A 57,671-nucleotide genomic window follows, 5' to 3' on the forward strand; every position below is an offset into this window, starting at 1 on the left:
CACATTCACCTAGATTTACCCATTGTCCAGGTTGTAATTCAAATAGGAAGTTTTGATAAACAACCTGATCGCCTACTGAGTAGGAATTATTACTGTTGTAAGCAGGAACTCCATCACATTTGTCTGTTGACGCTGTGGCAGTTGTTATTCTTAAGTCATCAACAGCAATGTCACCTTGCCAAGATGAAGTTGTATTAACCACAAGTCGCAATTGTACATCCTGTCCTGCATAACTAGCTAGATCAATATTTGCTTGTCTCCATGCTGCTCCTTGATCTCCTTGAACGCTGAATATAGTGGAGTAAGCACCACCATTACTAGCATCCACTCTTAATGAACCTACAGCATTACCAGTCATTTGATATTGGAAAGAAAGTGTGGCATTTGATGTTGAAGTAAGATCAAAACATGGAGAGTCTAAAGCTGCTACTTTATTAAAATTAGGATTAGATGCTTCTACATAAATATAGAAAGATCCTTGAGCAGCACCGCTAGGTCCTGTACTACTTGAAGGAGTTCCACCAGATCGTAAAGTCCAATCTAAAGAATCTGTATTATTTTGAGACCATTGTCCTAGAGTATTTTCAAACCCTTCTGAATATGGGAAATTTGAAACACCATTTGCACATCCAGAACCACCACCAGATGAACCACCTTCAGAAATAGATATAGCATCGACAGCAATGTCTCCTTGCCATGAATTTGTTGTATTAACTACAAGCCTTAACTGTTCTACATTAGAACTTAGTGTTACATTAGCCGTTTTCCATGAAGCTCCTTGATCTCCAGATTGTGTAAAAAGAGTAGACCAGGATGAACTACTTGTATTCCTAGATTGTAATTCAAGAGTACCTACTGCATTACCAGTCATTTGATATCTAAAGCTAACATCTGGTGAAGAACCAGCAGCAAAATCTAAACAAGGTGAATTTAAAATTGCAGTTTTATTAAAATTAGGGTCTGATGCCTCTACGTATACGTAGAAAGATCCTTCATCAGCACCGTTAGGTCCTGTGCTACTTGATGGAGTTGTGCCAGATCTACGAGTCCAATCAAGAGAATCACCAGTATCTTGAGTCCATCCACCAAGTGAATTCTCAAATCCATTTGAATAAGGGAAACTATCAATTGTACTGCTACATCCTGTATCACCACCACCAGATGGCGGCGTACATTTTGTAGACTGCGCTAGCGCAGCATGAAAACCTCCATTTAATAAATTGGCTCTCATACGTGCTTTTTGTCCAGCGGTAAACAAGTTCATACAAGCATCATCAGAATAATCCATGTAATTTTGGACCATATCTACAGATCCACAAGAAACACTACCTATTTGACAACCACCATTAGAGGCGTCAGACTCTGGTGTGTCTGCAACAAAATCATCGGCACCACAAGGTCCATCACCCCAAATGTGGCGCAAACCTAAAAAGTGACCTACCTCGTGAGTAGTTGTTCTTCCACCATCAAATGGTGCCGAAACAGCGCCTACACGCCCAAAATAATTGTATCCCATAACAACGCCATCAGTTGCACGGTTTCCACCAGGAAATTGAGCATATCCTAAAATACCTGGTCTACCATTGCTGTTAAGAGCAGAAACAGTCCACATATTTAAATATTGAGTGGTATCCCAAGGGTCGGTACCACCAGTTGCACTACTTTTCATTCTATTTTGCGTGGTATTCCAAGATGTAACACTAGAAGCTTTACGGGTGATACCATTGGTAGGGTTACCATTAGGATCAACTTGCGCTAGACAGAATTCTATTTGCATGTCTGCTGCTTGTGACCATGTGTTATCTCGATCGCTATTAGTTCTTCTAAAATCCTCGTTGAGCACATCAATTTGAGATTGAATTTGAGCTTGACTTATATTTTGAGTAGCATTGCTATAAATCACATGAACAACAACAGGAATGGTTATAACAGCCCCATTCACGGCTTTTTGTTGAATTAAATCATTGGCTTTCTGTTGAATGTATCGTTCTTCTTTTGCGATTTTTTGGGCAAGGCTAGGGTCTTGTGCCATGGCGTATTCCATATCATCATGTGTAGAGCAGTCACGTTGTTGGGCCATGGCTAAAGTAGAGATTAGCATAAACAGAGCTAATACTCCAATTGAGTACATTTTCTTCATGTATAAATATTTAGGGTTAACATTTGAGCTCTGAATATAGGGATAAACTAATTATTTTATCAAAAAATTAACTATTCATAGCATAATATATATTTTTTTTATGTAAACCTAAGAATATGATAAATATGGGTTAGTAGGTCGATAAACTGTATATGAAAAACTTAATAGACTTAATAACAGCTCGATAAGATTAGTGGTGTTAACAAAGTAATTTTAACTTCGGTTACATTTAGTCTCCTTCTACCGATAATAATGGGTTTAATTATTGTAAAAGATTTTTATTCACAATAAAAGATAAAACTCTGTTAATTAATTACGCTTTCGCGAAAGCGTAATAAGCATTACAATTAGTATATTTCAAGCTACTACAGATAGATGGGATATGGCAGAAAACGTACAATATACTGAGGATAATATCAGGTCATTAGACTGGAAGGAACACATAAGAATGCGTCCTGGGATGTATATCGGTAAACTGGGTGATGGATCTAGTGCCGACGATGGAATCTACATCCTACTGAAAGAAGTTATTGACAACTCGATTGATGAGTATGTGATGGGTGCAGGAAAAACTATCGAGGTGTCCATTCAAGGTGAACGTGTTATCGTACGTGATTATGGACGTGGGATCCCACTAGGAAAAGTGGTTGATGTTGTCTCAAAAATGAACACTGGTGGAAAATACGATAGTAAAGCCTTTAAAAAATCTGTAGGATTAAACGGTGTAGGTACTAAGGCCGTGAACGCTCTTTCCACTTATTTTAGAGTAGAATCTACACGTGATGGGAAAAGTGCAAGTGCCGAGTTTGAAAGAGGTGAACTTACCGACAAGGATTTTCTTGAAGAGACATCAAGACGTCGAGGTACCAAAATGACATTTGTTCCCGATGGTGAAATCTTTAAAAATTTTAAATTTAGGCCTGAGTATGTCTCTCGCATGCTTAAGAACTACGTGTACTTAAATCCAGGTTTAACCATTATCTACAACGGAGAAAAATATTTTTCTGAACATGGTCTAAAGGATTTATTAAGTGAAAAAATTACCGAATCCGATAGGCTGTATCCAATAATACACTTGCGAGGTGATGATATTGAGGTGGCTATTACTCACAGTAAAACACAGTACAGTGAAGAGTATCATTCCTTTGCAAACGGTCAAAATACCACCCAAGGTGGAACGCATCAAGCTGCTTTTAGAGAGAGTGTAGTAAAAACGGTGCGTGAGTTTTATGGAAAAAACTATGATGCGAGCGATGTTAGAAAATCCATTGTAAGCGCTGTGGCTATTAAGGTGATGGATCCTGTTTTTGAATCTCAAACTAAAACTAAATTGGGTTCTACAGAAATGGGTGGAGACTTACCAACTGTAAGAACTTTCATTAACGATTTTATTAAAACATATCTAGATAATTACCTACACAAGCATCCAGAAACTGCTGACGCTCTTCAAAAGAAAATTATACAAGCAGAAAGAGAACGCAAGGAGCTTTCTGGTATTCGTAAGCTAGCTAGGGATAGAGCCAAAAAAGCTAGTTTGCACAATAAAAAACTAAGGGATTGTAGAGTACATCTAGGAGATACTAAAAAAGAGAACAATCTAGATAGTACTTTATTTATAACGGAAGGAGATTCTGCAAGTGGATCTATAACAAAATCACGTAACGTAAACACACAAGCGGTATTCTCATTACGCGGGAAACCATTGAATTCCTATAACATGAGCAAAAAAATTGTTTATGAAAACGAAGAGTTCAACTTGCTACAAGCTGCTCTCAATATTGAGGATAGTATGGAGGATTTGCGTTACAACAAGATTGTCATTGCAACTGATGCCGACGTGGATGGTATGCATATACGTTTGTTATTGATTACTTTTTTCCTGCAATTTTTTCCTGAATTAATTAAAAAGGGGCACTTGTATATTTTACAAACACCCTTATTTAGAGTTCGTAACAAAAAAGAAACAAGGTATTGTTATACACCAGAAGAACGAGCTGCCGCACTTATGGAATTAGGTAAAAATCCAGAAATAACTCGATTTAAAGGATTAGGTGAAATCAGTCCAGATGAGTTTGTTCATTTCATTGGCGAGGACATGCGATTGGATCCAGTGATGTTGGACGATGGTATGAGTATCGATGATTTATTGAAGTTCTATATGGGTAAAAACACTCCAGATCGTCAAGAATTTATTATTGACAATCTTAAGGTAGAAATGGATGTGATAGAGGAGTAGTATGATTAAATACAAACATGTGATAATTGTAGCTGTGATAGCCGTTCTACTTTTTTTGATAGGTAGCACGTTTAAAATATTACACTGGGCGTTTCCTTATGGAAATGGTAATTATTTAGGTGGTGAAGACTTAATTGTACTATCAACTGTTATGTGGATCATATCGGGTACTTTATTAATAATAAAAGCCTATAAATCTAAAGGTGATCACTTTTTCAATAGATGAGGATGTATTGAATTTTGAGTGAGAACATACAAATAAAACACAGTTAACTAATAGCAGATAACTGAAACGAGTAAATGAGCGAAGAACACGAAGAACTAGAGCATTTAAACAGTAGCGATCAAGAACAGCATTCTACTGAAACTATAACCAGAGTTACAGGAATGTACAAGGAGTGGTTTCTTGATTATGCAAGCTACGTGATATTGGAACGCGCTGTACCAGCGATAGAGGATGGTTTTAAACCAGTACAGCGACGTATCATGCAATCGATGAAGGATTTAGACGATGGTAGGTACAACAAAGTAGCCAATATTGTAGGACATTGTATGCAGTACCATCCTCATGGTGATGCCAGTATAGGTGATGCTATGGTGCAAATTGGTCAAAAGGATCTTCTTATAGATATGCAAGGTAACTGGGGTAATATTTTAACTGGTGATCCTGCAGCAGCTTCTCGTTATATTGAAGCTAGACTCTCAAAATTTGCTCTTGAGGTATTGTATAATCCTAAAATTACGGAATGGCAATCTAGCTATGATGGTAGGAGAAAAGAACCTATAAATTTACCAGTAAAATTTCCATTATTACTTGCACAAGGCGCTGAAGGTATTGCGGTAGGTTTGAGCACCAAAGTATTACCTCACAATTTTAATGAGCTCATTGATGCTAGTATCAAGCATTTACAAGGAAAAAGATTTAAAATTTATCCTGACTTTCCAACAGGCGGCGAGGCAGATATTTCAAATTATAACGATGGTTTAAGAGGCGGTAAAGTGAGAGTGCGTGCCAAGATGCACTCGCCTGAAAAAAACACCATCGTAATTACAGAGATACCATACTCAACAACTACAAGTTCCCTTATTGATTCTATTTTAAAGGCAAATGAAAAGGGAAAATTAAAATTAAACGTATAGAAGACAACACTGCTGCACAAGTAGAAATCGTCGTTCATTTGCCTAGTGGTTTATCACCAGATAAAACCATGGATGCTCTTTATGCCTTTACAAATTGTGAGGTAAGTATTTCACCATTAGGCTGTGTAATTGAGGATAATAAACCACTATTTATTGGTGTTTCTGAGATGTTGCGTCGTAGTGCAGATCATACTGTTCAATTACTTAAGTCAGAACTTGAGATATTATTGCATGAGGTTGAAGAACAATGGCACTTTGCTTCTCTAGAAAGAATATTTATTGAAAATAGAATTTATAGAGATATAGAAGAGGAAGAAACTTGGGAAGGAGTAATTAGTGCAATCGATAAAGGACTTAAACCACATATTAAGCACCTGAAGCGTGCAATAACCGAAGAGGATATTGTTAGGTTAACTGAAATTAGAATCAAGAGAATTTCAAAATTTGATATTGATAAAGCACAACAAAAGATTCAAGCTCTAGAAGATCGCATTGCAGAACTTAAACATCATCTAGAACATTTAATTGAATTTGCCATAGATTATTTTACTAAACTCAAGAAGGATTATGGTCAAGGTAGAGAACGCAAGACTGAGCTGAAAAACTTTGAGGATATAGTAGCAAGTAAAGTAGTTATTAGAAACACAAAACTATATGTTAATAGGGAAGAAGGTTTTATAGGTACAGCTCTTAAACGAGATGAGTATGTATGTGATTGTGCAGATATTGATGACATCATAGTATTTACAAAAGATGGTACGATGATGGTGACAAAGGTGGATTCCAAAACCTTTATAGGAAAAAACATAATCCATGTCGCTGTATTTAAGAAAAAAGACAAACGTACCATTTACAACGTTATCTATAAGGATGGTAAGTCAGGACCTAGTTATATAAAAAGATTTGCTGTGACTAGTGTGACACGAGATAGGGCTTACCCTATGGGTAAATCAGATAAAGGTTCTGTAGTTCATTATTTCAGTGCAAATCCTAATGGTGAAGCTGAAGTTGTTACAGTAAACTTAAGACAGCAAGGCAGTATTAAAAAGCTTAAATGGGATATAGATTTTAGTGAAATCCTCATTAAAGGAAGAGCATCTAAAGGAAATCTCGTAACGAAGTATAACATTAAGAAGGTTGAGCTTAAAGAAGAAGGTGTAAGTACACTTAAACCTAGAAAAATTTGGTTTGATGATACAGTACAGCGTCTTAATGTAGACGGTCGTGGTGAATTACTAGGTGAATTTAAGGGAGAAGATCGTTTACTTATTATCAATCAAAAAGGTATCGCAAAGACTATTATTCCTGAGGTAACTGCTAGATTTGATGATGATATGGTAGTCCTTGAAAAATGGGAGCCTAAAAAACCTATCAGTGTTATCTATTATCACGGTGAGAAGGAATTATTTTATATCAAAAGGTTTTTTATAGAAAACCCAGAACGAGAAGAAGGTTTTATTCCAGATGTACAAGGATCCTATCTCGAGGTTATATCTACTGATTATCGCCCTATGGCAGAGCTGGTTTTTAATAAACCTAGAGGTAAAGAACAGCCGCCTAATGAAGAGGTTAATATTGAGGAATTTATCGCTGTAAAAGGCATAGGTGCTCAGGGTAATATGCTTACTAAATCCAAAGTGAAACAAATTAACTTATTAGATGCGTTACCATATGAGGTACAGGAGGAAAATGAAAGTGAAAATGATGAAATAACCACCTCAAAAGAACATCTTGAAACGTCACAACAAACTGATGCTAAAGATGAACCTACGACCAATAAGTCTGAAGATAGTAATCTTCCAGAACCACCGGTGGATGATACGGGACAAAGTAGTCTGTTTTAAATTACGCTTTCGCGAAAGCGTAACAAAAAATATTATTTATTTACTAGGAACGTCTATAGTTGGTTTTTGATCTGATTTGTTAAATACGTAAGTAAATAACCACGTAAGTGTAAAGGTAGGAATGATATCCATACCAGGAACCAGTTCTTCTATTGTAGTAATGATACCAGCTGCAACACCTGTTTTTCCTGGGTAGAGTAGGGTCATGAGGTAACCTGCTATGGGTGCCCAAAATAAATCTGTCGTCTCTCCTAAAAATGGAAGGATGTAAGATGACATACCTACTAAATCTAAGGCTATACTGGCAAAAAGTTTTGATTTTTTAGATTGAAACATATTCAGTTTTTTAAACTGTTTAGTTCAAATAACGTTCCAAACTTATTTTTTAGTATCTCAAAAAGGATTAATGCTTTGTATTTTAATGTTTTAGAAAGGTAGGTTTAAAAGTTTAATGTTAGGCCTACCGTATTTGGAGTCGCACTAAAACTGAGAGAGTAGGAACGTTGTTTAGGTTTTTTAGTTCCATAACGCTGCTCGCCATATCCATTTCTAGTATCTAAATATCTATCTACGGCTTCTACGGTTGCAATAGTAATAGCAAGACTTAGAATTACATCGGTTAAGTAGTGAGCTCCTTTCCAAACACGTGAAGCAGGTGAAACTAAACCTAGGGTATAAATACCTGCTTTTACCCAGGGATTATCAAAATGTTTTGCGAGCGCATAGGCTGTGGTGAATGACAAAATGGTATGACCAGATGGGAATGATCTATAACCGGACTCGCCAGAAAACGGTCTAAATTCAGATTTTCCTACACCAGTTTCTGGTCTACCACGTCCAGTAACAGATTTTAAAAACTGTTGTAGAAGACCACCAGCGGTTGCGCTGCTTATCATCAATACACCTGTTCGCCTCCATTCAGGGCTTTTGGTAAATAGTCCGTACAAATAGATACCACCAGTTACACCATAATTGTTTTGAGGACTTCCAAAGTACCATCCAAAATCACTAATTACAGTTGGAATATCGTCTTGTTGTCTGCGTGCCCAATCGCTTGTTTGTTCATCAACTAAATACAAACCACCAACAAGACCAGCAGTAGCACCTGCACGCAACCAATCTCTTTGTTGCCAGTGAAAAGGCCTTGAATAGGTGTAGGCTACACCATTAAACGCATTTTTTCCATCATAAGCTAGTAGCTGCCAGGTATTCATTTCTTCAACTTGTAAAGATGTGAATTTATCTGATTTGAAGTTTTGACTAAAAGATAAACTGTTGGTTAAAAGTAGAATAAGAATGATTACTAGTCGCCTCATAGGTAAATGATAATTTGCAAAGATACACTTAGAAGTTGTTTTGATACGCTGATTAACAATAGTCTATGAAATAAGTGTAATATTTCTACTCAAAAATCTAATTTTAATTTTTAACAAAACAAAATAATAGTATATTTGCAACCGCTTTTCACAATAGCGCTTGATTATTGTACAAGCATGGTCGCGTAGCTCAGCTGGATAGAGCATCTGCCTTCTAAGCAGACGGTCACAGGTTCGAATCCTGTCGCGATCACAAAATAAAAAAACCACGCTGATAAGCGTGGTTTTTTTATTTAAGGAGATATCCTTTTTTAATATCTTGATTAATGGACTGGATTAGATAAATGATTTAAAAATGCTATATCCAAGGTACAGCATAATCATTCCTAGTATCATACTTCCGAAAAAATAAAGACCTGCATTTAAAAAATCTCCATTTTTAATAAATTTTACTAATTCTAATGAAAAGGTTGAGAAGGTGGTAAGGCCACCACAAAATCCTATTCCTAATAATAAATATCTAGGATGTGATATACTATCTGTACGCTCAGTCAACTGCCATAAGATTCCCAATAAGAAACAACCTAGAACATTTACGATCAAGGTAGGTAACCATTTTATTGTACCAGAATTCAAATATATGGAAACGGCATACCTTAGGTAACTACCTATGCCACCACCAATAAAAACTAAAAAGAAGCTTTTCATTCTTGAATAGGTAAATAAATTTCTGTTAGATATGCTGCTGGATTTACCGTTTCATCTTTAGAAATTCTATAAACGATATAAGGAGAAATATCAGAGGCATCTAAATTATTCGAGACTCTATAAGCTGTTGCCTCTTCCCAGGCTTTATTTAAAAATTCATGTTTTCCTTTTAAGGTTGCTTTAATGGCCTGAGTTGCAGGTGTAAAACCACATAAAACATTGCTGCCTGTTTCAGTTTCTATTCTATCTTTAACAGGAATGGCAGCAGAAAATATTAACTGACCTAAAGTAGGATCGTTTTTTTCAAAAATGATCATAGGATTTCCAAATGGCTTTATATCATGAATATTCATGTACTTTTTTATGTTTTGAAACATACTTTCTTGCAAGGTTTCCATGGTTTTTGTTGTTGCACTTGTCGACATGTATAAGTAGTAACTGCCGCCTGTATCAAGAACTCCATCCACTGATACTGTATATTTATTCAATTCCTGTCGTACAACACTGTTCAAATTCTTAAGGCCTTGTTGATACATAGGTCTTATTTCCTTTTCTAAATCAATTCCAAAAATCGCGTTGAGCATTTTTTCTTTCAGGCTATTCTCACCTTTAATATTCCAAATAACTTTATTTGCTTTTTCCTCAGGCATTATCATCATACTTACCTCACTATTGGAAACAGCAAATCCACTATCGTACTGCATATCAAAGACTATTTTCTTATTTGGGTCTACGTTTGTGATAGTCATTTTACCATTACCATATTCATCTGTAAAGGTGTAATAGCCACCTACACCGCTTGTTTGTTCTCCCATTGTCGAGTTTATACCATCTTGCATGGTCCATGGATTCCAATTATTCCAACTTTCAAAATCATCTATTTGCTCATAGATAACTTGTGTAGGTGCTTCGATAGTATATTCTTCAGTAATACTGTATGTTCCGTCTTGAAGGGAGAAATACACTACGCTGGCTATAATACCAATTACTAATAAGATGATGAAGTACTTTAATGCTTTCATAGCGTTGATAGAATTAATGGCCAAAAAGGTATGACAAATCTATATAAAATAAAACTGCCAGCTGTATAAGCCGGCAGTCTGATGAAAGTCTAGAGACTTTCTTCCCCCTAAAATTCAGTTAATAAAAGAAGTATTGGTCGATTGTGAAAATCCTCTTATTACTTATCCAAATATATTAGCATCTAAGCGGGAAGAAGTACCCCTAAATGGGTATTTTTAAAATAATTTATATATAAAAACACGATTTTAATTAACAAATGTTAATTGTAGTGTTTGTGTACCGATAAAGCGTATCTCATGAGTTCTCCTTTTCCTTTGAGCCCCAACTTCTGAATCATGTTTTTACGATGCTTTATAATAGTACCTACTGCGGTATGTCTGATCTCTGCAATTTCTGAACTTTGTTTCCCTTGCGCTATTAATTTAAGTATAACTCTTTCAGTAGGAGACAATTTAGGTTTAATATCCGCTTTTGTGTAAATTTCTTCAACAGCAATATTTTTATCAAAATAACTTTTACCTCTTGAAACTTCAATAATAGCTTTTCTGATTTCTTCTAGTGGCCTACGTTTCAATAGGTACCCAGATGCACCGGCTTTTATAGCATCGTTTATAGCATCATCATGCTCAAACATAGAGAAAAAAATCACCTTAATTTTTGGATGCGTTTTCTTGATTGTTTTACACATTTCAATACCATTCATACGAGGCATACTTATATCTGATAGAATAATATCGGGATTACGGTGCTTGATGTTTTCTAACAATTCTTTACCGTCGTGGGCAGTTCCTATCACGGTAATTTCTGGATCATTTTCAAGTAATAATTTAGTTGCATCTACAATGGATACATGGTCGTCTGCAATTAGTAGGTTGATCATAACGGTATATCGATGGTTATTGTGGTTCCAAAACCAGGTTGCGAGTCTATTTCAAATGTTCCTCCTGTATTTTCTACCTTTTTCTCTATACTATATAGTCCCATTCCATCAGTTGGTTTAATTGATACAACATTCATCCCTATACCGTTGTCTTCAATCATGATGTTTAAATGGTCTTCATAAGCAGTTAGATTAATAAAGGCCTCGCTGGCTTGTGCGTGTTTTATAATATTATTTAATAATTCTTGTATTATTCTAAAAATCAATAGTTCTAGACTGTTTTCTAATGTCGTGTCTAGCCCATAGTGGATCACTTCGACATCTAACTCTTTACTTTGACTGATTTTTTGAGCTAGACTCTCTACACTAGGTATTAAACCTTTACTAGCTAGAACACCTGTAAAGCGTTTATGCGACATTTGACGAATTTTTTCATAAGTATCGTTAAGCAGTTGTTCTGTTCTATCAAAATAAATCTTATTGTCTTGTTGGGCTGCTTGCCGTTTTAAATTTTCAAAATGCAGTTTCATAGTGGTAAGAGAACTGCCTAGGTCATCATGTAATTCGGTGGCTATTTCCTTTCGTTCTTTTTCTTGACCAGCAATCATAGCATCGATAGTAGATAACTCTTGCTCTTTCAGTATTTTATCTTTTTGGGCCATGATGAGTTTCTTCTCTTTTTCTACTAAAAGCTTTTTCTTACGCTGGTTGTTAAAAAACCACAAACCAATAACGCTTATAAGGACTGCTGTTGCTATAAGCGCGATAATAACCTTTTGATTTTGTTCGTTTTTAGCTTCTTGTTCTGCTATTTTTTTCTCTTTCTCAGCAGTTTCATATTTTGCCTCAAGCTCTTGTATTTTATTCTCACTTTGTCTAGCATTAATGGTGTCAATGTTATCAAGTACATCAACAAATAATTCGCTGCTCAGCTTATATTTGTTGTTATAGTGGTAGGCTTCAGCAAGATTTCTCTTATTATTAATAAGGTTAAGTAGGTCTAGGTTATCAGGAGCGAGTTCTTGAGCTTTCAACGTATACTCAAGAAACTTCTCATAATTCTCCATTCTTTTATAGACCTGTCCAGTATTGTTGTAGTTACCATATAGTCCAGTAGTATCCTTAATTTTAGAATAGTACTTTTCTATTTTTTTTTGAAAAATTAAAGCAGAATCTAACAATCCTTGACGCTGATAAACTACTGAAAGATTACTTTCAACAGTAAAAATATCTTCAGTTTTGTTGTATTCCTTTGCTATTTCTCTAGCCTTCCACAATTCATTTTTTGCTTGGTTATATTGATTATTGTGGATTAAGTACCCTGTTGAATATAGGTAGCTAGTAATCTCAAGATCGGGATCCTCTAATTTTTTAGCAATTTTTTTATTGACCTCTATAAGATCCATAAAACCATCAGGCACCTCGCTTACATAAAAATAGGTATAGATTAATTCATCATTAATATAGAATAGACTTTTTAAATCTTGTGGATCACATGATTTTTTAAGTTCAAGAAGCCTATTATAATGAGCAGGAGCATCGTGATTTATTCCATATTGAGCAGCACTTTCTGCAATTTTAATGCGGTACTGCTCATATATTGAATAGTCATCAAGGTTCAATGTATCTACAATAGCTAGAGTAGTTTCATATTCATTATCATAATTATTGATGAGTAAGTCTACATATGAAAATTCCTGAGCTACAATCCATTGAGAAATAAATAAAAATAAGAGGCTGGCTACTGTTCTCAAGAAGGTCTTATTTTATTTTTCTTTTCATCATATTACCAATTAGGATAGGTTTAGAAACTTCTTCGGCGTCCTCACAGTAATCAATATCTAAAGAAGTATCCATGATAAAATCACCACTAAAACTTTGGTTAAATTCAATCGTTTTATTGTCGGGAGCGCCTTGTTCAAAAACGATTACCATTTTATACTTATCATCTTCGTTTATAATTTGAGCATCGGTAACGTATCCTATATCATTAGCAATGGTATGAAACGTACCACTTACTAAAGTTACAGTTTCATCGTTGGTCCCACTAGGTTCCCAGGTAAAATCTGCTTTTACGATAGGAGCATTTTCTTTTGAGGCAAGAATTACATTTTCATCTTCGTAATAAAAGTCTACCGTTATAGCAGGATCGATAGTGTAATTGCATTCCATTGATGCTGCTTTCTTCTCAATTGTGGTTTCCATTTCCTGCATATTTTCTGGCTTTTTTTCTTCTTTACAGGCGGTCATTAAAGTTGCAACGGCGATTAATGCAAGTGAAATTCTTTTCATAATTAATTGGTTTATAGAATGAGTAAATTAAGTTAAATGGCTAGCATTATTCAATACCCTTTATGGGGTACGTCTAGCTATGTAAATGTAAAAATTCTTTACAATATGAATATTCCTACAACTAGCAGTCGTCTCAAATGGATTACAGATTATTCAACTTAATTAAATAATTGATAATTAATTATTTGAAGGTGAGATGGTGTTTTCGCTTTCGCGAAAGCGAAAATCATTAAATAAAAGTAAGTAAGATTTATTTAAGGAATTCCTGAAGAATATATTGATAAAGTTGTTTTTGATTCATGTCTACTAAGCTCATTGAATCATCGAGTAGTTCACTCTCTATAGCATTTACAAGATTATTATTATTCAAATCATGTTTATGAAGTTTCCACTTGTCATCATGATATTCCAAGGCTGTGCAATGTTCAACCCAGTCACCACTATTTAAATATCGTATTGACGAGCCATTTTTAAAATCTATCGTTTTGTCGGTAGGTTGGTGAATGTGACCGCAAATCACATAGTCATAACCTTGTTGACGAGCCATTTCTATAGCAGTTTGCTCAAAGTTGCTGATAAATTTTACTGCACCTTTTACACTGGTTTTTATTTTACGAGATAGTGAAACTTTACCTTTACCTAGTTTTCTAGACAAATAATTAATAGCGGTGTTTACTAAAATCAAGCTATCATAGCTCATCGCACCTATTTTTGCCAACCATTTACTATTTTGAATGGAAACATCAAAAATATCACCGTGAAAAAACAGGGCAGTTTTTCCGTTACAATTCCATTCTAGCTTATTTACAATTTTGATATTACCCAGTTCAAGGCCATTGAATTTTCTGAGCATTTCATCGTGATTACCAGTGATATAATAAATTAGAGTTCCTTTGGATGCTAGTTGAAATAGTTGTTTTACTACTTTCATGTGACTTTTGGGCCAGTAGCGTTTTGAGAACTGCCACATATCAATAATATCGCCGTTAAGAACTAAAGTGTCTGGTTTTATACTTTTTAAATAGCTATAGATTTCTTTTGATTGACAACCATAGGTTCCCAAATGTACATCGCTTATTACTACAAGATCCACTTTTCGTTTCATATAACCCTTTAATAATGATGTTTATAAAACTAATTGAAAGGGTTGATTACTAGGTTATAAGAATTTTATGTGTTCTTTATTTAAAGGCTATCACTTAATGAAATAATTGTAAAAAAGCCGTCATTAAAATGACGGCCTAGCATAACATTGAATTTAGTTTAATTATCTTATTTCAAACTGAGAATCAATAGTTAACCATTTATTTATGTTAGAATTATTATACAATCTTTAACCAAACCTAATCTCGCTTAAGCTTACTTAACTTTTTGACTAATCAACAAATATTGAATTAGTTGAAATGAAAATTTCATCGATAAAAAAACCGCTATTTCTAATTAAAGAATAGCGGTTTCCAACATTTAAAATTAACTTTCTAATTAGAAAGGATAAGCATTACTATCAGTTACTTTATCTGCGATCGTATTTCTTAACGCTACGATATTAGGCAGATTTGTATATTTAGTAAATCGTTTAAGTCCCATAAGCATCATGCGTTGTTCGTCACCTTCTGCAAAGCTTGCGATACCTTCTTCAGCTCTGTTTTGGATGATTTTCACTGCATTGTATAAGTATAGCTGAGACATAGCAATTTGCTCTTTTTGCGCTTCTTCACTTGACCTAGCGATATTTTTCTGAGTTCTAAGGATAGCACTTTCAGCCATATAAATCTCAATAAGAATGTCTGATGCAGCCATAAGTAACTGTTGGTGTTGTTCAAGTTCAGTTCCAAATTTTTGAACTGCACTACCAGCTACCATTAAGAATACTTTTTTAAGTTTCTTAATCATATCCATTTCTTCACTTAATGGCTCAGAAAAATCTGGTACATCAAAAGAAGGAATAGAGGTAAGTTCATTTGCCACAGCCATTGCTGGTTCCAGTAAATTTACATGACCTTTCATCGCCTTTTTAACAAGCATACCAACGGCAAGCATTCTATTTATTTCATTTGTACCTTCATATATTCTTGAGATACGAGCATCACGCCACGCTGCTTCCATAGGAGCATCGGCACTGAATCCCATACCACCGTATATTTGAATACCTTCATCACTACAGTTTTGAATATCTTCAGATACAGCTACCTTAAGAATAGAACATTCAATCGCAAACTCTTCAACTCCTTTCAGTTCTGCAGTTGCAAATTCATCTCCTTGTTCTTGTCTAATATGGATACGATTTTCTATGTCTTTTGCTGCACGATATGAAGCACTTTCACCTACGTAAGCACTTGTAGCCATGTCGGCTAATTTCTTACGAATAGCACCAAATTTTGCGATTGGAGTTTTAAACTGCTCACGTTCATTTGCATATTGAGTAGCTAAAGAAATTACACGACGCTGTGCATCTAAACAAGCTGCAGCAAGTTTGATACGACCTACGTTAAGAGCGTTCATAGCAATTTTAAATCCTTCACCACGTCCAGCCAGCATATTTTCAACAGGAACTAGGCAATCATTAAAAAATACTTGACGGGTAGAAGAGGAGTGAATTCCTAACTTGTGTTCTTCCTCACCTAATGTAATACCATTTGACGGGTCATTTTCTACAATGAAACCTGTGATATTTTTATCATCTTCTAAACGGGCAAATACTACAAATACGTTACAAAAACCTGCATTTGAGATCCACATTTTCTGACCGTTGATTTTGTAGTGTTTACCGTCCTCAGTAAGTTCAGCTTTAGTCTTACCCGAATTTGCATCTGATCCAGCACCAGGCTCTGTCAAACAGTAAGCTCCAAACCACTCACCTGTAGCAAGTTTTGGAACATATTTTTTCTTCTGCTCTTCAGTTCCATAAAGTGTAATAGGCATAGTACCTATTCCAGTATGAGCACCAAAAGCTGTAGCAATAGAACCAGTTGCTCCTGATATGTAATCACATACTAACATGGTTGAGACGAATCCCATTCCTAGACCATCATATTCTTCAGGTACAGCTACACCTAAGAATCCCATTTCACCTGCTTTACGCATTACTTCTTCAGTAAGAGCGTAATCTTTCTTTTCAAATCTTTCTTTATGCGGTACAACTTCTTTGTCTACAAATTCTGTTACCGACTCTTTCATCATGATTTGTTCCTCAGAAAAATCTTCAGGAGTAAATACGTCCTGTGGATTTGTTTCTTTCACGATAAATTGACCACCACGGATTATACCGCTTTCATTTGTTGTTTCTGTTGCCATTTTTTTACTTTTTATTACGATACTTAGAAGAAAGAATGGTACTCAAATCTATTTTGAAATTGATTACCTAGTCCCAGCATATTAATTTGTGCCTAGCAGATCAGTCTTCTAACTTTTTTAATGATTGTTTTATTTAAGGAATTCGTAAACACCACAAGCTCCTTGACCTGTCCCTACACACATAGTTACAAGACCATATTTATTCTCTAAATTTTGACGTCGCATTTCATCAAATAATTGTACACTTAATTTTGCTCCTGTACATCCTAGTGGATGTCCTAGTGCAATAGCTCCTCCATTTGGGTTCACTATATCTTGGTTAAGGCCCAATTCTCTGATTACTGCAAGTGATTGAGAAGCAAATGCTTCATTTAATTCAATCATACTTACATCATTTAAAGTAATTCCTGCTTGTTTAAGTGCCTTTGGAATAGCCTTTACTGGACCAATACCCATAATTCTAGGAGGAACACCTGCAGCTGCAAAGTTTACCATACGTGCGATAGGTTCAAGATTTAATTCTTTTACCATTTCTTCACTCATCACTAGAACCATAGCTGCTCCATCACTCATTTGTGATGAGTTACCAGCGGTTACCGAACCACCAGCAGCAAATACAGGTCTTAATTTTCCTAAAACCTCCAGTTTTGTATCAGCACGTGGTCCTTCATCTTTGTTTACAGTGTAGGAGCGTGTTTCCTTTTTACCAGCAGCGTTAATAAAAGTTTCCTCTACTTCTATAGGAACGATTTGGTCTTGAAATCTATCTTCAGCAAGTGCTTTCAAAGCTTTTTGATGAGAATTAAAGGCAAACTCATCTTGGTCTTCTCTAGAAACTTTGAATTCGTTTGCAACAGCCTCTGCAGTTAACCCCATTCCCCAGTAATAGTCTTCGTTACCGGCTTTTGCTACTCGGTAATCTGGAGTAGGTTTATAACCACCCATTGGAATATAGGACATCGACTCTGCACCACCGGCAATAATACAATCTGCCATTCCCGATTGTATTTTTGCGGTCGCCATGGCAATAGTTTCTACACCACTAGCACAATATCTATTTACAGTTACACCAGGAACATCATCAATTTTTAATCCCATTAATGAAATTAAACGCGCCATATTAAGTCCTTGTTCAGCCTCGGGCATTGCGTTACCTATGATAACATCATCAATTCTTGTTTTATCCAAGGCAGGAACATCTTTAAGCATAGCTTCAATTGTTTCTGCTGCCAGTTCATCTGGTCTTTTAAATCTGAATACTCCTTTAGGAGCTTTTCCCACTGCTGTTCTTTTAGCAGCAACTATATATGCAGTCTTGTTCATTTCTTTAATATTATAACAGGATTATAGATTTATGTTTGAGAACAAGTTATCTAATTGAAATCCTATCATTTGTTATTTTTTTATTTGCTGTGAAACTGTTTTATTAAATTAGTTTCTTAACGGTTTACCTTTTTGCAACATGTGCTGTAAACGTTCCAAAGTTTTACGTTCACCAGTTAAACTTAAAAAGGCTTCTCTTTCAAGATCTAATAAATATTGCTCGGATACCAGAGTTGGAGCACTTAAATCACCACCAGCCATTACGTAAGCTAATTTATTGGCGATTTTCTTATCATGCTCGCTTATGTATTTTCCAGCTTCCATACTGTCTGTACCTACTAAGAACATTCCTAATGCTTGTTTACCAAGCACCTTAATATCTTTACGTGGTGCAGGTTGTGTGTATCCTTTATCTGCCATTAGGCGTGCCTGCGCTTTCGCGAAAGCGATACGACGATTGTCATTAACAACAACTTGATCAATTCCTCTTCTTAAGATACCTAGATCGTAGGCTTCGTAAGCACTAGTTGCTACCTTGGCCATACCTACAGTTAAGAAATATTCTTGTAAACGGTTAAGTTCTACATCGTTCTTTTCGAAAGTATCACTTGCACGTAGTGCCATTTCCTTTGATCCACCACCACCTGGAATAACTCCTACTCCAAATTCTACTAGACCTATGTAGGTTTCGGCACTGGCTACTGCCATATCACTGTGCATCGTAATTTCACAACCACCACCTAATGTCATTTGGTGAGGTGCAACAACTGTTGGAATACTGCTGTAACGTAATCTCATTACGGTATTTTGGAATTGCTTAATAGCCATATTAAGCTCATCATATTCTTGCTCTACAGCCATCATGAATATCATACCGATATTTGCTCCAACGGAGAAATTTGCTCCATTGTTTGCAACTACAAGTCCATCAAAGCGGTCTTCGGCAATATCTATAGCTTTATTAAGTCCAGCTAATACATCGCCACCAATCGAATTCATTTTTGAAGTGAACTCTACATTTAAAATACCATCACCTATATCATGAACAGTAACACCACTGTTTTTAAATACTGGCACTTGTGCTCTAAGGTTGTCTAGAATAATAAAACCATCTTGTCCTGGTTTCTTAACGTAATCCTTATCAGGAATAGAGTAGTAATAAGTTGCTCCATCGCGTACAGTGTAAAAAGAGTCATAACCTTTTTCTAGCATTTCTGTCACCCAAGCAGCTGGTTCCTTACCTATGGCTTTCATAAGTTCTACACCTTTTGCAACGCCTACAGCGTCCCAAACCTGGTATGGACCATGTTCCCATCCGAATCCAGCACTCATCGCATCGTCAATACGGTATAACTCGTCTGAGATTTCAGGAATCCTATGTTGTACGTAAGCAAATAGTGATGCAAATGATTTTCTATAAAACTCTCCTGCTTTATCTTTTCCTTTTATCAGAACAGGAAAACGATCTGCAACATTATCAATAGTCTTAGTTAACTCTAATGTTGCAAATTTTGCTCTAGGCTGTTTAACATATTCTAGTGTATCTAGATCTAGAGCTAAAATTTCCTTTTTACCCTCGTTTGAAACACTTTTCTTATAGAAGCCTTGGCCTGTTTTTGAACCTAACCATTTGTTTTCCATCATAGTGCTGATGAAATCTGGTAATTTAAACGTGTCACGGTGCTCGTCTTGCGGACAGTTTTCATAGACTCCGTTTGCTACGTGTACCAACGTATCCAATCCTACAACGTCTACTGTCCTAAAAGTAGCAGACTTAGCACGTCCAATAACAGGACCGGTAAGTTTGTCTACTTCTGTAACTGTAAGGCCCATTTCTTTTACCGTATGAAATAGACTTTGTATAGAAAAAATTCCGATTCTATTTCCGATAAATGCTGGTGTATCTTTAGCTAGTACTGAAGTTTTTCCTAAGTATTTTTCACCGTACTCCATAAGAAAATCGGTAACTGATGGATCACAGTTAGGTCCTGGAACTACTTCGAATAATTTTAAATATCTAGGAGGATTAAAGAAGTGGGTTACTGCAAAATGCTTTTGAAAATCCTCACTACGACCTTCATTCATAAATCCAATTGGAATTCCAGAAGTGTTTGAGGTTATTAAGGTACCAGGTTTACGGTACTTTTCAATTTGTTCAAAAACAGATTTTTTAATATCCAATCGCTCAACAACAACTTCTATTACCCAATCTGTATTTGAGATTTTTTTCAAATCATCTTCTAGGTTTCCTGTCGAAATACGATTTGCAAAAGCTTTATTATACAGAGGAGCTGGCTTACTTTTTATTGCAGCAGCAAGATTATCATTTACCATACGATTACGTACAGCTTTGTCTTCAAGGGTTAAACCTTTAGCTTTTTCTTTATCTGTAAGCTCTCGTGGAACAATATCTAATAATAATACCTCACAGCCAATATTGGCAAAGTGACAGGCAATTCCACTACCCATGATTCCAGAACCGATTACGGTTACATGTTTGATTCTTCTTTTTCCCATATTACTTTCTAACTAAAAAGGGTTGATTTTTAAATATCTTTTTTGAATTAACTATTTCATTTATTCGGTAAGCTACTTCTAGAAATGTTTCTAGTTTATCTTCTTCAATTTCCTCACGTATGTGGTTGTCAAAGGTTTTTACAACGGATTTAGAAAATTCTCTCATTTCCCTACCGAATGGTGTTAAATGAATTAAAACACTACGACCATCTTCTGGATTTTTTTTCCTTTCAATAAGTCCTTTGTTTTCCATCATTTTAAGTGTTCGAGATAATGATGTCGCTTCCATTCCCATCTTTGGACCTAAGGCTGTACTAGGAGTTCCATTCTCGGGATCTATACTTATTAAAGCAAAACCTGTAGCCATTGTACTGCCTTTTACTGCGGCTTGTTCGTTGTACATTTTAGACACTGACATCCAGGTAGCTCTTAAAATATAATCTATTGTTTTATTATGTCTCATACTCATTAATAGACCGCAAGATAAAACATTTTACTATGCACGCATAATAAATTAACAAAAAACTTCAATCGTTATAGTAGTTTGAATAATCATAAAATTACTAATTATATTTTAATTATACTCGAGTTGAATAGCTCAATTTTAGAGTTAAATATCTGACTATAAGTTTATAAAAGTTCGATAAATAAAAAAGCCTCTGATTTTTTATAATCAGAGGCTTTAAAGAGTCGGTTACTTAAAAATCTTTGTTAGTAATTGATATAAACCCAACTAGCTGTATCTTCTTCATCAGGATCATTATACTCAATAGTATAGAAATATACTCCTACAGGTACTAGGCCATCGCCAGCAAGTAAACCTTTATTTGGTATTCCTGCAAATTCTTCATAATTATTTGCTGACGTTTCATAAATCATACTTCCATTACGATTAAAAATCTTCAATACAAAATTAGGGAACTGTTCTGCTAGTCCTGGAATAGAGAATGTGTCGTTTACTCCATCATCATTTGGTGAGAATCCTTCTGGAAAAATGATTTCACATCTTTCGAAAATTATTGTAAATGCAACTACATTGAAACAACCTGTTTGTATATTCTCTAAGCGTGCAAAAAGAGTTCCTGTAGTAACACCGGCCTGAAAAGGCGTTGAGTAATTTGTTCCTAATGCATTAGAATCAGCTTCAGCATCTGCTTGAGATTCATAGTAGTTAACGATGTGATTAGCTGGATCATTACCATTAAGCACAGCATCATCTTGTACTGATAAATCAAATGTATTTTGATCTAAAGAGCTATTTTCATCACAGATATTTGCAAGATCTTGAGGTTGACCAATACTTGGAGCATCTAAAACTGAGATATCAAACTGTGTAGTATTTGAACAACCATTTGAGTCAGTCAATCTTACATAAATTGTTTGAGTTCCAGTTACAGTATATGGCGAGGATAATGGATTAGCTCCAGTTTCAGCATCTCCTTGTGAAGCATGATAGCTTACTGAACCTAGACCATTTGGATCTACTTCAATATCTTGTTCTGTTAGATCAAAGTCTGAACTACCGTCTAAAGGAGCATCGTCACAAACTTCTATATTCATAGGAGTTCCGATTGTAGGCTCGCTTAAAACTACCAGATTAAATTGAGCAGTACTGTAGCAGTCTTGATCAACGTCGTTCTCAACTCTTACATAAATGGTTTCAGTACTAGTTGTGTTAGTGTAAGCGACAGATGTGTCGATAGCATTCATGCCAGTATCTGCATCCATTTGAGTAGGGTGTAAGGTAATGGTAACATTGAATGAAGTACTTACAGCTGATTGTATGGTAGGTAAATATGAAGCAAGATCAAAATCTTCAATTCCGTCTTGTGAAATATCATCACAAGTTTCAAAATCTGGTATCGGATTGATTGCTGGAGTAGGACTTACCATTAAATCAAATGAATCAATAGCACTACATCCATCGTCAATAGGTGAGGTATTGTTTGCTATCCTTACCCAAATTGTTGTAGTTCCTAAAGGAGCATCAAAATTCAATGGTAATTCATTTACACCTGCATCTGCATCGGTTTGATTTGCGTGGTAAGTGATATCAAATGTAGTAGCATCTTGGCTACCTAAAACATCTGCTGTGAACTGACTTAAGTCAACAATCTCACTACCTGAAGCGTCATCATCACAATAGTTAAGTAATGTAGTATCAATAGGATCAACGATTCCATTTTCATAAATGGTAATTTCTTGAGTAAAGTTTCTTGTATCTCCTGAAACGTTAGTCACGTTTACACTCACTACATAAGTTCCTGCAGAAGCATAAGTATTGTATACAGCAACAGGTCCTGTAACACTCGCTGTATTACCATCACCGAAATCCCATGTACTTGCTGCTACCTGTGGTAAACAAGCTAAAAGGAATTCAGTTGCATCACCTTGACACTGATCATTAAGAGTGAAAGAACTGGAGAAACTAGATTGAACAAATACAGGTAACCCTTGTTTTGATACACCAGGGCTGATGTCAAATCCGTTTGCATTATAGGTTGCGGTAGGAGTTTCAGGCCCTACTATCATTCCTAATTCTGTTTGATCAAAACGACCAACATAAATATTTCCATCACGAGCTAATTGTAACGTAGATCTCCCTTCTGAAACATCAGCTATTTCTCTTTTGGTTGCTAGAATATTATTAGCATCACACAACTCGTATTGAAAGATCTTTTTATTTCCATTAAATCCGTAGGTGCTACTTTCATCATGATACAAATACTGAGAAGAAGGAGAGAATTCTGCTCCATAAACAGGACCGTTATGAAGGACTAAACCATTTCCACCAAATTGACCATTTCCTGGGTTAAAGTCGTACAAAACAGTACCTTCAAAACCATTAAAGCTATTTTGGTTACATATTACTAGCTTTGTACCATCAGGACTTACTCTAAGTTGTCCTCTGTCTGCACTAGAAGATGCAGTTGGAACTGAATAGTATGGAAGATTTCCATTTCCTTGTTGTAAAACAGGATTTGGGAATACAAATGAAACATTAGGACCTGGAATACCTCTTACTTCCCATGTAAATAATGCGTTGAAGTTACCAGTACCATTTACAGTTGAAGTGGCATTACTTTCAGCAAAGGTCATTACATAGGCATTATTACTACCTGTTTGAATAGTAGCAGCTACTTTCTCTGCACAGGATTGGATAAGTACTACGTTTTTAACACCGGCAACAACATCTCCTAATCCACCGTTAAGAGACATCTCAACTCTAGAGTATGATAAAGGGCCATTACCACCAGCACCTACTGTAAAAATAAAATATACTCCAGGTGATTCCGGAGCTTTTACGATTATGGCACTTTGGGTACTAGAGAAGTTACCATCTAAACCTGTACCGTTAGGCATAATGTTACCATTTCTATTCCATACTGTGATTCCGTCTGTAAAAAATAAAAGGTTTCCTGAATCATCTGAAATCGATGCAACACCTTCATCCGTATCATATCCAGATGTAGCTACTGCTGGATCTAGTGAACGATTTTGAGGGTTTGGAGTGAATTCTACACCAGCTTGATCCCCAAAGATCCACCATGAGGATTCTTCTTGGGCAAGCATGGTTGTACTTACAAAAATTAAGAGTAATAAAGAGTAAATTGTTTTCATGTTGTTTTTCAAGTTATCTTAAGTATACATAGCCGGCTTGTGGCTTTGTGTTTGGTTCGTTTAATTCAATCACGTAAAAGTATGTCCCTGTAGGTAGCAAACCTGTGGTCGAGGTAAGTCCAACATTACTTGTTCCATCCCAAGATGCAGAGTTATTATCTCCTTCCCATACTTTTTGACCGTATCTAGTAAAAATAGAAATTTTATGATTTTCATAAACATTTTTTAACCCAGAAACGATGAACGTATCATTTAATCCGTCGTTATTAGGCGTTACTACGTTAAACACCTCTATTGGACAGTTTTCTACTTGTAAATTCAGTTGAGAAATGTTAAAACAGTTGTCGTTTTCGACTCTAATAAAAATACTTTCAGGATTGGAAATATTTCTATAAATCATATTACTATTTATAATGTTACTTCCATTTGTCGCATCTTCCCTTGAGGTATGAAAGGAAACGATTTGATCGCTTCTAGTCGAAATTATATCAGCGATTTCGCTTAGATCAAATGAAGCTGTATCAAAACCTTCATCACATTTAGTTATTTGATCAGGAATGCTATTAATAACTACGTTTGGATATACTTGTATTTCTTTTTCTAAATCAATTGTTTGAGTAGGCGTTTGAATGGTTACTCGTACTATAAAAGTACCTACTTGAGAAAAAGTGTGTGTAGGGCTAAGATTGATAGATGAGTTGTTTATTCCACTTGCAGGATCGCCAAAATCCCATGTAATACTATCAATTTGAGCTGAAGTTTGAACGGTAAATAAATGATTTTCACCAAAACAATGATCCTCAGCTACTATTTCTCCTGAAATTAAAAAACTTTGGACAAATATCGGTAATCCGTATATCGCAAACGAGTTTTGCGATAACTGAAAACCATTAAATCTATAATCGGCCGAGATACCAGAAAAATTAGGAGTATTGATTACACTAAGCGCATTTTGATTAATCCGACTGTGATAAATTTTGTTATCTGGACCTAGCTGTAAAGCTCCTCTAAAGGTCACTAAATTATCTTCATAAACAACTGTCCTTGAATTTGCTATATTATTTGATGTTAAATCAAATTGTAGTATTTGACCATTAACAAATTCAAAAGTTTGAGTAGTTGATGGATTCATAAAATCGACTTCGGCATATAAAAATTGACCATTGCTTGAAAACTCTACACCGTAAAAGGAACCTCCATCGGCTTTGGTCATTAACGGTTGTGGATTGGATACTATACCAGTGGAATTGTCAAAATCATACAGGTATAACTCTCCGCCGTTCGTGTAGGCGATACTGCGTGCTTCTAATAGGGTAGTGGTATTTGAAAAATCTGATAAAGTATTATTTGAAAAATGAGCAGCTACTAATTTGTCACCTCTAGGGTTTACCTTAATATAGCCTCGCATTGCAGCAACGTCAATATTCGTAAGATTTGTATTTACAAGCTCTATAAACGGTGAAACTATAGATACTACAGGTGTTGTGGTTAATCCGCTAGATGTTAATTCATAACTAAAGAATTTGTCTTCGAATTGAGTAATTACCCAAAAACCTGTACCGCTTGAATTAGAAATTGCAGTAAGTTTCTCTGACGTAAGAGCTAGTAAATTTATATTTTTTTCAGTGGTGATAACATCACCATCACCATTATTCAAACTTAGATCTACTACGGAATAAAAGAATCCTTCATTATTGCGATATAAGATGTCATCCGTGTCTACCGTAAAAACATAAAACCTAGTTGAACTTCCTGGTTGTGGTACAATTATCGCGCTACTGGTGCTGCTGGAATTACCTTTGAGTCCTGTACCATTAGGCATTAAATTATGATTACGGTCATAGATTACACTTCCATCAGTATAGAATAGAAGGTTTCCTTGATTGTCAGATATTGTGGCACAACCTTCTCCTGTAACTAGTTGACCATCATTGAGAGCGGTAACGGTGTTGTTACTAAAATTAATACCAGCGTTAATACCAAAATACCAATTGTTAGATTGTAATTGCGCTTTCGCGAAAGCGAAACAACAACAAATAAGTAGAAAGGATAAATGCTGTTTCATAGCATTTAAAGATAGCCTTTTTTACCTTTTCAAGGAGAAGTGGCTAGAAAATTGCGTACCATCCATAAGTGTCGCAGTGAACCAATAGTCACTAGACGGTAGAGGATTACCGTTAAATGTTCCATCCCAGCCTACACTTTCTGGTGAGATTTGTTTTAATAATTTTCCAAATCGATCGTAGATAAATATTGTGGAATTAGGTTCAAACACAGTATTAACACCTATTAATTGCCAGTAATCATTAAAACTATCACCATTTGGTGTGAAAAACCTAGGATATCCCACAATACTGAAATCTTTTCTAGTTACACCACAGCCGTTTTTATCTCGTACATATAAGGTATAAAAGCCTGGTTCAATGTCTGTAAAGATCGGACTATCCTGATAAGGAGTTAAAATATCAATACTGTACTCGTAATCACCTAATCCGCTAGCTACTACCTCCATAGATCCTGAACTATTAGTGCCGGCATGATTGATAATTAAATTATCAATTGTTGCTGGTTCACTTATAACTACTGTAACTATACGTTGAGATGAGCAGCCTTCGGCATTAGTAACGGTTACCGTATAATCTCCACCGGTTGAAACTAATATTTCATTTGTAGTCTCACCGTTACTCCATGAATAAGTAAAATCATCAGGATTTCCAGAGATGAGACCTGCATCTATTGAGAGCGGTTGTGGATCATTACCACAATATTCAAATAATGCCTGAGGTTCAATATTAGGTAAAGCATTTACTGTAAGTTCTACTTCACTAATTCCGTAACAGTTCCCATCAGGAGATTCGGCTCTGGCAAAAATGGTTTGTGAAAAAGGTGTCGTATTGGTAAATGGACTAGTTAACGGATTCTGCTCTGTAAGTGCATCATCTCTAGTTTCGTAATAATTCACTGTAACATCAGCTGGAGCGTTGGTTAAAACATCGCTATCGGCTAGGGTTAGTGTAAAATCTGCTATTCCATCATTAGATAGGTCATCACATGCTTGTAAAGTGGTGTCTTGCGCATCGCTTGCACTTACTCTTAATATAACTTGAGATGTTGAATAACATCCTGTAACATCATTGGTTACACGTGCGTAAACTATCTCGGCAGGAGTAGTGTTTGTGTAACTTGTTGTGTTTAATGGATTGGTATTTGAATCTGCATTGGACTGTGTACTGTGGTAGGAAACTGTAACATCACTTGCATTGTTTGATATAGCATCGTTAAAACTATCAAAACTAAAGGTAGTTCTTCCATCAGGAATACCATCTTCATCACATTGAAATGCGTCAAAATCAATAGCTTCTGGTTTGTCTTGCACTATAAGATTGAAAGATTGAGAAGTATCTGCACAGGTAGTGTTGTTTCTATTTTCTAACCGCACATAAACTGTTTCTAAAAACGGAGTGTTATTGGTGTATGGACTGCTTATTGGATTGGATCCTGAGTCTGCATCACCTTGTGAAGTATGAAAAGTAATTTCAAAATCGGTACTACTTTGATTTCCGAGTATTAAAGCGTTAATAGAGGTGAGATCAAATTGTTGAATTCCGTCAAAATCGTCATCACAAACTTCAATATCTTGAACAGATTGAATTACAGGTTGTTGAAAAATATTAACATCGAATGAGGTCGTGTCAAAACATTCTGTATTATTACGGTTATAGATACGAACATATATAGTTTCTGAAGGAGTATTAACGGTATATGGACTTGATAATTCATTTACATTGTCAATCGCATTTTGTTGACTCGTAAAATACCTTACGTTGAAAGTCGTGGCATCTTGAGTTCCTAAAATAATAGGAGTCACATCTGTATCTAGGTCTAAAGTTTCGTTCCCATTATTGTCTAGATCACAAATATCTTGATCTACAACATTATTTGCAGTTGGAGAATCAAAAATCTCTACTGTTTTTCTATATGTTCTAGATGCACCACCAGTAGTTAGAGTAAGCGTAACTTGATATACGCCAGGTGTATTATAAACATTGGTCCCTATGGTTTGGGACGACGTGTTACCATCTCCAAAATCCCAAAGAACACTATCAGGTAAATTATCGGTTTCAAATGTAAATTCTGTCGTGTCTCCTAGACAAGTATTTTCAACATCAATCAGTGCAAAAAAGCTTTGAATGAACGGAGGCAGACCTTGTGTAGACAGTCGCCCAGAAAGTGGAATTGCGTCGGCCACAAAATTACAACCTGTACCTCTTACATTGGGATTATTAATGACGCTTAAAAAAGGTCTCCCGTTATCATAGGTGTCTGAAGTGGTTCTATATATTTTCCCGTCAATCCCTAATTGCATAGAGTTACGGTAACCTTGCCTTGTGTCTAATAATATTTCTGATCCTGGAATATTAGGTGCATTAAGGTCATATTGAAACAATGACGTTGAATAAGCGGTAGGATTATTTCCTGAAGCATTATTTAAGGTTGAGATATACAGTAAACTACTATCTGGAGAAAATTCAACACCATAACCAAGGTTGTCGCTTGAAGCAAAATTGAATCGTCTCTCATTACTCAAGGCACCAGTGGTCTGATCAAAATCATAGATGTAAGTTCCACCTACCATGTTGCAGGATACTAAATATTGTCCGTCTGGTGATACTTTGATGTTACCTCTAGGGTCTGTCACTGAGGTTGTAAAGGTAGACCTTACGGGAACTGGATCAACACCAGTTGGAGTCACTTTATAAGTGTAAAAGGTATTAAAGTTTCCACTTGCACCGTTTTGATTTGCATAAACGATAATAAAAATCTCATCATTGGTCGCATGATTAATAGCGGTAAGTTTTTCAGAGGTTCTACGTAAAAGATTGTTTGGAGTATTTAAATTGGTGGTAACAGCACCTTGTCCTAGATTTAAAGACATGTCCACTTCATACCAGTGAAATCCAGTATTAGCATCACCACCTACTTGAGTATCAACTGTGAATATGTAGTAAATGTCAGAATCTTGAGGCTTGGGTATGATTATCGCACTTTGAGTACTTGACGGATCTCCTAAAAGTCCGTTACCATTTTGCATTACTCCATGATTTCTATCATATACAGTGATACCATCCGTATAAAATAAGAGGTTTCCTTGTGCGTCGCTTATACTCGCGCAACCTTCATTTGTACTGAGCTGTCCATTAACTAAAGGAGTAACTGTATTTGAAACAGGATCAAATCGCAAACCTGCATTAAATCCAAAATACCAATTTGAAGCTTCTAATTGTGCATAAACACTGGTGTTTATAAATAAAAATAGCACAATAAAAAAAGCGGAATAAATATTTTTCAATTTCATCCCGCTAAAATAACATCCAAAACGTTAATATTTTACAAATCCCTGCGCTTTAATAAGGCAAAACTCCAATAGACAAACAGTCCAGACCATATAAGTACTGAGATTATGTCTAACCATTCAATATCGTAAGTAAATTCTAGACCTTCTATAGGAATTTGACTAGTGGTAGATTTGACCAAGTCAATCTTAGTAAAAGGTTGTTTGATTAAATTACTCATTGCATTTAAAGGAAGTATGTGAACAAGGTAACCATCGTAGATGTTCCAATCATAGTAGGTATCCAGTCCTTTTGCAACTGCATTAATAATACTTTCAAATATGTAGTAAACAAATACCAGCCCTAGTGCAAAGGCACCACGTTTCACCAAAATTCCCGCGAATAGGCAGAAGGTGAAAAAGACTAAATGAGCTAGAAAAAATCCACCTAGATAACCCATTTGAGAAAATATTATTGATGGTTCATCAAAATCAGAGTAAATTAATCCAAGTATTAATGATGCCAAAAAGACGATAACTGTGGCGGTAATAGCTAATACAATAGTGAAATACACTTTGGATAACAACAATTCTTTTTTACTCAATCCATCGATAAGATTTTGTTTGAGTGTTCTATTGCTGTACTCACTTGCAGTAAGTGAAACTATCACAATCGCAATAAAGACTTTTAGAAAACTAGCAAAATATGTACTTAAATGCCATACTAGGGGAAAATTAAAAAGACCTAAATCGCTAAGAGCATATTTTTCACCATTTATAGTAATGGGAATAATACCGGTAAGCATTAAAACCACAATAATCGTTAGGTAAATAATGGTTAAAACCTTACTGCTTTTACTGTGTTTGAATTTGTGAAATTCTATATCGAGTAATCGTAACATATTCTATTGGTTAGTTTTTGGTTAATTCTAGGAATTGATCTTCTAGGCTTTGTTTCTTAAAGGCAAGTTCAGTTAAAACAATACCCTTTTCAAAAGCCTCTTTATTGATTTGGGCTGTCGTTACCGGACTGGATAGTTTTACTTCTAGTAGACTATCCTGTTCAATCAATTCTGCGACAAAGGATTTTTCATTTAGAAAACTACGTAATTGAGCAATATTTTGAGAACTTAAGAATATAGAACCGTGATTTTGAACCATCTGATCAACTCTGCCTTGATACAGCATGTTGCCTTGTCGTAATACAATAACGTGAGAACAAACCTTTTCAACCTCGTCTAATAAATGAGAGGCGAGCAAAATGGTAGTGCCAGATTTTGCAATATGTTTTATAAGGTCTCTAATCTGTCTTATTCCTTGAGGATCCAGACCATTAGTAGGTTCGTCTAGAATTAAAATTTCTGGATTATTCAATAAAGCACTCGCTATTGCAAGTCTTTGTTTCATACCTAAAGAATAGGTTTTGAAGGGACTATGCTTTCGCGAAAGCAAACCTACCAACTCAAGTGTTTCATCAATTCTATCATAAGCAACACCTTTAATTTTACAAACCAACTTTAAATTTTGCACAGCATTCATTGATGGATAAAAATTAGGTCTTTCTATAATAGCGCCTATTTTTTTTAATGCATCATGGGTAGACATGCTACCGTCAAACCATTTGTATGAGCCACTTGTTGGATTTACAACATTAAGGACCATTCCCAAGGTAGTACTTTTACCGCTACCATTTGGGCCTAGTATACCATAAACGTTACCTTTCTCTATTTTAAAGGAGACTTTATTTACTGCTGTAAGCGCTCCGTAATTTTTATGAAGATGATTTACTTCAAGAATGTTTTTCATATAGAAGTTATTTTGGTTATTTTATCTGACTGAAAAAAAATTGATTTGTAACAAACAATGAGCGAAAATATAGCTACAGAAAAATTATTATCACGTAAAAAGCCTACTTATCCCATAGACGACGCTCTATTTGGGTATGTGAAAAAATATCATAGGTATACTAATATACCAGTTTCCTATGACGATTTACTCAGATTTCAAGGTTCAATAAGTGTGTATAATAAAGATGATGAAGATACATTATGGGTACGATGTTATTATCCAGACCATGAGCGTGATATGATAGATAATTATCTTAAAAGAGTTTATGATATTTTATACAGTGATGGGAAAGACAAAACTTTGGACTATTTAAACATAGATGCCATTGACTTTTGCACCTTTGGTAATACAAAACCCTTTAGAATCAAAGTACGTAATGTATTAAACGACAGTTTCACTTATTTCTATGTAAAAAAGGCCGATGCAAGTAGGGTATACGGGCTAGAAATTGAACACTTGTTATCACCACACCGTATAAGCTTTTTGGTGCACGACGACACTTTGATTGAAGAGCATATTGCTGGTATTCCAGGTGATGAATTTATTAAGGATTATCTGGAACGTTGTGATCGTTTAGAAAAAACTCAAATAGCTAAAGAGTTTGTGAAATTCAATGAACGATGTACTATTAGATTGTTAGGAGACATGCGTGCTTATAACTACGTGGTCATTCCTACCCATGATTTTGATAGAGTAAGTTTTACCATAAGAGCTATAGATTTTGATCAACAGTCCTATGAAGGAAATTTAAAAGTTTATAGACCTCAATTCTTCAAAGAGAATTTTCCTATGGTGGATAATGTGAGCAAGCATCTTAAATTAGAAAGTGTAGAACAGTATAGGAAAGAAGAAAGATCCTTAATTGCCAAACGATTGACAAATACTCAAACACGTTTTAGGCAACTCATGAAATGCATGAAGCAGGATGAAATTACGACCAAGGCGAAGCTTAAATCATTAAAAGCTGATTTGCACAACTTTACTGGTGATATAAAGTTTAAAAAATCAAGAACAATGGGTGGTGTGTTAAATACTGCGCTAGACTTTGTAGTTAGAAACTACAAAACCTAGCGTGTAGAGGTTCTCAATCTTATTAAAGTAAGCAAAATTACCGCCACAGATAATCCAATACCTAAAAAAGGATTTTGATTAGTAGACCAGCTTAGATCTGCATAGTTGATTTTGGTAACATTGAGGATTGCAAAAGCAAGTGCCGCAATCAAGAGAATTAAAAGTGGTGCCTTTGCTCTCATGTGATTATTTCTTTTCCTCTCTATTAAAGTACACTAGGTAGTAATACATTTGTCTTTCTTCGTCCCAGCCTTTTTCTATAAATTTCTCAGCGCTATCAGGATTAGTAAAATCCATTTTTATTTGCACATGAGTGTCAAGATTAATCACGTTTTTGATTCCTTTACGCGCTTGTGTAACAGCGGTATTTGATATAGGAAACTCTGATACATCTTCAATACTATACTTTGGTCCCTTTTCTACCTTAAAATTCTTAAACTCAGGTATTAATTCTGGATTTTCAAGGGTATCGTTTAAAAAGGCTGTTTCTTCAAAATTATCATTTTTTGCAAAGTGGTTAACAGCTCTATTCAAAAACATCACCTCTTCCTTTTTATCCTCGGCAGGAAGTACGACCTCTTTGGCAAAGTCTTGACAAAACTTCAAGTACTTTTTAGTAAAGAAGTTTTCATCTTCAAAAACGTCCACACCTAGAAAGCTCTCTAGCCAATATTTTGCATCATATCGATTGCTGTCTACACTTAAAATTTTGTATCCGTTTTCTTCTGCAACATTAAAAATGATAGCTCCTTTATCCAGTTTGTTAAGATTAACACCTTGTTGTAGGATCATTTCCAGTTCAATGTCGCCTTCTTCAAACTGTAAAAAGTCTTGTTTAAGTTCACTTTTGAATATACCGATGGCATCCGTTTTCTGATTATCTACCATTACATTGTCAAAGTAACACACGTACAACTCACCGCTACGTATATGTGGATGAACCGACTGCTCATAAAGGTGCTTTGCAATTTCCTTACTTTTATCTAGCAGGATTGCAGGTGTTGAGAATATCGCTTTCGCGAAAGCGTACATATCATGAAAATCGAGATCAGTATCATGATAAAAGCTATAATAAGCTTCTTCTTTACTACGAAATGGCTTTAAGAAATATTCTTTTAATAATGAGTGCATCTCATCATCTAAAAGAGTAGATTTTGAAGAAGTATAAAGCAGTTCGCCTTTATTTTTGTTACCTATACGATGAATCGCTAGGTCCTCTATACGTGTATTGTAAAGATTAATCATATACTAGTAAAGTTCATAGTCATCAAAAGATTCCTCATCATAATAGTCGTCATCATCATTGAGGTCATCATCGTCTAGATCGTTATCAAATCTAGGATCAGCTTCAAAATTTCTATCTGGTGCTTCATCTGGTAATTCTCCCATTGCAAAAAGTACTCTAGGGTATTGTTCACCATCCTCGGCCTGATCTATATCAACAAGAGTTATCATGAAGGTCCACATGCTCAAAAAATCGTAGATATAGATAAGGTTGGGTTTTTGTTTACTCAATGCCTGATCTATAGTGGTGTCTTCCATTTTCTTGACAGGTTCCATACCACCGCTCATATCAAATAGGCAATATTCTTGCCCTTGATTCCACTCATCGTCGGTTTCATAAAAGCTAGCCATCTCATCACCTTGAAGTTGAAATGACTGGTGAATGATATTGTGAAAGTCTTCTAGTGTACTAGTTGCTGGTATTTCAAGATCTCTCAAAACATCATCGGCGCTGTCTAGTATCACTCTAATTTTATAAATCATGTGTAACTTTTAAAGGGCTTCAAAGATAAAATTATTTACAAGTATCCTTAAGATTTTAACGTCATAAATTATGAACGATAATGAACGGTTCTTAAACGCATCCAAAGATAAAATTGCACTCCTAAAATAATAGATGCTAGCACTAAATGTGATGCCTGTGAGCCAAATGGGAAGTCAACATAATTCATTAATACTCCACCAATAATAGTTAAAATAAAAAGGACAGCTAGCCAGTAGTAATAATTACGAGGATGTTTGTAAAAACGTACTGCTTTATAAATAAAATATCCATGTAGTAGTACTAATAAAATGGAATAACTCCTGTGTATTAAAAATACTAACGGTGCATTATTTTCTAGCCAGGTACTTTTTACAGGATAACCAAAAATATCTATTTGATGATCGATGTACTGCCTTACTTGTGTTCCTAGTGCTACTTGAATTAATGTGAGAACGATAAGCACCAAAGCGAATTGATGCCATTTACCCTTATGCGCATATCTGTTATCTACTGGCTGCACTTCGTGCAATAAATATATAAGCAGTCCTACAATAAGTAATGCCACTATCATATGTATGGTTATGAGTAGTGGTGATAGGTTGGTGTCCACTACTATTTTTCCGATAACGGCTTGTACAAGCATAGCTAATAAGGCAACGGCTGTTAGGATGGTGATGTATTTCTTTTTTCTGAAAAACTGAAAAGAAATAATAGTTGCTATCAATACTACTAGTCCACCTAATGCGCCTATTAACCTATTGATATATTCTGTCCAAGTATGATACTTATTAAATATACTATAATCGTGTTTTGTGTAAGGTTCCCAATTATTGGCATTGTAAGAATTTGATGAAGTAAAATCTTTCTTTGCAACCCTTAAACTTTTATCAACGATAATGACCATTCCTTCTTCGTATGAGGTCAACGGTTGAAAATCTAGTTGAGCTCGCTCAGTAGGTGGGATTAAATATCCGAAGCATTTAGGCCAATCTGGACATCCCATTCCAGATCCAGTCATTCTAACTACTGCGCCAGCCACGATTATGAGGTATATTACGACAATACTTAATCGTAACCACTTGCGATATGTTTTTTCGGTGAAGATATTTTTCATAAAGAAATTCCTAGCACAAAAATACTTCACAAGAATTAAGCTGAAGTATTTTATTTAAGAAGTCTATTTACTTGGAAGTTCTTACAAAAAAAATGGAGCACGAGCTCCATTTTTCATATCCATTCCCCATCATGGATATTAATGCAAAAAAAATGATTTCCCCTACAAAATCAAAAAAATATTTTGCCTTCTAAAATAATTTTTCCTCTAGGATTTTTGTAGATTTCTAGCAGATTTTTGTTAAAATACTTGTTTTTACGATTAATTGAGTGTGTTCATTACTCATTTGATTAACAATTATCTACTTACTTTATTAGGAAAGACAACTATACTTTCTGTTCCATCGGCAGCAACAGCTGCAACACCAAAGTAATAATTATCAATAACAATACCTTCCAAAGTATGGTTATTGGTGTTTCCTACAAATCGACTGTGGTCCCATGTAGGACTTGTGGTGTCTCTCCAATATATTTTATAACCAACCGCATTAGGGACTTTACTCCATTCTAATCTAGCACTAGCTTCAACCATTCCACCAATTTTCACGGTTTTTGGTGGAGCAGGAGCCCAAGCTAGTTGCGCAAGGTTGATAGCGTTTACTGCGGTTAATTTTTTGGCATATGGAAAGTTCACATGCTTTACAACATCGCCATATTCAATTCCATTCTCAGTTCTAATATCTTGATGTTGCTGTGTGTAGTTCTCATGAGCTTCCATAATCCTAATTCCTGGAAAACCTAAGTCATTAAAGGGTCTATGGTGTCCACCACGTCCAAACCTATCCAGTCTATAAATCATCATAGGATTCATTTCGGGCATATAACTTTTAACGGAATTATGAATATACCTAGCAAGCTGTCTAGAATGTCCGTCGACTTCACCTCCATAAAATCTTCTTAAACGTTTAGTTCTCTCATCATCTGTAACGTTGGTAGGTTCACTAAAAATCCTGAAACTTCTATTATCTATGACACCATCTACACCTTTAATATTGCCTATCATGTCATTATTAAGAATTCCTAAAACATTCCAATCATTATCCTTGGCATATCGTGCAAGCCCTGCACCACCAAATAACCCTTGTTCTTCTCCGCTAAGGCCAACATAAACGATGCTGTTTGCAAACTTTCGTTTGCTTAGTACTCGTGCAGCCTCAATTGTTCCTGCCATTCCGCTCGCATTGTCATTAGCACCTGGAGCGTCGGTTGTGAAGTCCATAGTATCACTTGCTCTTGAATCAATATCACCGCTCATAATCACAAAATTGTTAGGCTGTGATGTACCTCTTTGAATAGCAACAACGTTTACAACCCAAGCGTCTTTTGGTACGCGACTACCCATTTCTTTAGTAACATAATCTCTTTGATAAAATACTTCTAGACATCCACCGCATTCTGCAGATATCTTATCAAACTCGGCTTTTATCCATCTTCTTGCAGCACCTATACCACGTGTATTACTCAATGTATCAGAAAACGTGTTTCTAGTTCCAAAACCTGCTAATTTTTTAACATCGTTCTCAATACGTTTTTCACTTACTTCATCAATGATTGAATATAAATCTTGTTGGTGGTCACTAGGTACTTGCGCAGTGGCATAAAGTCCTAATAAAGCTATTATTATGTATCGCATATGGTTAAAAATTAAAAACCCTTATTCCTAAATGTTTAATTGAGAATAAGGGTTTTGAGTTAGATTAATAGTTACTGATTGGTACGTTGTGGTTTTTCACCAAATTTTTTCATGTAACGCTCGTATAATTCGGTTTGATGAGAATTCAAAGAGATATCTCTTCCATCAATAAAGGCTCTTGTAAGTTGATTTCCTCTCATGTCTAGAGCATCGCCTTTTGAAATAAATAGCGTTGCACTTTTACCTTCTTCTAGACTACCATACTCTTTATCAATTCCTAAAATTTGAGCAGGAGTAAGTGTGATCATTTTAAGGGCTTGTTCTTTATCCATACCATAACCAGCAACAGTTCCTGCGTAGAATGGAAAATTACGCGTTTGATGACGTTCCATGTCACCAGAATTTTCAAGTGCAACGGTTACACCAGCTTTAGCAAGTAAATATGGGAATTTATAAGGCATATCATAGTCTGAATCTTCACGTGCTGGTAAATCGTGAACTCTACCTGCAAGCACAGGAATGTTATTCTGTTTAAGAAGATCTGTCACATTTTGCGCTCCTTGAGCTCCAACTAAAACTGGTTTCTTAATGTTGTTCTTTTTTATAAAAGTAACGACATCTCGTATTGATTTTTCACCGTTCACGTGAAAATAGAACCTTCCATTTCCATTTAACTCTTCTCTCATGGCTTCAAACTTTAAGTTTGATTCATTGTCTTGAGTCATATTGTGTGCCACAGCATCGTTAAAAAAGTCTTGTAATTCAATGATGTTTTCGTCATATTTCTTATTAGGTTCAATTGGACCAGGGTTGTACCAGCTACCTGATCTACTAAAACTACTAGGCCAGTTTATATGGATGCCTTCGTCCATTGATATGACCGCATCTTCCCAATTCCAAGCGTCTAATTGCACTACACTGGATTGACCAGAAATTCTTCCACCACGAGGCACTACTTGAGCTATTAAAACTCCATTAGGTCTCATTGATTCGACTACTCGACTTTCCGCATTGTAAGCTATTATACTGCGTATATGTGGATTGTACACACCTATTTCACGTTGATCGACACTGGCTTTCACTGCATCTACTTCGACAAGTCCTAGAGTACTATTCATGGCTATAATTCCTGGATAGACGTGCATACCGCTAGCCTCGATTACCTCACCTACAGGATCGATACGTACTACACGTGCATCTGCTACGGCTGTTATCACACCTTTATCAACGATAATAACAGAATTTTCAATTACATCACCATTACCTATATGAGCAGTTGCGTTCATAATAGTAAAGGATTTTTTTATGCTTGCCGGAGTTTGTTGTGCACTCACCGCTACGGTAAAAAGAGCACAAAAAGCTATCACTAAGTTTTTCATTTTATTCAATTTACCAGTTAATGGTTTCACATTCATACAATTCTTTTTCTCGCTTTTTAGGGTTTGCGTTTTCATTCCCTTATTTTTTGCTTCTATCATCTCGTTTACGAGTTGTTGTCTTTCTTTTTTTATGCTTTCGCGAAAGCGTAAATCATTTTCCTTGCTAAAGAAAATAATACCATCAATCATAGTATAATCTGCACTCGCTGTTACACTCATAGGATGATCGTTCCAAAGTACCAAGTCGGCATCTTTACCTACTTTGATACTTCCTGTACGGTCGTCAATATGTAAAAGTTTTGCAGGGTTTAGGGTAACAAACTTCCAAGCATCTTCCTCATTTACATTCCCATATTTAACGGCTTTGGCCGCTTCTTGATTTAATCTACGTGACATTTCTGCATCGTCTGAATTAAAAGCTGTAACAACTCCTTGAGAATGCATGATCGCACCGTTGTACGGTATAGCGTCGTTTACTTCATATTTGTAAGCCCACCAGTCACTAAAGGTTGAACCACCTACACCGTGCTCGGCCATTTTATCTGCTACTTTATAACCTTCTAGAATATGGGTAAAAGTATTTACTCTAAATCCGTGACGTTCGGCTAATTTCATAAGCATATTAATCTCGCTTTGTACGTAGGAATGACATGAAATAAATCGCTCTTTATTCAAAATTTCTAGCATTACTTCCATTTCCTCGTCGTATCTAAATGAATCTGTTCCTTTAGTTTTTTCGTATTCTCTTGCTCTTGTGAAGTAATCTTCAAAGACTTGTTCAACACCCATACGACTTTGTGGAAATCTTGTACCGTTTTGATAACGAGATTGTTTAACGTTTTCACCTAATGCAAATTTGATGAACTTTGGTGAGTTTTCTAAGATCATTTCATCGGCAGGATAACCCCATTTAGGTTTAATAATAGCGCTACGACCACCTATAGGATTTGCACTACCATGTAATAGTTGCATGGTGGTAACTCCACCAGCTAGGTCTCTATATAGATTTATATCTTCATGATCTACTACATCCTCAATAGTAACCTCGGCAGTGCTATTGTGACCAGCTTCATTAACTCCATTGTCTATAGCAATATGACTGTGTTCATCGATAATACCACTAGTAAGGTGTTTACCTGTTGCATCAATTACACGTGCTCTTCCTGCATTTAAATTTGTTCCAATTTTTGCAATTTTACCATCTTTTACAAGTACATCGGTATTTTTTAATATACCATCATCCTCGTTTGTCCAAACTGTAGCATTACGATATAGAATTGTTTCTTGCTGTGGTCTTTGAGAAGCTCCATATGCTAGGTTAGGGTAGGTGAGTGCACCTAAACTTTTAACTTCCTTATCCTTATTGTCTTCTTCTTTTTCTTGGTCTTCTTCTTTTTCTTCAGTAGAAGATGCTACAAGAGTAACAGGCAAGGTATCACCACTAGGTAAATGTACAGTTCCCGTAAGATCTTTACCATCGGGTTGTACCACTATACGTGAATAGCTTTTATCATCACTCTCTTTTTGAGTCATCATCAAATTAAGCCATTGTCCATCAAAACTTGATTTACTACCTAATTTTAAGGTATCGATTTTAATAGTGGCCTTTTTACCATCTCCAGAAACAACAAACTTGTATTCATCACCATTCAAGGTGGTCGTGTAGGTTCCATCTACGTCTGGCGTATGACGATTTTTAATGATGTGTTTTGATCCTTGCACCCAGTTTTCAAATATTTTAGTTTCCTTATCAAACAAGGGACCAGAGGTCATGATGAAATTTGCAAGTTTTCCTTTTTCTAGAGAACCTACAAGATCATCAGCTTTTAGTATACGGGCTGGTGTTAAAGTAAGGGCTTGTAGGATATCCTCTTCACTTAAACCATACTCCATTGCTTGACGTATATTCTCATGAAGTTTTTTAACATCCTTAAGGCCATGTGCTGTTATTGAGAATGTGATGTTGTTTTCTTTAAGCACTTTAAGATTTGCAGGCGACTGTTTCCATTCTCTCATATCTCCCAGGCTTACGTACCACTCTTGATAAGGATTTGAAACGTCATAAGCGTCAGGAAAATTTATAGGAACGATAAGAGATGCGTTTGTGTTTTTAATCTCACCTATCATTTCATAAGCATCTTCACCACCTACAATTACAAATTGTTTTCCAACTAAATCACCTACTTTATCAACTCTTAAAATATTTTTTTTATCACCAGCTTCAATTATTTGAGTAAGGTTCTTGTTTTTTATGAGTGCCTCTAAAGAGAGATCTCGAGTGTTTGAGTTTCCTTTTTCATACCAATTTGCATCAAAATGAGCCTGTCTAAGTAAGGCAAGGGTTCCCATAAGTGAAGTAGGGTAGGCTTGATTAGTTTGAACACTACGATCTAGAGAAAAATGCTCTGCATTTTCTCCACGCAAAATTCGATTACCATCATCACCATTATTATTTAAGGCAACTAACATTCCAGTACCACGAGCAATACCATCATGTAAGTGGGTTTGTACTGTTCCATAACCAACTTCTAAAAGCTTTTTGGCAGCCTTTTCATCGTACTTAAAATAATCAATAGCATTTTGTTCTGCTCTTATGTGATCATTCCAATAGTATCCTTTACGACCTTCATCATATTGTTGTGAGCGACTGCGTTCCGCTCGGCTTGGTTTTTTCATAGAAAAATCGCCATATGCTTCGACAAATGAAGGATAAATATGATTCCCATTTGCATCTTCTATAACGGCATCCTTAGGTATGGATACATTTTTACCTATGCTTTGAATTTTACCATCTTTAATAAGAATAGTTGCATTTTTGATGACATCACCTGTTCCTGTGTGAACAGTAGCGTTTGTAATTGCTCTTGAAACATTATTTACAGCGCTTATATCATCGTTGTTAGGGAAATATTCCTGTGAATGCCCAATAAAACACCACAAGAAGAAAAGGAAAAGAATTTTTTTCATCTTTTAAGACTGATTATTATGATATAAATTTTTGTTAAGGCTTAAAGATAGTTGAGCCGTTGCTAAATAAAAGTTAAAACTACTAGTAGTAATTCACTAGTAATGCAACTACGTAATTGTAGGTGTCAATTCCTTTAGGTTGATTATTAACTTTTAAATAGGAATCATAGACAGAATGTGAAACCTTTTCCACCAATCCATCTTGATATGGTTTCCAAAAATCTCTTAATTCTTGATAGTTTTTGAAAATACCTGGTTTAATTTCTTTAGCTACCACAGCATACTTTTCAGGGTCTCGTAAGTACAAATCATTCAAACAAAATTTAAGGGCGTATAAACTAGCACTGTATTGAAAATGACGATCAGGATGTTTTAATCCAGCATCAATAGCTATAAAATTTGCTTCGTTTTCTTTGGCAAACCCTAGTTGATGAGCCATTTCATGCAAGCATAGCACTGGAGTTTTGTATGCGTTTATCCAGCCATTAATTTGAGCTTCTCCTGTTAATGGATTTAAATAACCACTGTAACCCATATAAGTAAGTGGTACTGTAAGCAATGATTTTTTCAAACTTACGTTTGAATACTTTATCCTAGTATTATTGAGGTGGTAATTCTCAAAAGCCATAGGAGCCATATTCATCCAAACCATTTGGTCGTTTCCAAAATCTACTTTTAGAGAATCGTTGTCTTGGATTGATTCATGTAAATTATTGCTAAGCTCAATGAAATCTTTAGTCACCTGGAGTAACTGCTCTGTAGAATAATCTTCTTCAATTTCCAGTATTTCGTGCATGGGTAATCGATAGTAATTAAAACCCCAAGCCATATGAAAATAAAAAATAATAACATTGAGCGTAATTAAGATCTTTGCAACTTGTTTACCTATTTTTCTTTTAAGAATCGGATTGTTTACTGAATTCTTATTCTTAATTAAATAAAGACTTTTGGCTATCAACTTAATGATCCATTTTATAAGCAAAAGGATAAGTAATGAATAAATAAAATCACCAAAGGAAAAGGGAATCCAGCCTAGTCCTATGCGCATAGCATCTGCTATAAAGGGATAGATACCGTTGCTGTAATAAACCTCGATAAAATCATTTGCATATTTTAACCCGAAAAATACCATAAACTGGCCAACGAGTATGACGCTATATAATAGAATTTTTGCTTTGACTTTCATCTGGTACTAAAGTAAACTATTCCTAGGTAAGCTGGCTTTTAATTGTTTATTTTAGCATTAAATTCAAGTTATGACACAACGTAAAAGAAACCCCAAAATTGGAATATTATTAGCGATACTATTCGTGGGATTTGGTTCATGGCGCTTAGTAGATTATTTTTTCTATGATCAAAATATTCCAACATGGCGTTTAGCATTTTCTGCTATTTTTATCATCTACGGTCTATTCTTGGCCTATTCAGCTTTTACAAAAAATGAATAAAAAGAACTACACCTTGTTTCTTAACCTAGCCTTCATTGGTATAGGTGGTTATAAGCTATACCAGCATTTTATTGACGGCGTTGAACTACCTACTTATCAAATAGTGCTAGCCGGATTTCTAGTTCTTATGGGTATTTATCAATTAATAATGCTCAATAGAAATTTTAAAAAACCAGAATAATTAATGGTACTTATTCAGATTATTTAGATTTGCGTAAGTGATATTCAATTTCTTTTATCCATTCCTCGCGATCATTTACAGTAAATAGATATTGTTTATCCTGGGTATGAACTATAAATTGATTTTTAATCCATCTAAACTTGTGAGTTGGTTCTATATTAAGAATGTTAGAAAACCGAATATTATGTTGACCAGCTTGAAAATTTAATTTATGACTTTTAAAAATCAAACCTAGGTTGGTTATCAAAAGCTTTCCACCAACCATCTCATATTTTTTCTTAAAGTTTGCTGGACCTTGGGCTATAATTTCTTCTTCATGTTCAAGAGTAGGTTGAGACTTTTTGTTCCAGCCTTTTCCCATTTTTATCATGATTGTAGGAAATACAAAAGTGAAGAACAGAGCAAAAAAGAAGGCGTTAAATAAAACGTATTGCCACGTGAATAAATCTTTATCCATGTAATATGTCATGAGCGCCATAATACCACCGTAAGTAATCGAGGTGAATAAAAAGGTAACTAGTCTAACTTTCCAGTTTGCTTTGTATTTTATTCCTATCTCCTTAATCGCCATATAGGGTTATATACTCATTTTCAGGTTACCCATTTTAATCGCTACCACTGCCGCTTCAGACCCTTTATTGCCGTGAACGCCACCGCTGCGAGCAACAGATTGCTCGTGAGTATCATCTGTAAGAACACAAAAAACTACAGGGATATTAGTGCTATTTAAATTTAAATCTTTTATTCCTTGCGTAACTCCTTGACATACAAAATCAAAATGAGCTGTTTCACCACGAATTACACTACCTATAGCAATAATAACATCTAATTGCTTTTTTAGATTGCGTTCTTTCATAGGATAGGTGCTCTTTTGCATTTGAGAACAACCGTAAATAAGTTCAAATGAACCAGGGACATTCATTCTGAAAATACGCTCTTCATCCACGCCGCAATCTAGGAGTGTTTCATACGCACCTTTAAATAGATTTTCGGTAATATCATCGTTCCATTCACTTACCACAATTCCTACTCGCAGTTCACTAGAATCTGGTAGTTCATTTTTATTGTATTCTGAAAGGTTTTTTCCTGCTGTTGCCATGGTTACAATTTTGTGACTGTAAAAATACAGTCGGTTTGATAGTTACTTAGTTAAATTAACTAAAAAAGCCGTCGTAGAAAAGTGTTCTGCGACGGCCTTTAGGTAGTTTAAAATACACTAGTTTTTTGAAGCTCTAGCTTGAGCTAATAAAACTTGTGCTGTAGTTTTTTCATCAGACTCTGGGAATTCTGATTCAATTTTTTCTAATGCATCAACTGCTGTACTATTATCTCCTGCTTGTAGAGCAGCCTGTGCAGCTTTTAATAAGTACTTAGGTGATGTGAATTCATTTGATTCTATTTCTGCAGCCTCTAGGTAGTAAGGAATAGCTTGTTCTGCTTGATTAGCTTGTACTAGAGCATCTGCGATACCAGCCTTAGCAAGAGATGCAAGTACAGAACCGTTACCATCGTATTCAGATAAATAATCGATAGCTTTTTGATATTTGTCACCACCTATGTTCAGGTAAGCCATTCCCGCTTTATAGTTAGCTATGTTTGCAGCATCAGTACCAGCGTATTCTTCAGCTATTTTGGCATATCCGTATTTACCATTTACACCTTCTATAGAAAGCATGAATAGCGAGTCTTTTTCTTGAGTGCTAGTTGAGTTCATTGCTAGGTCAAAGTACTTGTCAGCCTCTTTACTTTCAACGATAGCTTCATCGGCTTTAGGCGCCATAACAAAATTGTTGTAAGCCCAGTATCCTAATGCTACAAGAGCAGCTACACCAACGATAGCAAAAATGATATTTTGATTTTTACTTACCCATTCTTCAGTTTTACTCGCACCTTCATCTAGGGTGCTAAAAACTTCGGCAGTAGTAGATTCACTCTCGTCAAAGATTTCTTCTACGTCATTATCAATCTTTTCTTTCTTCGTTTTAGGTTTATATCCGCGCTTATTATACGTTGCCATAATTTGATTGTTAAACGCGCAAAAATATAACAATTCTGCAATTATAAAAACGTGTGAAAGCTTTATTGTTAACACCTGCATCAATTACATTTGCAGGAAATAGATTTCTGTTAAGATCTATGATATAATTAATGCTTTGTTTGTGGTGTTTTCGCTTTCGCGAAAGCGTACTTAATCTAATAAAAATAGCCAATAATAAGTTATTGTTATTCTTGTTTATAACAGGTGTTAATATCTCTAATGAGTCTAAAAATCATGCATTTAACTAACTTACATCTTATAAACTACAAAAGTTTTGAAGCGGCAGATTTTGATCTGGATGAACGCATCAATTGTTTTGTTGGTAATAATGGAATAGGTAAGACTAATGTGCTCGATGCTATATATCACCTAGCACTTACTAAAAGTTATTTCAATCCAATAACGGTTCAAAACATTAAGCATGGCGAAGAGTTTTTTGTTATAAGCGGTGAATTTCTCAAAAATGAACAAGTAGAAAAAATTACTGTAAGCGCCAAACGAGGAAACAAAAAGGTAGTTAAACGCAATGGTAAGATTTACGACAAATTAAGTGAGCACATAGGTTTAATCCCTGTGGTGATTATATCACCTGCTGATAGGGATTTGATTACCGAAGGCAGTGATACTAGACGTAAATTTCTGGATAGTGTGATATCCCTAGAAAACTCGGTCTATTTCAATAGTTTAATAAAGTACAACAAGCTTATTCAACAACGTAATGCGTTGCTCAAGTATTTTGCAGCCAATAGAAAATTTGACAGTGCAGCTTTACAAGTTTATGACGAGCAATTGATTCCTTTAGTCAAAGAAATTCACTTAACAAGGGTTGATTTTTTAGAGCAGTTCTTACCAATATTTAAAGATTTTTATGCTCAAATTTCGAGTAGTAGTGAAGATGTTACGATTCATTATAAATCGGACCTTCATAATACTGATGCGGCACAGCTCTTTACACAAGCACAGCAAAAGGACATGCATTTACAATACACTAGTGTAGGTGTGCATAAGGATGATTTAATTTTTACTTTGCAAGATTATCCCATAAAAAAATATGGTAGTCAAGGACAACAAAAAAGCTTTTTGACAGCTTTAAAGTTGGCCCAATTTCAATTCATCAAAGAACGTAGTGGTGTAACTCCTATTTTGTTATTGGATGATATTTTTGATAAATTAGATGAAAACCGCGTGAGTCAGCTCATCAATATGGTAAATGACGATAGATTCGGTCAAATTTTTATAAGTGATACGCACACAGATAGGACTGAAGCCGTTATTAAAACTACTGATCAATCTTATAAGATCTTTGAATTATGAAACTAAGAATAGTACTGTTAATAGCTAGCTTATTATTTATTTCATGTAGTAGTGATAGTGATAAAAAACTTGAATTACTGGATGGTTATTGGAATATCGATACGGTTACTTTACCCGATGGTAGTGAGAAGGAATTCCCTTTCTCCAACCATATGGATCATTTTGAAGTAGAAGGACTGAACGGTGTAAAACACAGAGTGAGCCCTACTTACGATGGTGGTTTTGTAAATTATGGCAGTCCGGTGTACTTTAAATGGCAAGAAAACGAAGATGAACTAATTCTTATTTTTAAGGAAGGAGATAATTCTTACCAGCAAAGTGTTGAAGAAGTGACAACTACCGATCTAGAACTGAAACACGAAAACGGTACTATTTATTCATACAAACGATATACGTCTAATGAGGAATAATAAAAAAGAAGATTTTGTAGATATGAAAGAGGTCTTAAAAATTTTAAGACTGAAAATAACCTACAAAAAGGTTTTGATAAAGTTGACGTTAATAAAGCCTGGGAACAAGTAATGGGTCCTGGAATTTCAAACTATACCACTCATGTAAAGTTTGATAACGGAACTTTATTAGTTTCTCTATCTTCTTCTGTACTTAGACAGGAATTGCTTTACGGAAGATCAAAAATTGTAGAAAATCTAAATGAGCATTTAGGAAAGGAGCTCATCCAGAAAATTATATTGAGGTAATTATTTAAAATTAACTACTGTTTCTTCCTCTTCTTCGCGACGTGCTTTCTTTTTGTTCTCTAGTGCAAGTTGTTTTTTGAAAATCTTATTATAGAGTTCTTTTAAGCTATCAAAATCCACCGAATATTGTAATCCAATTCCTTGGGTAAAGTCCTCTTGTTGACCTAATTGCTGTAAAGTGTTTTCTCTATTAAATAGTTTTAATCTTAATGAGCCGTCGTCATTAAGTAAAAATTCAATTTGTACATTTCCTATCACCGTACGTTCTGTAGATGATGTGTTACCAACTGGAACCCCTAATTTCCCGTTTATAAGTACACGGTCATTGATCTGTGTACTTAAGGTTATACCGAATCGATCGGATCTTTGTAAATCAGAATTTGGATTACGTTCTGACGCCTCGTAATTCACACCAAATTGTAGCTTACTGTCTTCTCTATTCACCAAATCATTTACAATTCCCGTAACACTTTCTACTACGTTTCCTGTTACAGCATTTTGCCCAATACTATTTGGATTGTAAAAGGAACCAGTTGCAACTAGGGATAGTGCCTGTAATTGACGTTGTGCTTTATCTTGTAAACGGTATTGAAGCTCGGAACTTACAACACTGCCGGCGCTAGGAAATTGTATGTCAAATTCTGGATCAAAATAGGTTAAATCACCTTGTAATTCTGTAACAACTTCTACTGGGATTTGGGCATTAAGGTTAGGATTATCTAATAGGATTGATGGGTTTGCATTGGTATAATAGGTGGCTTTAACATCAATATTTGCATTGAATGGATCACCATTCCAGTCGATTGTACCACCAGGTTGAATGATAAAGTTCTTATTTACGATACCTGCATATTTGAAATTGTAAATACCATCGGTAACAATAAAGTCACCATTCATAATAAATTTACCATTTGTATTGATCTCTAATAATAAATTTCCTGCACCGCTACCTTTAAGATAACTACCGTTAGTAGGATCTACGGTAATTTCAACCTCAGCTTCAGGAGTAATATTTAAATCAAAATTGAGTTCTAGACCGTCTACATCGTTTATAGCCACATCTTCTCCATTAAGTCTAGCTTCTTTTTCTTCTGGGCTTAAAAAATAAATCGCGCTTGTATCTCCTAAAGATTCACCATCATCTATAGGTATTTTAAATACAGTGCCAGCACCAGTAGTAGCTACAACATCGATTACTAGAGATTCTGCAGGGCCTTTAATGGTTGCATCACCATTGATGAATGCTGTACCGTAATACAGAGCGTCAGGTGTGAGTTCCGTATTTAGAACTAATAACCTATCAGAAGCAAGAGCTAAATCCAATTCCCAGAAACCAAAGTTTTTATGTCGTATTTCGCCAGTTAACTCACCTATTGTTCCGTATTTAGTATCTGTAAGTTCTACTGTGTTAAAATCAAAACTGCCAGTTGTTATAGTAATTTCTTCCTCTTCACCAAAATCAAAGTCTGTATTTAGATAAGGAACTCTTAAACCTGCATTTTTTAATAATAATTCACCGTCAAGATCAGGTTCGACTAATCTACCTGTAATGGCAACTTCGCCACTTGCAAAACCTCTCATGTTATCTAATACAATACCACCTAGTGGACTGAGCGCTATTAAGTTGAAATCATTAAAATAAGTGTCTACATTTATGGTACTGTATTTTCCACTTGTGTCTATGGTTCCTTTAGCCTGAAAAGATTTGTCGTTTTTATTTTTAAGTTGAGCATTGACGTTATAGGCGGTAAGGGCATCGTTTCCTTTAACTTCTAATGCAAAATCTCCTAATGGTGTTTCATTTACGTTTAAATCAGTCACCGTAAAATCAGATACTGGTGCATAATTTCCATCTTTTTGTGAAACCGATAGATAGCCGTCTAATTTACCTTTCATACTTAAGCTATCAATAGGTTTAAGTAAACTAGAAAGTCTTACGTTTTCAAAATCTAAAAAGAGATCTTTATCTTGAGTTCCATTCATGTTTCCAGAAACAACAACTTTCTCTTTTTTATGTTGAGCTACTATCGTATCCAATTTGAAGTCCTTAAAGTCATGATCAAAAACTAATTGAACATTCTCCTGCTTTTTGTTGAGCAACCATTCCTTTCCTCTAAAATTGATGTCGCTTTTACGAACTCCTATTACCGAATTATTGTCACTGTTAACTGTATGATAGAAACTTAAGTTGAATTTTTCACTATTATCGTCGGACCCTACAAACTCTGTTCTAAATAGTAAAGTGTCTTGTCTAGTAACATTAATGAGCTGAAAATCGTCTATATCATAAATACCATTTTTAAAGTTTTCAACTTTAATATATGTATTAAAAAGTGGGTTTTGATTATTCACCTGAACGTTTACATCGTCCAATTTCATGTCATAAACTTGTACTTCTGGAGTTCTAAAGTTCATTCGGAACTCGGCTTCATTACTAGCCACCTCGCCCTTAAGAATCGTGTTTTCACCAAAATCTAAAAAAGGAAAAACAAGGTCAACTATTTTATCATATATTTTAAATTCATATTTCAAATATTGATCTTGAGTTATACTTTCTGATTTATAATTTGTGTATACATTACCTATACTATTCTTAAATAACTCAGGAATTTCCTCAATTATAAATTTACCCGATAGTTCACCTTCAATAATATCTGTACTATTAATGGTAATAAATCGTTCTTCTTCCTTAAAATAAGAGGTGATTAAAAAGTCTTCAAAGAAGAATTTTTTATTAGGATTTGTATACGAAGTATTTTTAAACTCAATAGTTCCTGCTGCGTCGTCAAGGTTAGTACCCTTCATTTTCATAGCAACATTTCCCTGTAGAATGGCAATTGAATCACGAGTGAATAAATTAATGGCATTCAAATCTGCTTTTTCAATATTGGCAGTGAAGTCATAAGTATTTATGTCGTCAGAAAAGTCCGCCAGTCCATCAAATGTAAGTTTCAAATTAGGGTCGTTGACAACGAGCTCACCATTGAACAAAGGTTTCTTTAAGCTACCGTTAACTCTAATATTTCTGTAAGTGTAACCATTGAATTCAAACCTACTAATACTTCCTTTAAGTTGACTGTTTGCATTATTAGGATTAAAACCACGTCCATTCACATCGAGGTTAAGTGTAGTTTTACCTAAGGAAGCTACGCCTAATAATTCGCCTAGATTAACAGATTTTAAAATTATATTACCATTATAACCTATTTGATCTGATTGTATTTCAGTCAAGGTTAATTGAGTATCAAAATTACCTTTACGAGTAGTTCCTGTTAGGTTAGAAACAACAGTGTTTGCATTTACACTAGCATACCCTTTAGCCTTTACGATACCTAGACTATTAAGCTCTTTAGGCATTTTTCCGTTAAGAATATTAGGCAAAAACTTCTCTAGGCTACTTTTTGAAACTTGCAGATTTTCAAAATCACCTTCAATAAAAAAGTTTTCCTCATTTTCAATGAGGTTTTTAAAATGCATATCACCTTCTATAACTATTTCATCAAGGGTTTGTGCTTTTAAATTATCAACTTTAAAATCATTTAAAACACCAGTCAAATTGCCAGATATGGTTACCCTTTCATTTGGTGTTATCTCGTTATAGAACCTTCTTAAATCGTTAGTGTCAAAATCACCTTCACTTATCTTAAAATCCCAATTTACTTTATTGACAAAATCAACAAAGTCTTTTCTGTCATAGGTAAGTTGTAGATCACCTTTAAGAGTAGAGTTTTCAGTTTTTATAGAAAGGTTAGGGACCGATATATTCTGTGGAGTATACGTTAAGTCGGCAATGAGGTCAGTTATTTTTAAATATTTTGTACCGTTTATTTCTGTCATTGCACCATTGTACATGTCAAAATTAGACGACTCAATAGGCACAATAATGTCGGATCCATCAATGGTTAAAGAAGCAGCAGTAGCATTAAAATTGGTAGCTATAAATGATTCTGGATACCTTAAATTTTCATCTATTATTTTAATATCTGAATTTGTAATTTCAAGATCACCTGTAGTTAGTACGAATCTACTGCTTGATGTAGATGTACTGTCAGAAAGCTTTTCAATAAATATTTGCAGGTTATCGTCCTCTTCACCTTTATACCTTTTCAAATTGAAAACCACACCATCTAAAGAGGTGGAACCAAGGTTAGGTTGCCCATCAAGTAAATTCCCTAAACTCAAAATAGAACTCTCTAATTTGTTGATAAAAAATAAGGTATCACCACGATGATCTAGGCTCAAAACTTCTTTAAGAGCCACATTGCCGTCATACGTGATTTGAACTCTTTTGACATCTAGATTAATATCATAATCCTCATTTAAAGAGTTAGTTAAGTATTGCGCGGTTGAGGTTTGAACACTAGGAATACTAAATACTATAACTACTACCAAAAATAGTAGGAGTAAAATAAGCACCGTGCGTATTAGTATTTTAAAGAGTCTTTTTATGGTAGAACAGTTATTTTTGCAAAGATGACCAAATTTTGTGCCTAAAAGACATAATGAAACTACAAAATTCTTACATACTTGCCATAGAATCATCTTGTGACGATACGTCTTGCGCAATTTTAAAAAATAATCAGGTGCTTAGCAACGTAACTGCGGCACAAGCTATTCATGAACAATATGGTGGAGTAGTGCCAGAATTAGCTTCAAGAGCTCATCAATCCAATATTGTTCCCACAGTTGATGTCGCTATCAAAAATGCCGGTATTGATAAAAATGAACTTACAGCTATAGCCTTTACAAAAGGTCCAGGTCTTATGGGAAGTTTATTAGTAGGAACAAGTTTTGCAAAATCTCTTGCTCTTTCGCTTAATATTCCGTTAATCGATGTTCACCACATGCAAGCTCATATACTAGCTCATTTTATTGATCATGGTCAACGAGTTCCTGAGTTTCCTTTTTTAGGAGTTACTATAAGCGGTGGACACACACAAATCGTAAAGGTGACCGATTATCACAAAATGGAGGTTATAGGAACCACTCAAGACGATGCAATAGGTGAGGCTTTTGACAAGTCTGGAAAGTTGATGGGACTAGGATATCCTGCTGGACCTCAAATCGACAAACTAGCTCAATTAGGTAATCCGTCTGCCTTTGAATTCCCTATTCCCAAAGCTCCTGGGCTCAACTTTAGTTTCAGTGGATTTAAAACTGCAGTATTGTACTTTTTACAAAAGGAGAAAAGTAAAAACCCAAATTTTGTAGAAGAAAATCTAGCCGATTTGTGCGCTAGTATTCAACACACGCTCATTAAAATTCTATTTAAAAAGCTAGAAAAGGCTGTCAAAGAAACTGGGATTAAAAGAGTGGCAATAGGCGGTGGAGTAAGTGCAAATTCAGGAATAAGGACTGCTTTACAAGCAAAACAGCAGCAAGGTTGGGACATCTTTATTCCTCCATTTGAATACACAACAGACAACGCTGCCATGATAGGAATAAGTGCCTATTTTAAATATTTGAATAAAGAATTCTGCGGTTTGGACGTGAGTGCCGCACCTAGATTATCCATGTAATGCAATTATTTTATTTCGGAAAAATAGAACCAAACCAATCTTCTATAGAATTACCTAAAGATGAGACACGGCACATTTCACGAGTTTTACGTAAGAAACAAGGCGATCAAATTCATATTACCGATGGTAATGGTAGACTTTTTCTAGGGACAATTATGTCAATTACTAGTACAAAATGTGTGGTTAATCTCGCTTTCGCGAAAGCGGAATCACAACCAACATCTAGTTTACACATTGCCATTGCACCTACCAAAATGAACGACCGTATGGAGTGGTTTTTAGAAAAGGCCACAGAAATGGGAATAGCTAGGATAACTCCTATACTATGCGACCATAGTGAGCGTAAAAAAATCAATCTTGAACGTTTTGAAAAAATAGTGGTAAGTGCGATGAAGCAAAGTAACAGATTGTTTTTACCTGTCCTTGATGAACTCACGGATTTCAGAGAATTTCTTTTATCAACTCACGGAAGTAGATTAATTGCGCACTGTGAAGAGGACGGAGAAAAAAGTGAACTTATCAATGAATTACAACCTCACACATGTTTATTAATAGGTCCAGAAGGAGATTTTTCAAATGAAGAAATAGAACTCGCAAAATCTTCAGGTTTTAAACCGGTGTCTTTAGGACCTACTCGACTGCGTACAGAGACTGCTGGAGTCTACGCTGCAGCAATATTTAATGCTACTAAATTGAATTAGTTATAGTTGCGGCTATAATTTCGTTGTTTGTGTTTTTTACGATAAGAGCAATTTTATAGCTGTTGGTTAAGGGAAAGCGATTAGGGATGTCTATACTGGATTGCCCTTTTTTGTCTATTGTTCCTATGCGTTCTTTGTATAAAACAATGTGAGTTTGATGTAATTCATTACCTTCATTTTCTCCGGAATCAATAAGGGTGGTTTGTTCCTCTAATAATAAGGCTAGGTGAGCATCTTCATAATCTTCTACATTAGATAAATCATAGGTTATATCTAGATGATTTTTTTTACGCTTTACGATAGGAGTGGTTATTTTTTTTATCTGATGGCTGTTATTAAGATAGGTGTTCAGTTTTTTAATATCATTACCAGAAAACTCTTCCATTCCATTGACTACCACTTGTGGTGTGTAGTTATTGAGTTCAAATTTTGAATTGTAAGCGGTTTGATATTCGTCAAAGTCTCTTCTTGAAAAACGATCTACCCAACCTAGTTTATTCCAATATGTTACCGGATAGCACAGTGTTACAACGTTAGGGTAATGTTTTATTTGGCTAATGGTAGCCTCTGCACTAGGACAATCTGCACATCCTTGTGAGGTAAATAATTCTAGCACCACAGGATAATCGCGCTCTACCGCTGGAATGGGTAGTTGCTTATTACTGTAATGGCTGTATGTTATAATTCCTACTATACCAAAAAAACTTAGCAAGGGAACTATGTATTGGAGTTGGTTAAATTTCATTTTATTATTTTCAAATATAACAAAGTCAGTAATCTACTCTCTTATCTATATTCATCTACAGGTAAATATTTGTTCCTTTTGAAAATGGAATGTTGTATTTTGCAAAACTATGAGAAAGATTTTAATCTTATTGTTATTTCTTACAGTATCTGTGTTAAACGCGCAACAGCTGGCTGTTTTGAAGTATAATGGCGGTGGTGATTGGTATTCAAACCCAACTGCTGTTCCCAATCTTATTACGTATTGTAATGAAAATATAGGCACTACCATTGATCGAGAGGTAGCTACTGTAGAACCTGGTTCGGTGGATATTTTTCAATTTCCATACGTGCACATGACAGGTCATGGTAATGTAATTTGGAATAATGATGAGGTTGAAAATTTACGTAATTACTTAATGAGTGGCGGTTTTTTGCATATAGACGATAATTACGGAATGGAACAGTATTTAAACAAGGAGTTAATAAAACTATTTCCACAACAGGAATTAATCGAATTGCCAGCGACTCATCCTATATTTAACAATTATGCCAGTTTTCCATCTGGTTTGCCTAAAATTCATGAACACGATGGTAAAAGACCACAAGCTAAAGGATTATTTTATGAAGGTAGATTGGTATTATTGTTTACAGTAGAAAGTGATCTAGGCGATGGTTGGGAAAGCCCAGAGGTTCATAATGATCCACCAGAAGTTCGCAAAAAGGCACTTGATATGGGTGCAAATATTATCAAATACGTTTTTTCTAATTAATGAGTTCGTCTGTGTCATCAAAAACTATATCCTTTGGTATTTTAAGAGCATTAGCTTTTTTACTGGGATTATTTGTTCTAGCTTGGTTTCTATGGTCCATTACTGCTGTTCTAGCATATATTGGAATTGCAGCAGTATTATCTCTTATAGGTAGGCCTATTGTCATGTTTTTAAGAGACCGGTTAAAGTTTGGAAACACGTTTGCTGTTTTACTTACTTTGGTTTTTTTACTTATACTCATATTAAGTGCAGTTTCATTATTAATTCCACTAGCCATTGAGCAAAGTGACAACTTGAAGTTGTTAGATAATGATGAGGTGTCTCGAAATTTAGAAATTTTTGCCAATCAAGTAAGTGAGTTTTTTGGTATACAGCGTGTAAACATCTATGAGCTAGTTAAAGAAACGGAGTATTATCAAAAATTTAATCTTGGATTTTTCTCAGACCTGATTATTCAACTTTTTAGTGCCTTAGGAGATTTTGCAATAGGATTATTTTCTATAATGTTCATTACTTTTTTCTTACTAAAAGACAGTCGACTGTTATTAGAAGGAATATTGGTTTTTTCAAAGGAAGGTAATGAAGGTAGGTTTTTGAGAGCCTTTACAAAAATCAAACAGCTTTTATCCCGATATTTCATAGGTCTTGTTTTTCAAGTACTAATTTTATTTGTCCTTTACACCATTATTCTGATTATCACCGGTACAGAAAATGCCATATTAATAGCATTTTTCTGTGCGCTATTAAATCTTGTACCCTACCTAGGTCCGGCAGTAGGATACGTTCTTATGAGTGCATTTGTAATTACAGATAATTTAGGAGCAAACTTTAGTGAAGTCATCTTCCCTAAATTGATCATTATTGCGGTAGGATATGGAATAGTTCAAACTATCGATAACTTTCTTAATCAACCTTTAATATTTGGTAAGAGTGTAAAATCACATCCATTAGAAATTTTCATCATTATCTTAATAGCAGGAATAGTATTTGGAGTGGTAGGATTAGTTCTAGCAGTACCGACGTACACAGCTATTAAAGTAATCGCTCAAGAGTTTTTAAGTGAGTATAAAATTGTTAAGAAGTTAACTCGTAATTTGTAATGAATGAGCATCTTACTGATAAAGAAGTAGTAGCCTATTTAAAAAAGATAATTCATAGCAATCCGCTTGATATAGCTCTTAAAAAATCTCCGTTTCCCCATGTATCATCTAACCAACTAGCACAACAGCTAGCTGGTATGCAAATCGCTTGTAAAAAATTTCCAGATCTCTATGAAAATGGAGAAATTATCTATCCACCTAAAGTAAATCTTGAACAAACGAGTTCACAAACGGCCGCTTCTTACAAAGCATCACGAATTAAAGGACCCATTATCGACCTCACAGGTGGCTTTGGGATTGATTGTTGTGCGTTTTACCAACACTCGAATAAAGATGTCACTCACGTTGAATTAAATCGAGATTTACAAACGTACTCTGAGCATTTATTTAAAACTTTGGATTATAGCATTCATTCGGTTAATGCAAATGGACTCACGTATTTAAAGGAAACTGATAGGCACTTTGAATCGATTTATTTAGATCCTAGTCGTAAGACTAGCTCAAAAAGCAAAGCATTATTTATTGAAGATTACGAGCCCAATGTGTTAGAATTTAAGGAATTGTTGTTAGCTAAAGCAAATCAAGTCTGGATTAAAACGTCACCCATGTTAGATTTGTCACAAGGCATTCAACAATTGCAAAATGTTCGAGAAATACATATTGTCGCCGTTAAAAATGAAGTGAAAGAGGTTTTATGGAAATTAGATAAATCCATTAATTACTCTCCTGTTATTCATTGTGTTAATTTGGAAACAAATCAAAACGTATTTCAATTCCCATGGGATAGTATTGCTCCTACCTCGAATTATGAATCGCCACAAACTTACTTAATTGAACCTAATGCGGCTATAATGAAGTCTCAAGGGTTCAGCGAGTTTTCAAAGAAGTATGGTTTAGATAAGATAGACGCAAACAGCCATTTATTCACAGCTACGACAATTGAGCCTGGTATCCCTGGTAGAGTTTTTAAAATAAAAGAGATTGCTCCTTATCAACCTAAATCTGTAAAAAAGAAGTATGGAAATCAAAGATTTGGTGTAGTAACTCGTAACTTTAAATTGAGTGTACAACAACTCAGGCAAAAATTTAAACTAGGAGAGCATGAGACAGACTATTTATTTTTTACTACTGTAAAAGGAAGTCTTTCGGTCATACGAGCACAAAAAATTTAATATTCCCACATACGTTTTTTATTCAATTCCTCTTGTGCGTTCAATTCTTCTTGTGGAATTACTTTTAAAAAACTCGGGTGTTGTTCAATAGCATATTCAATTTTCTCCACAAGGTCATCTACACTAATAGTATCATAATCAATGTCTAGAGGTTCTTTTATAATAAAGGATTGTAGAATATTTCTCTTTTTAATTCGAAGACCTTTTTTATCAAAGCTTCTTCTAAAACCATCAATAACAATAGGAACCACTATAGGCTTGTATTGTTTGATTATGTGAGCGGTTCCTTTTCTAATAGGTTTAAACGGTTTAGTTGTTCCTTGCGGAAAAGTAATTACCCAACCATCCTCTAAAGCTACACCTATATTTTTTGTGTCATCAGGATTTACAGATCGTTGAATCTCCTTACCCTTTGCTCGCCAGGTTCTTTCTACTGATATGGCACCAGCATAAGCAAGAATTTTAGGCAGTAGTCCACTGCGCATGGTTTCTTTTGCTGCTACGTAATAGATGTTAAGTTTAGGCTTCCATAAGTAGCCTATATTTTTAATCGTGTTTT

The 57,671-nt window shown here is 35.2% G+C and carries 43 protein-coding genes, 1 tRNA gene and 2 pseudogenes (2 of these 46 running past the window's edge); 16 read left to right on the top strand and 30 right to left on the bottom strand.

Annotated elements, in window-relative coordinates; all coding sequences use genetic code 11:
* Window positions 1–2,140 carry the 5' portion of a M43 family zinc metalloprotease gene (locus BST93_RS07725; RefSeq protein ID WP_105018706.1) on the bottom strand. It extends 266 nt beyond the left edge of the window, so 2,140 of the gene's 2,406 nt are visible here — the first part of the coding sequence; its start codon is at window positions 2,138–2,140; its stop codon lies beyond the left edge, outside the window.
* Between the two features lie 382 nt (window positions 2,141–2,522).
* Here BST93_RS07725 and BST93_RS07730 point away from each other — a divergent pair, with 382 nt between their 5' ends.
* The 3 genes and pseudogenes from BST93_RS07730 (at window position 2,523) to BST93_RS07740 (ending at window position 7,360) form a co-directional block, all read left to right on the top strand.
* Window positions 2,523–4,376: a DNA topoisomerase IV subunit B gene (locus tag BST93_RS07730; protein WP_105018707.1), complete on the top strand. Its 1,854-nt coding sequence runs from the start codon at window positions 2,523–2,525 to the stop codon at window positions 4,374–4,376.
* Between the two features lies 1 nt (window position 4,377).
* Window positions 4,378–4,602, top strand: coding sequence for a hypothetical protein (locus BST93_RS07735; RefSeq protein ID WP_105018708.1), 225 nt, complete (start codon window positions 4,378–4,380; stop codon window positions 4,600–4,602).
* Between the two features lie 74 nt (window positions 4,603–4,676).
* A pseudogene (locus tag BST93_RS07740) lies at window positions 4,677–7,360 on the top strand (DNA gyrase/topoisomerase IV subunit A).
* Window positions 7,361–7,396: 36 nt separating this feature from the next.
* Here the strand turns inward: BST93_RS07740 and BST93_RS07745 are convergent.
* A complete protein-coding gene (locus BST93_RS07745) occupies window positions 7,397–7,696 on the bottom strand; it encodes a hypothetical protein (RefSeq protein WP_042278290.1) in 300 nt (99 codons plus the stop codon).
* Window positions 7,697–7,800: 104 nt separating this feature from the next.
* Window positions 7,801–8,676 (bottom strand): phosphatase PAP2 family protein, encoded by an 876-nt coding sequence (locus BST93_RS07750; protein ID WP_105018709.1) that lies wholly within the window; start codon window positions 8,674–8,676, stop codon window positions 7,801–7,803.
* Window positions 8,677–8,855: 179 nt separating this feature from the next.
* On the opposite strand from BST93_RS07750, the gene BST93_RS07755 reads away from it, so the two are divergent.
* Window positions 8,856–8,929, top strand: a tRNA-Arg gene (locus tag BST93_RS07755).
* A gap of 83 nt (window positions 8,930–9,012) precedes the next feature.
* Here BST93_RS07755 and crcB read toward each other — a convergent pair.
* The 5 genes from crcB to BST93_RS07780 all read right to left on the bottom strand — a co-directional run bounded on the left by crcB (window position 9,013) and on the right by BST93_RS07780 (window position 13,579).
* Window positions 9,013–9,384: a fluoride efflux transporter CrcB gene (gene crcB / locus BST93_RS07760; protein ID WP_105018710.1), complete on the bottom strand. Its 372-nt coding sequence runs from the start codon at window positions 9,382–9,384 to the stop codon at window positions 9,013–9,015.
* Entirely contained in the window at window positions 9,381–10,406 is a 1,026-nt protein-coding gene (locus BST93_RS07765; protein ID WP_105018711.1) for an SRPBCC family protein, read from the bottom strand. Before BST93_RS07765 ends, crcB begins: the two co-directional genes overlap by 4 nt.
* Before the next feature lie 260 nt (window positions 10,407–10,666).
* Window positions 10,667–11,287, bottom strand: a complete 621-nt coding sequence (locus BST93_RS07770) for a response regulator transcription factor (RefSeq protein WP_042278380.1) — start codon at window positions 11,285–11,287, stop codon at window positions 10,667–10,669.
* Window positions 11,284–13,041, bottom strand: coding sequence for a sensor histidine kinase (locus BST93_RS07775; protein ID WP_105018712.1), 1,758 nt, complete (start codon window positions 13,039–13,041; stop codon window positions 11,284–11,286). The genes BST93_RS07770 and BST93_RS07775 overlap by 4 nt, the downstream gene beginning before the upstream one ends.
* A 7-nt stretch (window positions 13,042–13,048) precedes the next feature.
* The gene (locus BST93_RS07780) at window positions 13,049–13,579 is read right to left on the bottom strand and encodes a hypothetical protein (protein ID WP_105018713.1); all 531 of its coding nucleotides are present in this window, start codon (window positions 13,577–13,579) and stop codon (window positions 13,049–13,051) included.
* Between the two features lie 36 nt (window positions 13,580–13,615).
* Here BST93_RS07780 and BST93_RS14470 point away from each other — a divergent pair, with 36 nt between their 5' ends.
* Complete coding sequence (locus tag BST93_RS14470) at window positions 13,616–13,741, top strand: hypothetical protein (protein ID WP_258150502.1); 126 nt, start codon at window positions 13,616–13,618, stop codon at window positions 13,739–13,741.
* An 88-nt stretch (window positions 13,742–13,829) separates the two neighbouring features.
* Here BST93_RS14470 and BST93_RS07785 read toward each other — a convergent pair whose 3' ends face one another.
* The 10 genes from BST93_RS07785 to BST93_RS07830 form a co-directional block, all read right to left on the bottom strand.
* On the bottom strand, window positions 13,830–14,684 hold the full coding sequence (locus tag BST93_RS07785) for a UDP-2,3-diacylglucosamine diphosphatase (RefSeq protein WP_105018714.1): 855 nt from the start codon (window positions 14,682–14,684) through the stop codon (window positions 13,830–13,832).
* 377 nt (window positions 14,685–15,061) lie between these two features.
* Complete coding sequence (locus tag BST93_RS07790; RefSeq protein WP_042278387.1) at window positions 15,062–16,873, bottom strand: acyl-CoA dehydrogenase FadE; 1,812 nt, start codon at window positions 16,871–16,873, stop codon at window positions 15,062–15,064.
* 129 nt (window positions 16,874–17,002) lie between these two features.
* Complete coding sequence (locus tag BST93_RS07795; RefSeq protein WP_085774448.1) at window positions 17,003–18,196, bottom strand: acetyl-CoA C-acyltransferase; 1,194 nt, start codon at window positions 18,194–18,196, stop codon at window positions 17,003–17,005.
* A gap of 108 nt (window positions 18,197–18,304) precedes the next feature.
* A complete protein-coding gene (locus tag BST93_RS07800; RefSeq protein WP_105018715.1) occupies window positions 18,305–20,713 on the bottom strand; it encodes a 3-hydroxyacyl-CoA dehydrogenase/enoyl-CoA hydratase family protein in 2,409 nt (802 codons plus the stop codon).
* Window position 20,714: 1 nt separating this feature from the next.
* Complete coding sequence (locus BST93_RS07805) at window positions 20,715–21,182, bottom strand: MarR family winged helix-turn-helix transcriptional regulator (RefSeq protein ID WP_082586886.1); 468 nt, start codon at window positions 21,180–21,182, stop codon at window positions 20,715–20,717.
* A gap of 242 nt (window positions 21,183–21,424) precedes the next feature.
* Window positions 21,425–24,334, bottom strand: a complete 2,910-nt coding sequence (locus tag BST93_RS07810) for a T9SS type B sorting domain-containing protein (RefSeq protein ID WP_105018716.1) — start codon at window positions 24,332–24,334, stop codon at window positions 21,425–21,427.
* Window positions 24,335–24,347: 13 nt separating this feature from the next.
* Entirely contained in the window at window positions 24,348–26,399 is a 2,052-nt protein-coding gene (locus BST93_RS07815) for a T9SS type B sorting domain-containing protein (RefSeq protein ID WP_105018717.1), read from the bottom strand.
* Window positions 26,400–26,420: 21 nt separating this feature from the next.
* Complete coding sequence (locus BST93_RS07820; RefSeq protein ID WP_105018718.1) at window positions 26,421–29,690, bottom strand: FIDD domain-containing protein; 3,270 nt, start codon at window positions 29,688–29,690, stop codon at window positions 26,421–26,423.
* Window positions 29,691–29,722: 32 nt separating this feature from the next.
* Complete coding sequence (locus tag BST93_RS07825) at window positions 29,723–30,568, bottom strand: ABC transporter permease (RefSeq protein WP_042278397.1); 846 nt, start codon at window positions 30,566–30,568, stop codon at window positions 29,723–29,725.
* Between the two features lie 10 nt (window positions 30,569–30,578).
* Window positions 30,579–31,472, bottom strand: coding sequence for an ABC transporter ATP-binding protein (locus BST93_RS07830; protein ID WP_105018719.1), 894 nt, complete (start codon window positions 31,470–31,472; stop codon window positions 30,579–30,581).
* A gap of 57 nt (window positions 31,473–31,529) precedes the next feature.
* On the opposite strand from BST93_RS07830, the gene BST93_RS07835 reads away from it, so the two are divergent.
* A complete protein-coding gene (locus BST93_RS07835; protein ID WP_042278399.1) occupies window positions 31,530–32,585 on the top strand; it encodes a hypothetical protein in 1,056 nt (351 codons plus the stop codon).
* A 186-nt stretch (window positions 32,586–32,771) separates the two neighbouring features.
* Here BST93_RS07835 and BST93_RS07845 read toward each other — a convergent pair whose 3' ends face one another.
* The 6 genes from BST93_RS07845 to BST93_RS07870 all read right to left on the bottom strand — a co-directional run bounded on the left by BST93_RS07845 (window position 32,772) and on the right by BST93_RS07870 (window position 42,631).
* Entirely contained in the window at window positions 32,772–33,830 is a 1,059-nt protein-coding gene (locus tag BST93_RS07845; RefSeq protein WP_042278402.1) for a nucleoid-associated protein, read from the bottom strand.
* A 3-nt stretch (window positions 33,831–33,833) separates the two neighbouring features.
* Window positions 33,834–34,352, bottom strand: coding sequence for an IS1096 element passenger TnpR family protein (locus BST93_RS07850; protein ID WP_060522812.1), 519 nt, complete (start codon window positions 34,350–34,352; stop codon window positions 33,834–33,836).
* Between the two features lie 68 nt (window positions 34,353–34,420).
* Window positions 34,421–35,467, bottom strand: coding sequence for a COX15/CtaA family protein (locus BST93_RS07855; protein WP_105018720.1), 1,047 nt, complete (start codon window positions 35,465–35,467; stop codon window positions 34,421–34,423).
* A gap of 297 nt (window positions 35,468–35,764) precedes the next feature.
* Window positions 35,765–37,099, bottom strand: a complete 1,335-nt coding sequence (locus tag BST93_RS07860) for a M28 family metallopeptidase (protein WP_105018721.1) — start codon at window positions 37,097–37,099, stop codon at window positions 35,765–35,767.
* Between the two features lie 71 nt (window positions 37,100–37,170).
* Complete coding sequence (locus BST93_RS14645; RefSeq protein WP_105018722.1) at window positions 37,171–41,445, bottom strand: amidohydrolase family protein; 4,275 nt, start codon at window positions 41,443–41,445, stop codon at window positions 37,171–37,173.
* An 82-nt stretch (window positions 41,446–41,527) separates the two neighbouring features.
* Entirely contained in the window at window positions 41,528–42,631 is a 1,104-nt protein-coding gene (locus BST93_RS07870) for a DUF3810 domain-containing protein (protein ID WP_219843742.1), read from the bottom strand.
* Between the two features lie 70 nt (window positions 42,632–42,701).
* Here BST93_RS07870 and BST93_RS07875 point away from each other — a divergent pair, with 70 nt between their 5' ends.
* Window positions 42,702–42,893: a hypothetical protein gene (locus tag BST93_RS07875; protein ID WP_042278414.1), complete on the top strand. Its 192-nt coding sequence runs from the start codon at window positions 42,702–42,704 to the stop codon at window positions 42,891–42,893.
* Complete coding sequence (locus BST93_RS07880; protein ID WP_105018723.1) at window positions 42,886–43,074, top strand: hypothetical protein; 189 nt, start codon at window positions 42,886–42,888, stop codon at window positions 43,072–43,074. The genes BST93_RS07875 and BST93_RS07880 overlap by 8 nt, the downstream gene beginning before the upstream one ends.
* 19 nt (window positions 43,075–43,093) lie before the next feature.
* Here the strand turns inward: BST93_RS07880 and BST93_RS07885 are convergent, their stop codons facing one another.
* From BST93_RS07885 to BST93_RS07895, 3 genes are all read right to left on the bottom strand, one after another.
* Window positions 43,094–43,645, bottom strand: coding sequence for a GRAM domain-containing protein (locus BST93_RS07885; protein ID WP_105018724.1), 552 nt, complete (start codon window positions 43,643–43,645; stop codon window positions 43,094–43,096).
* 6 nt (window positions 43,646–43,651) lie between these two features.
* Window positions 43,652–44,173 (bottom strand): 6,7-dimethyl-8-ribityllumazine synthase, encoded by a 522-nt coding sequence (gene ribH, locus BST93_RS07890; RefSeq protein ID WP_105018725.1) that lies wholly within the window; start codon window positions 44,171–44,173, stop codon window positions 43,652–43,654.
* A gap of 117 nt (window positions 44,174–44,290) precedes the next feature.
* Complete coding sequence (locus BST93_RS07895; RefSeq protein ID WP_105018726.1) at window positions 44,291–45,091, bottom strand: tetratricopeptide repeat protein; 801 nt, start codon at window positions 45,089–45,091, stop codon at window positions 44,291–44,293.
* Between the two features lie 255 nt (window positions 45,092–45,346).
* Here BST93_RS07895 and recF point away from each other — a divergent pair, with 255 nt between their 5' ends.
* From recF to BST93_RS07910, 3 genes and pseudogenes are all read left to right on the top strand, one after another.
* Window positions 45,347–46,426 (top strand): DNA replication/repair protein RecF, encoded by a 1,080-nt coding sequence (recF, locus tag BST93_RS07900; protein ID WP_105018948.1) that lies wholly within the window; start codon window positions 45,347–45,349, stop codon window positions 46,424–46,426.
* On the top strand, window positions 46,423–46,836 hold the full coding sequence (locus BST93_RS07905) for a lipocalin-like domain-containing protein (protein WP_085774462.1): 414 nt from the start codon (window positions 46,423–46,425) through the stop codon (window positions 46,834–46,836). Before recF ends, BST93_RS07905 begins: the two co-directional genes overlap by 4 nt.
* 96 nt (window positions 46,837–46,932) lie before the next feature.
* Window positions 46,933–47,124: pseudogene (locus tag BST93_RS07910) on the top strand (DciA family protein); the annotation flags it as partial.
* Here BST93_RS07910 and BST93_RS07915 read toward each other — a convergent pair.
* Entirely contained in the window at window positions 47,125–51,516 is a 4,392-nt protein-coding gene (locus BST93_RS07915) for a translocation/assembly module TamB domain-containing protein (protein ID WP_258150503.1), read from the bottom strand.
* 110 nt (window positions 51,517–51,626) lie between these two features.
* Here BST93_RS07915 and tsaD point away from each other — a divergent pair, with 110 nt between their 5' ends.
* Together tsaD and BST93_RS07925 are read left to right on the top strand one after the other, a co-directional pair.
* Entirely contained in the window at window positions 51,627–52,643 is a 1,017-nt protein-coding gene (gene tsaD, locus BST93_RS07920; protein WP_105018727.1) for a tRNA (adenosine(37)-N6)-threonylcarbamoyltransferase complex transferase subunit TsaD, read from the top strand.
* Window positions 52,643–53,344 carry a 16S rRNA (uracil(1498)-N(3))-methyltransferase gene (locus tag BST93_RS07925; RefSeq protein ID WP_105018728.1) on the top strand — a complete coding sequence of 234 codons (702 nt, stop codon included), beginning with the start codon at window positions 52,643–52,645 and terminating at the stop codon, window positions 53,342–53,344. The genes tsaD and BST93_RS07925 overlap by 1 nt, the downstream gene beginning before the upstream one ends.
* Here BST93_RS07925 and BST93_RS07930 read toward each other — a convergent pair.
* Entirely contained in the window at window positions 53,331–54,089 is a 759-nt protein-coding gene (locus BST93_RS07930; protein WP_105018729.1) for a DUF1223 domain-containing protein, read from the bottom strand. The genes BST93_RS07925 and BST93_RS07930 overlap by 14 nt on opposite strands.
* A gap of 109 nt (window positions 54,090–54,198) precedes the next feature.
* Here BST93_RS07930 and BST93_RS07935 point away from each other — a divergent pair, with 109 nt between their 5' ends.
* Genes BST93_RS07935 through BST93_RS07945 form a run of 3 tightly spaced genes read left to right on the top strand, consistent with a single transcriptional unit; the run spans window position 54,199 to window position 57,112 of the window.
* Window positions 54,199–54,840, top strand: a complete 642-nt coding sequence (locus BST93_RS07935; protein ID WP_105018730.1) for a DUF4159 domain-containing protein — start codon at window positions 54,199–54,201, stop codon at window positions 54,838–54,840.
* Window positions 54,840–55,940 (top strand): AI-2E family transporter, encoded by a 1,101-nt coding sequence (locus BST93_RS07940; RefSeq protein ID WP_060522800.1) that lies wholly within the window; start codon window positions 54,840–54,842, stop codon window positions 55,938–55,940. Before BST93_RS07935 ends, BST93_RS07940 begins: the two co-directional genes overlap by 1 nt.
* Complete coding sequence (locus BST93_RS07945) at window positions 55,940–57,112, top strand: THUMP-like domain-containing protein (protein ID WP_105018731.1); 1,173 nt, start codon at window positions 55,940–55,942, stop codon at window positions 57,110–57,112. Before BST93_RS07940 ends, BST93_RS07945 begins: the two co-directional genes overlap by 1 nt.
* Here BST93_RS07945 and BST93_RS07950 read toward each other — a convergent pair.
* Window positions 57,109–57,671, bottom strand: the 3' portion of a protein-coding gene (locus BST93_RS07950; protein ID WP_042278430.1) for a lysophospholipid acyltransferase family protein. The gene runs 241 nt beyond the window's last position; only the last 563 of its 804 coding nucleotides appear in the window; its start codon lies off the right edge, out of view — the gene reads right to left on this strand; the stop codon is at window positions 57,109–57,111. The genes BST93_RS07945 and BST93_RS07950 overlap by 4 nt on opposite strands.

Origin of the sequence: Nonlabens tegetincola, from assembly GCF_002954355.1 — a bacterium.
GTDB classification, from domain to species: domain Bacteria; phylum Bacteroidota; class Bacteroidia; order Flavobacteriales; family Flavobacteriaceae; genus Nonlabens; species Nonlabens tegetincola.

What these genes read in the sequence shown, in the direction of transcription:
- BST93_RS07805 (WP_082586886.1), bottom strand. Translation starts at nt 21,182, where the DNA reads ATGAGTATGAGACATAATAAAACAATAGATTATATTTTAAGAGCTACC.
- BST93_RS07930 (WP_105018729.1), bottom strand. Translation starts at nt 54,089, where the DNA reads ATGAAATTTAACCAACTCCAATACATAGTTCCCTTGCTAAGTTTTTTT.
- BST93_RS07880 (WP_105018723.1), top strand. Translation starts at nt 42,886, where the DNA reads ATGAATAAAAAGAACTACACCTTGTTTCTTAACCTAGCCTTCATTGGT.
- BST93_RS07770 (WP_042278380.1), bottom strand. Translation starts at nt 11,287, where the DNA reads ATGATCAACCTACTAATTGCAGACGACCATGTATCCATTGTAGATGCA.
- BST93_RS07780 (WP_105018713.1), bottom strand. Translation starts at nt 13,579, where the DNA reads ATGAAAAGAATTTCACTTGCATTAATCGCCGTTGCAACTTTAATGACC.
- recF (WP_105018948.1), top strand. Translation starts at nt 45,347, where the DNA reads ATGCATTTAACTAACTTACATCTTATAAACTACAAAAGTTTTGAAGCG.
- BST93_RS07785 (WP_105018714.1), bottom strand. Translation starts at nt 14,684, where the DNA reads ATGAAACGAAAAGTGGATCTTGTAGTAATAAGCGATGTACATTTGGGA.
- BST93_RS07735 (WP_105018708.1), top strand. Translation starts at nt 4,378, where the DNA reads ATGATTAAATACAAACATGTGATAATTGTAGCTGTGATAGCCGTTCTA.
- BST93_RS07905 (WP_085774462.1), top strand. Translation starts at nt 46,423, where the DNA reads ATGAAACTAAGAATAGTACTGTTAATAGCTAGCTTATTATTTATTTCA.
- BST93_RS07730 (WP_105018707.1), top strand. Translation starts at nt 2,523, where the DNA reads ATGGCAGAAAACGTACAATATACTGAGGATAATATCAGGTCATTAGAC.
- BST93_RS07825 (WP_042278397.1), bottom strand. Translation starts at nt 30,568, where the DNA reads ATGTTACGATTACTCGATATAGAATTTCACAAATTCAAACACAGTAAA.
- BST93_RS07790 (WP_042278387.1), bottom strand. Translation starts at nt 16,873, where the DNA reads ATGGCAACAGAAACAACAAATGAAAGCGGTATAATCCGTGGTGGTCAA.
- BST93_RS07830 (WP_105018719.1), bottom strand. Translation starts at nt 31,472, where the DNA reads ATGAAAAACATTCTTGAAGTAAATCATCTTCATAAAAATTACGGAGCG.
- BST93_RS07750 (WP_105018709.1), bottom strand. Translation starts at nt 8,676, where the DNA reads ATGAGGCGACTAGTAATCATTCTTATTCTACTTTTAACCAACAGTTTA.
- BST93_RS14645 (WP_105018722.1), bottom strand. Translation starts at nt 41,445, where the DNA reads ATGAAAAAAATTCTTTTCCTTTTCTTCTTGTGGTGTTTTATTGGGCAT.
- BST93_RS07835 (WP_042278399.1), top strand. Translation starts at nt 31,530, where the DNA reads ATGAGCGAAAATATAGCTACAGAAAAATTATTATCACGTAAAAAGCCT.
- BST93_RS14470 (WP_258150502.1), top strand. Translation starts at nt 13,616, where the DNA reads ATGGCTAGCATTATTCAATACCCTTTATGGGGTACGTCTAGCTATGTA.
- BST93_RS07810 (WP_105018716.1), bottom strand. Translation starts at nt 24,334, where the DNA reads ATGAAAACAATTTACTCTTTATTACTCTTAATTTTTGTAAGTACAACC.
- BST93_RS07845 (WP_042278402.1), bottom strand. Translation starts at nt 33,830, where the DNA reads ATGATTAATCTTTACAATACACGTATAGAGGACCTAGCGATTCATCGT.
- BST93_RS07795 (WP_085774448.1), bottom strand. Translation starts at nt 18,196, where the DNA reads ATGAACAAGACTGCATATATAGTTGCTGCTAAAAGAACAGCAGTGGGA.
- BST93_RS07855 (WP_105018720.1), bottom strand. Translation starts at nt 35,467, where the DNA reads ATGAAAAATATCTTCACCGAAAAAACATATCGCAAGTGGTTACGATTA.
- BST93_RS07940 (WP_060522800.1), top strand. Translation starts at nt 54,840, where the DNA reads ATGAGTTCGTCTGTGTCATCAAAAACTATATCCTTTGGTATTTTAAGA.
- BST93_RS07875 (WP_042278414.1), top strand. Translation starts at nt 42,702, where the DNA reads ATGACACAACGTAAAAGAAACCCCAAAATTGGAATATTATTAGCGATA.
- BST93_RS07820 (WP_105018718.1), bottom strand. Translation starts at nt 29,690, where the DNA reads ATGAAATTGAAAAATATTTATTCCGCTTTTTTTATTGTGCTATTTTTA.
- BST93_RS07860 (WP_105018721.1), bottom strand. Translation starts at nt 37,099, where the DNA reads ATGCGATACATAATAATAGCTTTATTAGGACTTTATGCCACTGCGCAA.
- ribH (WP_105018725.1), bottom strand. Translation starts at nt 44,173, where the DNA reads ATGGCAACAGCAGGAAAAAACCTTTCAGAATACAATAAAAATGAACTA.
- BST93_RS07895 (WP_105018726.1), bottom strand. Translation starts at nt 45,091, where the DNA reads ATGGCAACGTATAATAAGCGCGGATATAAACCTAAAACGAAGAAAGAA.
- crcB (WP_105018710.1), bottom strand. Translation starts at nt 9,384, where the DNA reads ATGAAAAGCTTCTTTTTAGTTTTTATTGGTGGTGGCATAGGTAGTTAC.
- BST93_RS07945 (WP_105018731.1), top strand. Translation starts at nt 55,940, where the DNA reads ATGAATGAGCATCTTACTGATAAAGAAGTAGTAGCCTATTTAAAAAAG.
- BST93_RS07765 (WP_105018711.1), bottom strand. Translation starts at nt 10,406, where the DNA reads ATGAAAGCATTAAAGTACTTCATCATCTTATTAGTAATTGGTATTATA.
- BST93_RS07815 (WP_105018717.1), bottom strand. Translation starts at nt 26,399, where the DNA reads ATGAAACAGCATTTATCCTTTCTACTTATTTGTTGTTGTTTCGCTTTC.
- BST93_RS07925 (WP_105018728.1), top strand. Translation starts at nt 52,643, where the DNA reads ATGCAATTATTTTATTTCGGAAAAATAGAACCAAACCAATCTTCTATA.
- BST93_RS07800 (WP_105018715.1), bottom strand. Translation starts at nt 20,713, where the DNA reads ATGGGAAAAAGAAGAATCAAACATGTAACCGTAATCGGTTCTGGAATC.
- tsaD (WP_105018727.1), top strand. Translation starts at nt 51,627, where the DNA reads ATGAAACTACAAAATTCTTACATACTTGCCATAGAATCATCTTGTGAC.
- BST93_RS07870 (WP_219843742.1), bottom strand. Translation starts at nt 42,631, where the DNA reads ATGAAAGTCAAAGCAAAAATTCTATTATATAGCGTCATACTCGTTGGC.
- BST93_RS07935 (WP_105018730.1), top strand. Translation starts at nt 54,199, where the DNA reads ATGAGAAAGATTTTAATCTTATTGTTATTTCTTACAGTATCTGTGTTA.
- BST93_RS07885 (WP_105018724.1), bottom strand. Translation starts at nt 43,645, where the DNA reads ATGGCGATTAAGGAGATAGGAATAAAATACAAAGCAAACTGGAAAGTT.
- BST93_RS07745 (WP_042278290.1), bottom strand. Translation starts at nt 7,696, where the DNA reads ATGTTTCAATCTAAAAAATCAAAACTTTTTGCCAGTATAGCCTTAGAT.
- BST93_RS07850 (WP_060522812.1), bottom strand. Translation starts at nt 34,352, where the DNA reads ATGATTTATAAAATTAGAGTGATACTAGACAGCGCCGATGATGTTTTG.